Source organism: Shewanella amazonensis SB2B (assembly GCF_000015245.1).
GTDB lineage: Bacteria > Pseudomonadota > Gammaproteobacteria > Enterobacterales > Shewanellaceae > Shewanella > Shewanella amazonensis.
Map to the genome: position 1 here is coordinate 227,501 of NC_008700.1, position 47,500 is coordinate 275,000.

The following is a 47,500-nucleotide window of genomic DNA, read 5'->3' on the forward strand; positions in this document are numbered from 1 at the left end:
TCCCAAAGTAATTGCTAAGTGGGAAACGATGTGGGAAGGCTTAGACAGCTAGGATGTTGGCTTAGAAGCAGCCATCATTTAAAGAAAGCGTAATAGCTCACTAGTCGAGTCGGCCTGCGCGGAAGATGTAACGGGGCTAAGCAATTCACCGAAGCTACGGGTGTGCACGATAACGTGTACGCGGTAGAGGAGCGTTCTGTAAGCCGTTGAAGGTGAAGGGGTAACCCACACTGGAGGTATCAGAAGTGCGAATGCTGACATGAGTAACGATAAAGGGGGTGAAAAACCCCCTCGCCGAAAGACCAAGGGTTCCTGTCCAACGTTAATCGGGGCAGGGTGAGTCGACCCCTAAGGCGAGGCCGAAAGGCGTAGTCGATGGGAAACGGGTTAATATTCCCGTACTTCTGCTAACTGCGATGGAGAGACGGAGAAGGCTAGGCCAGCACGGCGTTGGTTGTCCGTGTTTAAGGTGGTAGGTAGTGTGCTTAGGCAAATCCGGGCACACATATACCGAGAGCTGATGACGAGTCACTACGGTGATGAAGTGGTTGATGCCATGCTTCCAGGAAAATCTTCTAAGCTTCAGGTTAGCAGGAATCGTACCCCAAACCGACACAGGTGGTCGGGTAGAGAATACCAAGGCGCTTGAGAGAACTCGGCTGAAGGAACTAGGCAAAATGGTACCGTAACTTCGGGAGAAGGTACGCTGCTGTTGGTGACGGGACTTGCTCCCCGAGCTGACGGCAGTCGCAGATACCAGGTGGCTGCAACTGTTTATCAAAAACACAGCACTGTGCAAACTCGCAAGAGGAAGTATACGGTGTGACGCCTGCCCGGTGCCGGAAGGTTAATTGATTGGGTTATCGCAAGAGAAGCTCATGATCGAAGCCCCGGTAAACGGCGGCCGTAACTATAACGGTCCTAAGGTAGCGAAATTCCTTGTCGGGTAAGTTCCGACCTGCACGAATGGCGTAATGATGGCCACGCTGTCTCCAGCCGAGACTCAGTGAAGTTGAAATTGCGGTGAAGATGCCGTATACCCGCGGCTAGACGGAAAGACCCCGTGAACCTTTACTATAGCTTGGCACTGAACATTGACCCTACATGTGTAGGATAGGTGGGAGACTTTGAAGCGGGAACGCCAGTTCTCGTGGAGTCAACCTTGAAATACCACCCTTGTAGTGTTGATGTTCTAACCTCGGTCCATGAATCTGGACTAGGGACAGTGCCTGGTGGGTAGTTTGACTGGGGCGGTCTCCTCCCAAAGAGTAACGGAGGAGCACGAAGGTTGGCTAAACACGGTCGGACATCGTGTGGTTAGTGTAATGGCACAAGCCAGCTTAACTGCGAGACAGACACGTCGAGCAGGTACGAAAGTAGGTCATAGTGATCCGGTGGTTCTGCATGGAAGGGCCATCGCTCAACGGATAAAAGGTACTCCGGGGATAACAGGCTGATACCGCCCAAGAGTTCATATCGACGGCGGTGTTTGGCACCTCGATGTCGGCTCATCACATCCTGGGGCTGAAGTCGGTCCCAAGGGTATGGCTGTTCGCCATTTAAAGTGGTACGCGAGCTGGGTTCAGAACGTCGTGAGACAGTTCGGTCCCTATCTGCCGTGGGCGTTGGAAGATTGAGGGGGGTTGCTCCTAGTACGAGAGGACCGGAGTGAACGAACCGCTGGTGTTCGGGTTGTCATGCCAATGGCATTGCCCGGTAGCTACGTTCGGAATCGATAACCGCTGAAAGCATCTAAGCGGGAAGCGAGCCCCAAGATGAGTCTTCCCTTGGACCTTGAGTCCACTGAAGAGCCGTCCGAGACCAGGACGTTGATAGGCAGGGTGTGTAAGCGTTGTGAGGCGTTGAGCTAACCTGTACTAATGACTCGTGCGGCTTAACCATACAACCCAGATGGGTTTCAGATGGTGTAGATAGTCTTGAAGAAACCAGACTTGATTGAAGTGATAACTCAATAATACAGAATACCGGTCGCTTAGCTCAGCCGGGAGAGCACCTCCCTTACAAGGAGGGGGTCACTGGTTCGATCCCAGTAGCGACCACCACATTTTCTGCAAAGCAGCTTTCCGAATTGCATGTTCTTGCCCAAAGGCGAGAGCATAACGAATTTGCTTGGTGACAATAGCGCTCTGGTCCCACCTGATCCCATTCCGAACTCAGCAGTGAAACGGAGCAGCGCCGATGGTAGTGTGGGGTCTCCCCATGTGAGAGTAGGTCATTGCCAAGCGCCTAATAACACGAAGAGGCCACCCAAGCGGGTGGCCTTTTTGCATTTCAGCTTTTTCATCTCTGTGGCTTTTAGTAACAATCAAATGCAGTTCCCACGGGTTTGGCAGTTTCTGTTTCTCGCTGATGCGTTGAATGCCACCCTTGGTTACAATGGCCTTTTATTCGTGGCGGAAAGCGGTATGCCTGTTTCTCTCAAGTCCTACAACACCTTTGGTATCGATCATCATTGCGCTGAGCTTATCGAAATAGCTGACGCAGCTGAGTTGCCAGCAATTATCCGTACCCTGGACGAGCGTGATCAGTCTTACTTTATCCTCGGTGGTGGCAGCAATGTGGTACTGACATCGGATCTCGATACCACAGTGCTGAGAATGGTAAATAAAGGAATTGAGGTAGCTGAGGACGATGCTTCCTGGCATTTAAGTGTGGCCGCCGGCGAAAACTGGCATCAATTGGTGAGCTGGACCCTTGAAAACCAGATGCCGGGACTTGAGAATCTGGCGCTTATTCCGGGTACTGTTGGCGCGGCTCCCATCCAGAACATAGGCGCCTACGGTGTTGAGCTGATGGATATCTGCGAGTGGGTTGAGTATTTGTCGCTGCCAGATTGCGTGACTGTCAGGCTGACCGCCGCAGAGTGCCGGTTCGACTACCGTGATTCCATTTTTAAACACGATCTTAAGGGTAAAGCGATTATTACCCGGGTCGGTTTCAACTTACCTAAGATGTGGCAACCTAAGCTCAATTACGGCCCGCTGGCAGAGTTTGATACAGATACTGTGACGCCCGAGATGATCTACGAGCGTGTGATTGCAGTGCGTTCAGAGAAGCTGCCCGATCCTGCCAAATTAGGTAACGCTGGCAGCTTTTTCAAGAATCCTATCATTGATGCAGCATCCTTTGCCGCCATCGTAAAACAGTATCCGGACGCTGTGGCCTATGCCCTGGAAGATGGCCGAATGAAACTGGCTGCCGGCTGGCTTATTGATAAGGCTGGCTTAAAAGGCTTTCGTCTTGGCGACGCCGGGGTACATGATAAACAGGCGTTGGTGCTGGTTAATTTCGGCGCTGCCACTGGTAAAGATATCCTGAAGCTCGCCAAACATGTCATCAATGAGGTGCATACGCGCTTTGGTGTGCAGCTTGAACCTGAGCCCAATGTGATGGGTCGATTATCACTCTTAACCGAATAACTCTAAACAGGGAACTGCAAATGGAACAGTGGCAACGTAAACGCGACATTATTGCGATGCTGTCAACGCAGGAGTTTGTGTCAGGCGAAGCCCTTGCCGAACGACTTGGTATTTCACGTGCTGCGATCAGTAAGCATATTGATGTGCTTGAAACCTTGGGGCTCAGTATTTACAGCGTTAAAGGCCGTGGCTACAAACTGGCAACGCCGGTTTCCCTGATTGATGAATCCAGGCTCAAACAAGGTATCGAGCGCCGGTGTTTTTACTTTGATGACATTCCCAGCACCAATGCCTTTATGTTATCCCACTCAGAAGAGCTGGAAAGCGGCGATGTGTGTATAGCAGAGCACCAGTCTGCTGGACGTGGCCGAAGAGGTCGCAAATGGGTGTCTCCCTATGGCAGCCATCTGTACTTTTCCCTATTTTGGCGTTTAACCGATGGCATGAGTAAAGCTATGGGGTTGAGCCTTGTTGTTGGTTGCTCTCTTGCCAAAGTACTTAAGGACCTCGGTGTTGCAGGTATTGGACTTAAGTGGCCCAATGACGTCTATCTGGATGGTCGCAAACTTGCGGGTATTCTGGTGGAGATGAAAGGTCAGGCCGATAGCAATTGTGAGCTGATTATTGGCATAGGCGTGAATATGGCCATGCCGGATGCACAGGGTGAAGTCATCGATCAGCCCTGGGCCGACTTGCAGGGCCTTGCCATGCCGGGTAAAACCGAGTTTGCAGTACGCTTACAACGGCAACTTCAGGCTGACCTTGCCTTGTTCGAGCGGGAAGGACTCAAAGCTTTTTTAGAACGTTGGCAAGCATCAGATAGCTTTATTGGTAAGCCGGTTAATTTGATTATGGCAGATAAGGTGGAAACCGGTATTTGCCGGGGCATTGATGAGCAAGGGGCCTTGCTGCTGGAGGTCGCCGGTGAGAGCAAAAGCTATATCGGTGGGGAAATCAGTTTGCGGCCAGCGTAACACCCATTGAGCCAGATAATGCCGACCAAGCCTATATCCGCTGGTCGGCATTTTTTATGGTTCATTTACGCAGCAGTACCCGATTCATCAAATGATCGGCGCCTTTGCGCAGGATAAGATGTGCCCGTTCGCGGGTAGGCTGGATATTCATGCGCAAGTTGGGACCGTTGATACCGTCCCAAATTTGCGAGGCTGTTTCAGTGGCTTGTGTGTCATTCAAACTGGCGTAATGGCGGAAGTAGGAATTTTCATCTGCGAAGGCACTGCTTCTGAATTGCAGGAAGCGTTCGATATACCAGGACTTCAGTAAAGACTCATCTGCATCCACATAAATAGAGAAATCGACAAAGTCGGACACAAAGGGCCTGCGGATATCCACTGGTGAGTCGAGACCGGTTTGCAAGACGTTTAAGCCTTCAAGGATCAATATGTCCGGCTTTTGGATGACTTGCCGCTCATAGGGCAAGCGGTCGTAGATGATGTGAGAATACAGCGGTACTTCAACACGTTCGGCGCCGGACTTTACTGCAGAAACGAAGTCAATCAGCATCTTGGTGTCGTAACTCTCGGGAAAGCCTTTACGCTGCAGCAATCCTTTACGCTTGAGTTCAGTCAGTGGATACAGAAAACCGTCGGTGGTGACCAGGTCAACCTTGGGATGCTCGGGCCATTGCTTCAACAATGCCTGCAGGATACGGGCGGTGGTGCTTTTCCCCACGGCCACACTGCCAGCGATACTGATGACGTAAGGGCTATCAGGTTGCTTGTTGCCCAGGAACTGATTCAACACCAGGCCGCGCTGTTGACGCGCACCGACGATGAGGTTGAGCAGTCTGCTAAGGGGCAGATAAATGTCGGTTACTTCAGACAGGGAAATGCGTTCGTTAATACCGCGCAACCGCGTCAGGTCGGCCTCGCTCAGTGTCAGGGGAACGGAGTTTCTCAACTCTGCCCAGCGCGCTCGGTCGAAGTCGAGATAAAGCGCTTCTTGCGTCTGGTTATTAATCATTCAAATTCCTCGCCTTAGGCTGCGCACAGTACAACAGCTATGGTGCTTTAACAATAGTTCAACGGCTTTTGTGCACTGACAGAAGCAATTTGTCATAGGCAGTGTAAATTGGCGTGCAAAAAAGCGCCGCTTGGCATTTTTTTTGGTTGAAATTCGATTTTTCTATTGCAACCCAAGCCACATTTACCTAATATCCGCTACCGAAATGACATGCCGGCATAGCTCAGTTGGTAGAGCAACTGACTTGTAATCAGTAGGTCCCGAGTTCGACTCTTGGTGCCGGCACCATTTTCTTGGAGGGGTTCCCGAGTGGCCAAAGGGATCAGACTGTAAATCTGACGGCTCCGCCTTCGAAGGTTCGAATCCTTCTCCCTCCACCATTTTCTAGGTACTAGGTAGCCTACAGTTAGGTTGCGCGGGCATCGTATAATGGTATTACTCCAGCCTTCCAAGCTGATAACGCGGGTTCGATTCCCGCTGCCCGCTCCAAAATGTAAGAGATGCTGATATAGCTCAGTCGGTAGAGCGCATCCTTGGTAAGGATGAGGTCGGCAGTTCGATTCTGCCTATCAGCACCAGCCTCTCTTAACATGCTGCCTTTTATCTAAACAAACGGTTCGATGTCATTTGATGGCATCGGATTTTTTCTATATGCAGGTTTTCATCACCAAGACTCTTGGATTGAGGCAATACCATGGCTAAAGCTAAATTCGAACGTACTAAACCCCACGTAAACGTGGGCACCATCGGTCACGTTGACCATGGTAAAACCACTCTGACCGCTGCTATCTCTCACGTACTGGCTAAGACCTACGGTGGTGAGGCGAAGGACTTCTCTCAGATCGATAACGCCCCAGAAGAGCGTGAGCGTGGTATTACCATCAACACCTCTCACATCGAGTACGACACTCCTACTCGTCACTACGCCCACGTAGACTGCCCAGGCCACGCTGACTATGTTAAAAACATGATCACCGGTGCTGCCCAGATGGACGGCGCTATCCTGGTAGTAGCTGCGACTGACGGCCCAATGCCACAGACTCGTGAGCACATCCTGCTGTCTCGTCAGGTAGGTGTACCTTTCATCATCGTGTTCATGAACAAGTGTGACATGGTAGATGACGAAGAGCTGCTGGAACTGGTAGAGATGGAAGTTCGTGAACTGCTGTCTGAATACGACTTCCCAGGTGATGACCTGCCAGTAATTCAGGGTTCTGCTCTGAAAGCTCTGGAAGGCGACGCTGCATGGGAAGGCAAGATCATCGAGCTGGCCGAGGCCCTGGATTCTTACATCCCTGAGCCAGAGCGTGCTATCGACAAAGCATTCCTGATGCCAATCGAAGACGTATTCTCTATCTCTGGCCGTGGTACAGTAGTAACCGGTCGTGTAGAGCGCGGTATCATCAAAGTTGGTGAAGAAGTAGAAATCGTAGGTATCAAAGATACCACCAAGACTACCTGTACCGGCGTAGAAATGTTCCGTAAGCTGCTGGACGAAGGTCGTGCCGGTGAGAACTGCGGTATCCTGCTGCGTGGTACCAAGCGTGATGAAGTAGAGCGTGGTCAGGTTCTGTCCAAGCCAGGCACCATCAAGCCACACACCAAGTTTGAATCAGAAGTATACGTACTGTCTAAAGAAGAAGGTGGTCGTCACACTCCATTCTTCAAAGGCTACCGTCCACAGTTCTACTTCCGTACAACTGACGTGACCGGTACCATCGAACTGCCAGAAGGCGTAGAGATGGTAATGCCAGGCGACAACATCAAGATGGTTGTTACCCTGATTTGCCCAATCGCGATGGACGAAGGCCTGCGCTTCGCTATCCGTGAAGGCGGCCGCACAGTAGGTGCTGGTGTAGTAGCCAAGATCCACGAGTAATCTCGTAGACTTGGAAGAAGGCGACCTTAGGGTCGCCTTTTGTTTTTTCAAAGTACAATAAACTTGATTCACAGCGGCTTAACCGGGAGTTGTGGCCTTGCTAAGCAAGCTGAATAAGAATACAATCTATGGCCGATTTTTGAGCCCCGAGCCGATGAAAAGGTATCTTTAAGGGGAAATTCGGACAGGCGGATCCCGGAAGGGGATACCTAGCTCAGGCCGTAGTGAGTAACGGAATTAACCGATGACGACAAATACTGAAAACCAGGGCAGTTCTCTGGATATCGTAAAGTGGGGCATAGCCATACTGCTGCTGGCAGCTGCCGTAGTGGGTAACCAGATGTACAGCGAGGCCAGCGTGGTCGTGCGTGCTCTGGGTGTGATCGTGGCCTTTGCTATTGCCGGATTTATTGCTCTGCAGACCGTGAAAGGAAAGCAGGCGCTGGCATTTGCCCGTGAGTCTCACATCGAAGTGAAAAAAGTGGTTTGGCCTACCCGTCAGGAAGCCTTGAACACCACCTTCATCGTGCTGGCCGCAACCGCCGTACTGGCACTGATCCTCTGGGGTCTGGATGCGTTGCTGCTGAAAATCGTTAATTTGATCACCGGTGTATAACTCGATGACTGAAGCTAAAGAAGCAAAGAAAAGATGGTATGTGGTACAGGCTTTCTCTGGTTATGAGGGGCGTGTAGCCAAGTCTCTGGTCGAGCACATCAAGATGCACGGCATGGAGCAATATTTCGGTGAAGTGCTGGTGCCTACCGAAGAAGTGGTAGAAATGCGTGCGGGTCAGCGTCGCAAGAGCGAGCGTAAGTTTTTCCCCGGCTACGTTTTGGTGCAAATGGAAATGAACGATGATTCCTGGCACTTGGTGAAAAGCATCCCTCGCGTGATGGGCTTTATCGGCGGTACTTCAGACCGTCCGGCGCCTATCACTGACCGTGAAGCCGATGCCATCCTGCGTCGTCTGCAGGAAACCACAGAGTCTCCGACTCATCGCGTTATGTACGAACCCGGTGAAGTTGTGCGTGTGGTCGATGGCCCATTCGCTGATTTCAACGGTACCGTAGAAGAAGTGGATTATGACAAGAGCCGCGTAAAAGTGTCTGTTATGATCTTCGGCCGTTCTACACCGGTAGAATTGGACTTTAATCAGGTTGAAAAAAGCTGATTAAATAAAATACAAAATCCGTTTGGCAACGGGTGCGGATTTCTATATAATCCGCACCCGTTGTTTTCGGGGAGCCCCTCGCATGTTGCTTGGAGCGTTTGAACCCAAACTGAGGAAAATCAGATGGCAAAGAAAATTGAAGCTTATATTAAGCTGCAAGTAAAATCCGGATCTGCAAACCCTTCACCACCAGTTGGTCCAGCTCTGGGTCAAAAAGGTGTGAACATCATGGAATTCTGTAAAGCGTTCAACGCCCGTACAGAAAAAATGGAAAAGGGCATGCCTATCCCTGTAGTGATCACTGTGTACAGCGATCGCTCATTCACTTTCGAAACCAAGACGCCTCCAGCTTCGTTCCTGCTCAAGCAGGCTGCTGGCCTGAAATCAGGTTCTAGCCGTCCTAACACCCAGAAAGTGGGTACTATCAAGCGTGCAAAAGTTCAGGAAATCGCTGAGCTGAAAGCAGCTGACATGACTGGTGCTGACGTTGAAGCGATGACTCGCTCAATCGAAGGTACTGCACGTTCAATGGGCTTGGTAGTAGAGGACTAATAGAATGGCTAAGCTGACTAAACGCATGCGCGTAATCCGCGAGAAAGTGGACGCTACCAAAGCTTACGACATCAACGAAGCTATCACTCTGCTGAAAGAATTGGCCACTGCCAAGTTCGTTGAGAGCGTAGACGTTGCTGTAAACCTGGGCGTAGACCCACGTAAATCTGACCAAAACGTTCGTGGCGCTATCGTTCTGCCACACGGTACTGGTCGTGACGTACGTGTAGCTGTGTTCACCCAGGGTGCCAACGCTGAAGCCGCTAAAGAAGCTGGTGCTGAGCTGGTTGGTATGGAAGATCTGGCTGAGCAGGTGAAAGCCGGCGAAATGAACTTCGACGTAGTTATTGCTTCTCCAGATGCAATGCGCGTTGTAGGTATGCTGGGTCAAATCCTCGGCCCACGTGGTCTGATGCCTAACCCTAAGACTGGCACTGTAACTCCTAACGTTGCTGAAGCCGTTAAGAACGCCAAAGCTGGTCAGGTTCGCTATCGCAACGACAAGAACGGTATCATCCACACCACTATCGGTAAGGTTGATTTCGATTCTGTTAAGCTGAAAGAAAACCTGGAAGCTCTGCTGGTTGCTCTGAAGAAGCAAAAGCCAGCCGCTGCCAAGGGCCAGTACGTTAAGAAAGTGAGCATTTCCACCACCATGGGTGCCGGTGTTGCTGTTGACCAGAACACCTTGGAAGCCACTGCTTAATTTTACAAGAGGCGCGCATTAATCTATAATGCGCGCACTTTTGTGGGTTGAAGCCCGTTTTTGTCCCTGACAAATGCGGGTTTCCGTCCAAGACCGCAGGTGTAAATCACTAGATTCACTTAATTTCCTGCGTAGACGGTGACAGTCCCCAGTTTAGATTTTTTCTGCTGGATACTCTGCACCGTAAGTCACTCACCTTCGGGTGGGTAGGTAAATTCCGGGTTTTCCCGGGTAGAATCCAGGAGTATAGCCAATGGCATTAAGACTCGAAGACAAAAAAGCGATTGTTGCTGAAGTCAACGAAGCTGCCAAAGGTGCACTGTCTGCAGTAGTTGCCGATTCTCGCGGTGTTACTGTAGGCGCCATGACCACTCTGCGTAAAACTGCTCGCGCCAACGGCGTGTACGTACGTGTAGTACGTAACACTCTGGCTCGTCGTGCAGTTGAAGGTACTGCTTTTGAGTGCCTGAACGAAGTGTTCACTGGCCCAACTTTGATTGCTTTCTCTAACGAGCACCCAGGTGCCGCCGCACGTCTGCTGAAAGACTTCGCGAAAGAGCAAGCCAAATTCGAAGTTAAAGGTGCAGCTTTCGAAGGGAACTTCATCCCTGCAGCTGACATTGATCGTTTGGCAAAACTGCCAACTTACGAAGAAGCACTGGCACAGCTGATGATGACTATGAAGGAAGCATCTGCTGGCAAGTTCGTTCGTACACTGGCTGCACTGCGCGATCAAAAACAAGAAGCCGCTTAATTTTAAGCTGGTTGCTTGAATTAATTGAATTCAGAACATTAGGAAATTTTTGTTATGTCTATCACTAAAGACCAAATCCTCGAAGCCTTTGCAGCTATGTCTGTAATGGAAGTTGTTGAACTGATCGAAGCTATGGAAGAGAAGTTCGGTGTTTCTGCCGCTGCTGCCGTAGTTGCCGGTGGTGCTGCTGATGCTGGCGCTGCTGCTGAAGAGAAGACCGAGTTCGACGTAGTTCTGACCTCTCACGGCGACAACAAAGTTGGCGTGATCAAGGCCATCCGTGGCGCTACCGGTCTGGGTCTGAAAGAAGCCAAAGCTATGGCTGAAGCTGCTCCAGTAGCCGTTAAAGAAGCTGTTTCTAAAGAAGAAGCCGAAGCTCTGAAGAAAGAGCTGGAAGAAGCTGGCGCTCAAGTAGAGATCAAGTAAGCTATTCTTTAGCTTACAACATTCGGGTTAGTGCCCGGATGGAGGCTGACGGTTTTTTAGCCGTCGGCCTTTTTTGCGCTGTAAGCGCCGGCGATTTTTTTTCACCGTTTATCGCCAAAGTCTGCAGTCCCTAGCAGTGATTATTGGTTAGGTTCTTGCCTTCAACGGTGATGGGCAAACGTGCTGGATTAACAGAGAGTTAGTTCAGTCTTGGTCACATCTCGCAAGCAAGAGGAAACCCATGGTTTACTCCTATTCTGAAAAGAAGCGTATTCGCAAAGACTTTGGTAAGCGTCCGCAAGTGCTGGACATCCCTTACCTGTTGTCTATTCAGTTAGATTCTTTCAAGAAGTTCACCGATCAAGATCCTACCGGTGAGCGCGGTTTGGAAGCCGCCTTCCGCAGCGTTTTCCCCATCAAGAGCTTTTCCGGTAACTCCGAGCTGCAATATGTCAGCTATAAGCTGGGTGAGCCTGTATTTGATGTGAAAGAATGCCAGATCCGTGGTGTTACTTATTCTGCCCCCCTGCGCGTAAAACTGCGCATGGTATTGTTTGACCGTGAAGCCGCTCCTGGCACGGTTAAAGACATCAAAGAACAAGAAGTCTACATGGGGGATATCCCTCTGATGACTGAAAACGGTACCTTCGTTATCAACGGTACCGAGCGTGTTATCGTTTCTCAGCTGCACCGCTCTCCAGGTGTGTTCTTCGACCACGACCGTGGTAAGACTCACTCTTCAGGCAAGGTGCTGTATAACGCGCGTATTATCCCTTACCGTGGTTCCTGGCTGGACTTCGAATTCGATCCGAAGGACGCCCTGTTCGTCCGTATCGACCGTCGTCGTAAACTGCCTGCAACCATTATCCTGCGTGCCCTGGATTTCTCTACTCAGGACATCCTGGATATCTTCTTTGAGCGCGTAGACTTCACCATCAAGAAAGACTCTCTGGTGATGAAGCTGCTGCCTGAGCGTCTGCGCGGTGAAACCGCCAGCTACGACATCAAAGATGCCGAAGGCAACATCGTGGTTGAAAAGGGCCGTCGTATCACTGCCCGTCACATTCGCCAGCTGGAAAAAACCAACACCACTGAACTGGAAGTACCGGTTGAGTACATCGTTGGTAAGATTGCCGCCCAGGACTATATCGATCCGGATACCGGTGAAGTGTTGGTGACTGCCAACAACGAAATCCGTCTGGAAGATCTGGCTCAGCTGTCGCTGGCCGGTATCAAGGACATCTCCACGCTCTATATCAACGAGCTGGACCACGGTGCCTACATCTCCGACACCCTGCGTATCGATTCCACCACCAACCGCCTTGAGGCGCTGGTTGAAATCTACCGCATGATGCGTCCTGGCGAGCCACCAACCAAGGATGCTGCCGAAGCCCTGTTCCAGAACCTGTTCTTCAGCGAAGAGCGTTATGACCTGTCCAAAGTAGGTCGTATGAAGTTCAACCGTCGTCTGGAAATCGCCGATGACGTGGGCACTGGCGTTCTGTCTAACGACGATATCGTTGCGGTGATGAAGAAGATCATCGAAATCCGTAACGGTAACGACGAAGTGGACGATATCGACCACTTGGGTAACCGTCGTATCCGCTCTGTGGGCGAAATGGCCGAGAACCAGTTCCGTGTAGGTCTGGTACGTGTTGAGCGCGCTGTACGTGAGCGTCTGTCTCTGGGCGATCTGAACGAGCTGATGCCTCAGGACCTCATCAACGCCAAGCCGATTTCTGCGGCGGTGAAAGAGTTCTTCGGTTCTTCTCAGCTGTCTCAGTTTATGGACCAGAACAACCCGCTGTCTGAAGTAACCCACAAGCGCCGTATTTCGGCCCTGGGTCCAGGCGGTCTGACCCGTGAGCGCGCCGGCTTCGAAGTTCGCGACGTACACCCAACTCACTACGGTCGTCTGTGTCCAATTGAGACCCCTGAAGGTCCAAACATTGGTCTGATCAACTCGCTGGCAACCTTCGCCCGCACCAACTCTTACGGGTTCCTGGAAACTCCATACCGTAAAGTGGTTGATGGCGTGGTAACCGACGACGTTGAATACCTGTCAGCCATCGAAGAAGGCCGCTATGTGATTGCACAGGCCAACATCGAGCTGGACGGCGAAGGTCGTATCCTGGAAGAGCAGGTTGCCTGTCGTCATAAGGGTGAATCTACCTTTATGCGCGCCTCTGACATCCAGTATATGGACGTATCGCCACAACAGATCATCTCTGTTGCAGCATCTTTGATCCCGTTCCTGGAACACGACGACGCCAACCGCGCACTCATGGGCGCGAACATGCAACGTCAGGCCGTTCCAACCCTGCGCTCTGAAAAGCCGCTGGTAGGTACCGGTATTGAACGTGCTCTGGCTGTGGACTCAGGCGTAGTTGTTGCTGCCAAGCGTGGCGGTGTGATTGACTACGTTGATGCCAGCCGCATCGTGGTTAAGGTGAATGAAGATGAGCTGCGCCCAGGCGAAGCCGGTATCGACATCTACAACCTGACCAAATACACCCGTTCTAACCAGAACACCTGTATCAACCAGCGTCCTTGCTGTCAGGTAGGCGACCCAATCGTACGTGGCGACGTACTGGCTGACGGTCCTTCTACCGATCTGGGTGATCTGGCTCTGGGTCAGAACATGCGTGTGGCATTCATGCCCTGGAACGGTTACAACTTCGAAGACTCCATCCTCATCTCTGAGCGTGTAGTTCAGGACGACCGTTTCACCACCATTCACATTCAGGAACTGTCTTGTATCGCCCGTGATACCAAGCTCGGTAGCGAAGAGATCACAGCTGACATTCCAAACGTGGGTGAGTCTGCTCTGTCCAAGCTCGACGAGTCCGGTATCGTTTATATCGGTGCTGAAGTGAAAGGCGGCGACATTCTGGTTGGTAAGGTAACGCCAAAAGGCGAAACCCAGCTGACGCCGGAAGAGAAACTGCTGCGCGCCATCTTCGGTGAAAAAGCCTCTGATGTTAAGGATAGCTCTCTGCGCGTTCCTAACTCAGTGACAGGTACCGTAATCGACGTTCAGGTATTTACCCGTGACGGCGTTGAGAAAGACAAGCGTGCCATCGAAATCGAAGAGATGCACATCGCTCAGGCCCGTAAGGACCTGTCCGAAGAGTTCAAGATCCTCGAAGAGGGCGTTCTGAGCCGTGCCCGTAACCTGCTGCTTGCCGGTGGTTACACTCAGGCCCAGCTGGATGCTATCCCACGCAAGGAACTGCTGACTCAGGTTATCGATGACGAGACCAAGCAGACCGAACTTGAGCAACTGGCTGAACAGCACGAAGAGCTGAAAGCCGACTTCGACAAGAAGTTTGAGCACAAGCGTCGCAAGATCACCCAGGGCGATGACCTGGCTCCAGGCGTACTGAAGATCGTTAAGGTTTACCTGGCGGTTAAGCGTACCATCCAGCCTGGTGACAAGATGGCCGGTCGTCACGGTAACAAGGGTGTGATCTCCAAGATCTGTCCTATCGAAGATATGCCATACGACGAGCAGGGTAATCCTGTGGACATCGTACTGAACCCACTGGGTGTACCATCTCGTATGAACATCGGTCAGGTTCTGGAAGTGCACATGGGTGCAGCTGCCAAGGGTATCGGTAACCGCATTCAGGCCATGCTCGAAGAGCAGCGTGAAGTGGCCGAGCTGCGTGGCTATATCAAGCAGGCTTACGATCTGGGTGAAACCCAGCAGAAAGTGGATATCGAGTCCTTTACCGACGAAGAAGTTATCCGCCTGGCCAAGCACCTGAAAGATGGTCTGCCAACTGCGACTCCAGCGTTCGACGGCGCCAAAGAGAAAGAGATCAAGCAGATGCTTGAACTCGCCGGCCTGCCGACTTCTGGTCAGCTGCGTCTGTTTGATGGTCGTACCGGTAATGCGTTCGAGCGTGAAGTGACCGTAGGTTACATGTACATGCTCAAGCTGAACCACCTGGTCGACGACAAGATGCACGCCCGTTCTACCGGTTCTTACAGTCTGGTTACCCAGCAGCCACTCGGCGGTAAGGCCCAGTTTGGTGGTCAGCGTTTCGGTGAGATGGAAGTGTGGGCCCTGGAAGCATACGGTGCTGCGTACACCCTCCAGGAAATGCTCACTGTTAAGTCCGATGACGTGAACGGCCGTACTCAGATGTATAAGAACATCGTGGACGGAAACCACCAGATGCAACCTGGTATGCCTGAGTCCTTCAACGTACTGCTGAAGGAGATCCGTTCGCTCGGTATCAACATCGAGCTGGATCAAGAGTAACAGGGCGCCAAGCGCGTTTGGCAATTAACACGGTGTCCCGTCTGCAGGGACGGGGCACCTGGTTTAACTCCTTCAGGAGAGAAACGTGAAAGACTTATTAAAGTTTCTGAAACAGCAGGGTAAGACCGAAGAGTTTGAAGGTATCAAGATTGGTCTGGCTTCACCTGACCTGATCCGTTCATGGTCTTTTGGTGAAGTTAAAAAGCCAGAAACCATTAACTACCGTACCTTTAAGCCTGAGCGTGAAGGTCTGTTTTGTGCCCGCATCTTTGGTCCTGTGAAGGACTATGAGTGTCTGTGTGGTAAGTACAAGCGTCTGAAGCATCGCGGTGTCATCTGTGAGAAGTGCGGCGTTGAAGTTACCCAGACCAAGGTGCGCCGTGAGCGCATGGGTCACATCGAGCTGGCCAGCCCAGTTGCCCACATCTGGTTCTTGAAGTCACTGCCGTCCCGTATCGGTTTGATGCTGGATATGACGCTGCGTGACATCGAGCGCGTGCTGTATTTCGAATCTTATGTCGTAATTGAGCCAGGCATGACCAGCCTGGAGCGCGGTCAGATGCTGACCGAAGAAAACTACCTGGATGCGCTGGAAGAATACGGTGATGAATTCGAAGCCAAAATGGGCGCCGAAGCCGTATTGGATCTGCTGCGTGCCATCGACCTCGAGAAAGAAATCGAGCAGATGCGCGAAGAGCTGCCTTCCATCAACTCTGAGACCCGTCGCAAGAAAGTGACCAAGCGTCTGAAGCTGATTGAAGCCTTCTACACTTCTGGCAATAAGCCAGAGTGGATGATCCTCAAAGTACTGCCAGTTCTGCCACCGGATCTGCGTCCGTTGGTTCCGCTGGACGGCGGTCGTTTCGCGACTTCGGATCTGAACGATCTGTATCGCCGCGTCATCAACCGTAACAACCGTCTGAAGCGTCTGCTGGATCTGGCTGCTCCGGATATCATCGTACGCAACGAAAAGCGTATGCTGCAGGAGTCTGTGGATGCGCTGCTGGACAACGGCCGTCGTGGCCGTGCCATTACCGGTTCCAACAAGCGTCCTCTGAAATCCCTGGCCGACATGATCAAGGGTAAGCAAGGTCGTTTCCGTCAGAACCTGCTGGGTAAGCGCGTTGACTACTCAGGCCGTTCGGTTATTACCGTAGGTCCTACTCTGCGTCTGCATCAGTGCGGTCTGCCAAAGAAAATGGCTCTTGAGCTGTTCAAGCCCTTCATCTACGGCAAGCTGGAAGGTCGTGGCCTGGCCACCACCATCAAAGCCGCCAAGAAGATGGTAGAGCGTGAAGTTGCCGAGGTTTGGGACGTACTGGATGAAGTGATCCGCGAACACCCAGTAATGCTCAACCGTGCACCAACACTGCACCGTCTGGGTATTCAGGCGTTCGAACCTGTACTGATTGAAGGTAAGGCAATCCAACTGCACCCACTGGTGTGTGCGGCATACAACGCCGACTTCGACGGTGACCAGATGGCGGTACACGTACCTCTGACTCTGGAAGCTCAGCTGGAAGCCCGTGCGCTGATGATGTCTACCAACAACATCCTGTCGCCAGCCAACGGTGAGCCAATCATCGTTCCTTCTCAGGACGTGGTATTGGGTCTGTACTACATCAGCCGTGAGCGTGTAAACGGTCGCGGTGAAGCCATGGCGTTCGAGTCTGTTGCTGAAGCTGAAAAAGCCTACCGTGTAGGTGCTGCCGAGCTGCACGCCCGCGTGAAAGTTCGTATTACCGAAACCATCATTGGTGAAAACGGTGAGCGTACCAAGCAGCGTCGTATCGTTGACACCACAGTGGGTCGTGCCATCCTGTCGCAAATCCTGCCAGCCGGTCTGTCTTTCGACCTGGTAAACCAGGACATGGGCAAGAAGCAGATCTCCAAGCTGCTGAACACCTGTTACCGTCAGCTGGGTCTGAAAGATACCGTTATCTTCGCCGACCAACTGATGTACACCGGTTTCCAGTACGCCACCATCTCCGGTGCCTCTGTTGGTATTAACGACATGGTTATCCCAGAAGAGAAATACTCTCTTGTGGCCGATGCCGAAGCCGAAGTTATCGAGATCCAGGAACAGTTCCAGTCTGGTCTGGTAACCGCCGGTGAGCGTTACAACAAGGTCATCGATATCTGGGCAAGTGCCAACGAGAAGGTGTCCAAGGCGATGATGGAAAACCTGTCTTCCGAGACAGTGATCAACCGTCATGGCGAAGAAGAAAAGCAGAAGTCGTTCAACAGCATCTACATGATGGCCGACTCAGGCGCGCGGGGTAGTGCCGCTCAGATCCGTCAGTTGGCGGGTATGCGTGGTCTGATGGCCAAGCCAGACGGCTCCATCATTGAAACGCCCATCGTGGCGAACTTCCGTGAAGGTCTGAACGTACTCCAGTACTTTATCTCTACCCACGGTGCTCGTAAGGGTCTGGCGGATACTGCACTTAAGACAGCGAACTCCGGTTACCTGACTCGTCGTCTGGTGGATGTGGCCCAGGATCTGGTGATCATCGAAGACGATTGTGGCGCGACCGAAGGTCTGTCCATGAAGCCGCTGATTGAAGGTGGTGACGTGGTTGAGCCGCTGCGTGAGCGCGTACTGGGTCGTGTAGTTGCTGAAGACGTTATGTACCCAGGTACCGACGAAGTGCTGGCACCTCGCAACACCCTGCTGGACGAAGCCTGGTGTGACAAGCTCGAACAGCACAGCGTTGACGAAGTACAGGTTCGCTCCGTAATTACCTGTGAAACCGACTTTGGTGTGTGTGCCAAGTGTTATGGGCGTGACTTGGCCCGTGGTCACATCATCAACATGGGTGAAGCCATCGGTGTGGTTGCAGCCCAGTCAATCGGTGAACCAGGTACACAGCTGACGATGCGTACGTTCCACATCGGTGGTGCGGCATCCCGAGCGTCTGCCGAAAACAGCGTACAGGTGAAGAACGCCGGTACTCTGAAGCTGCACAATGCCAAGTACGTAACCAACAGCGACGGCAAACTGGTTATCGTGTCTCGTTCTTCTGAGCTGGCCATCATCGATGAGCTGGGTCGTGAGAAAGAGCGCTACAAGGTGCCTTACGGTACCGTGCTTGACACCAAAGAAGGTGCCGAGGTGAATGCTGGCCAGATCATTGCGAACTGGGATCCGCACACTCACCCAATCATCACTGAAGTGGCAGGTAGCATTAAGTTCGTAGACATGATTGACGGTGTAACCATTACCCGTCAGACCGACGAACTGACCGGTCTGTCTTCAATCGTCGTACTGGACGTGGGTCAGCGTACCTCTGCCGGTAAAGAAATGCGTCCAGCAGTACGTCTGGTGGATGACAACGGCAACGACCTGACTATCCCAGGCACCGACGTTCCGGCGCAGTACTTCCTGCCTGGTAACGCGATTGTGAACCTGGACGACAACGCCAAGATCAGCGTGGGTGACGCCCTGGCTCGTATTCCTCAGGAATCGTCCAAGACCCGCGACATCACCGGTGGTCTGCCACGGGTTGCTGACTTGTTCGAAGCCCGTCGTCCAAAAGAGCCTGCTATTCTGGCCGAAATCAGCGGTACTATCTCCTTCGGTAAAGAAACCAAGGGTAAGCGCCGTCTGGTTATCACCCCGAACGACGGTGGCGATGCTTACGAGGAAATGATTCCTAAGTGGCGTAACCTGAACGTGTTCGAAGGTGAAAAGGTTGAGCGTGGTGAAGTTATCGCAGACGGTCCAGAGTCAGCCCATGACATTCTGCGCCTGCGTGGCATCCACAACGTGGCCAACTACATTGTGAACGAAGTACAGGACGTTTACCGTCTGCAGGGTGTGAAGATCAACGACAAGCACATCGAGGTGATCATTCGCCAGATGCTGCGTAAGTGCATCATCACCCAGGCCGGTGACTCTGAGTTCCTGGAAGGTGAGCAGGTAGAAGTAGCTCGCGTGAAGATTGCCAACCGCGATCTGGAAGCTGCCGGTAAGCAGCCAGCTAAGTTCGAACGCGAACTGCTGGGTATTACCAAGGCATCTCTGGCGACTGAGTCCTTCATCTCTGCGGCCTCGTTCCAGGAAACCACTCGCGTTCTTACCGAAGCGGCTGTTGGCGGTAAGTCCGACAACCTGCGCGGTCTGAAAGAGAACGTTATTGTGGGTCGTCTGATCCCTGCCGGTACCGGTTTTGCTTACCACAAGAATCGCGCCAAGGCGCGTGCTTCTGGTGAAGAAACTGCGGCTCCGACCATTACTGCCAGCGAAGCTGAGCAGAACCTGGCGGATCTGCTGAATCTGGCCGGTAGCCAAGAGTAAGTTACCACTCTGTAAAAAAGGCGCCTCCGGGCGCCTTTTTTGTATTCATAACGCGTCATTAGTTGGCTATTTCTTGACAGTTTGCCTCGACCTTTCTAAAATTCCGCGTCCCACTACTGTGGGATTAGATTTTTACACCCTTACGTTGAGCTTTTTCAACTAAACGGAGCAATAAATGGCAACTGTAAATCAGTTGGTACGTAAGCCACGTGCACCTAAAGTCGACAAGACTAACGTGCCAGCGCTGGAAGCGTGCCCACAGAAGCGTGGTGTTTGTACTCGTGTGTACACCACCGCCCCTAAGAAACCAAACTCTGCACTGCGTAAAGTAGCTCGTGTGCGTTTGACCAACGGTTTTGAAGTTACTTCATACATCGGCGGTGAAGGCCACAACCTGCAGGAACACAGTGTGATTCTGATCCGTGGCGGTCGTGTTAAAGACCTGCCAGGTGTGCGTTATCACACCATTCGTGGCGCTCTGGACTGTGCTGGTGTGAACGCTCGCCGCCAGGCTCGTTCTAAGTACGGTGCCAAGCGTCCTAAGTCTTAATGGTTATCCGTTAAGTAAGGCCAAGCTTAATTTAAATACTTCCAGTTTTGGAAATACCTGAAGCATACGGAGAATTGTTATGCCAAGACGTCGCGTAGTAGGTCAGCGCAAGATCCTGCCTGATCCAAAGTTCAATAGTGAGTTGCTGGCTAAGTTCATCAACGTCATTATGCAAGACGGTAAGAAGTCCGTCGCTGAAAAAATCATTTACAAGGCTCTGGATGTAGTTGCCGAGAAGAAAGGCGAAGACCACCTGGTGGTTCTGGAAGCTGCTCTGGACAACGTTCGTCCTTCTGTTGAAGTTAAGTCCCGCCGTGTTGGTGGTTCTACTTACCAGGTTCCTTGTGAAGTCCGTCCAGTACGTCGCAACGCTCTGGCGATGCGCTGGTTGGTTGAAGCTGCTCGTAAGCGTGGTGAAAAATCTATGGCTCTGCGTCTGGCTGGCGAAATGCTGGATGCATCCGACAACAAAGGCACTGCAGTGAAGAAGCGTGAAGACGTTCACCGCATGGCCGAAGCGAACAAAGCGTTCGCTCATTACCGCTGGTAATAAAAATGGCGAGGACAGCTCCGGCTGTCCTCGCCACTACGGATTTTGCCGGAAGTCTTTCCGGTATAGAGGATTATTATCGTGGCTCGTACAACTCCCATTGAGCGTTACCGTAACATCGGTATCTGTGCTCATGTTGATGCAGGCAAAACTACCACCACCGAGCGTGTGCTGTTTTACACTGGCCTGTCTCATAAAATCGGTGAAGTACACGATGGTGCCGCGACCACTGACTGGATGGTTCAGGAGCAGGAACGTGGTATTACCATTACCTCGGCTGCCGTAACCACCTTCTGGCGCGGTATGGACGCTCAGTTCACCGAACACCGCATCAACATCATCGACACCCCCGGACACGTTGACTTCACCATTGAAGTAGAGCGCTCTTTGCGCGTACTCGACGGTGCTGTCGTGGTTTTCTGTGGCGCCTCAGGCGTTGAGCCTCAGTCAGAGACTGTATGGCGTCAGGCCAACAAGTACGGCGTGCCACGCATGGTGTTCGTTAACAAGATGGACCGTGCCGGTGCTGACTTCGATCGCGTATGCAACCAGATCCGTAAACGTCTGGGTGCTACCTGTGTCCCTATCCAATTGAACATTGGTGCGGAAGAACACTTCAAAGGCGTGATTGACCTTATCAAGATGAAAGCCATCAACTGGAACGAAGCGGACCAGGGGATGACCTTCACCTATGAAGACATTCCTGCGGATCTCCTGGATAAAGCCACAGAGATGCGCGAGTACCTGGTAGAAAGTGCCGCCGAAGCGACAGAAGAGCTGATGGAAAAGTACCTGGAAACAGGTGAACTGACCGAAGCTGAAATCAAGGCCGCACTGCGCCAGCGTACTATCAACAACGAAATCGTTCTGGCCACCTGTGGCAGTGCCTTTAAGAATAAAGGCGTGCAAGCCGTGCTGGACGCGGTTGTTGAGTACTTGCCAGCCCCGGTCGATGTACCTGCTATCAAGGGCATCGATGATTACGAGAAAGAAGTTGAGCGTCATGCCGACGACAATGCACCTTTCTCCGCGCTGGCATTCAAGATTGCGACTGACCCATTCGTGGGTACCTTGACCTTTATTCGTGTTTACTCTGGCGTGCTGGAATCCGGTGCGTCTGTGTACAACTCGGTCAAGCAAAAGCGTGAGCGTATCGGTCGTATCGTGCAGATGCACGCCAACGATCGTACTGAACTCAAAGAAGTACGTGCCGGTGATATTGCCGCCGCTATTGGTCTGAAAGAAGTCACTACGGGTGATACCCTGTGTGATTCAGACAATAAGGTAGTCCTGGAGCGTATGGAGTTTCCAGAGCCTGTGATCACAATTGCCGTGGAGCCACGCTCCAAGGCCGACCAGGACAAGATGGGTATCGCGCTGCAAAAGCTGGCAGCCGAAGATCCGTCTTTCCGGGTTGAGACTGACGCTGAGTCTGGTCAAACTCTGATTTCCGGTATGGGTGAGCTACACTTGGACATTATCGTTGACCGTATGCGTCGCGAGTTTAACGTCGAGTGTAACGTGGGTAAGCCTCAGGTGGCCTACCGCGAAACTATCCGTGCCAAGGTCGAAGCCGAAGGTAAGTTCGTACGTCAATCCGGTGGTCGTGGCCAATTTGGTCATGTCTGGTTGCGTATCGAGCCCAACGAAGACGGCGCCGGCTATGAATTTGTCAACGAAATCGTGGGTGGTGTGGTTCCAAAGGAATACATCCCTGCCGTTGACAAGGGTATCCAGGAGCAGATGAAGAACGGCGTACTCGCCGGCTTCCCTGTGCTGGACGTGAAGGTCACCCTGTTCGATGGCTCCTACCACGATGTGGACTCGAACGAAATGGCCTTCAAAGTTGCAGGTTCAATGGGCTTCAAAAAGGGCGCGCTCGAGGCGAACCCTGTGTTGCTCGAGCCTTGCATGAAGGTAGAGGTAACTACCCCTGAAGACTACATGGGTGACGTAGTAGGTGATCTGAACCGTCGTCGTGGTCTGATTGAAGGTATGGACGATGGCGTCGGTGGCGTTAAGATAGTCCATGCCGTTGTGCCTCTGTCTGAAATGTTTGGTTATGCGACTGATTTGCGCTCTGCAACTCAGGGTCGTGCGTCATACTCCATGGAGTTCTTTAAGTACGCCGACGCGCCGCAGAACATAGCAAAGGCAGTTATTGAAGCCCGCAGCTGATGTCCAGCAAGGGTGTAACTGTTACATTAACTGATATTGCCCGCTCGTATTGACGGGTATTTCTGAAAAGAAAGGAATATATCGTGGCTAAAGCTAAATTCGAACGTACTAAACCCCACGTAAACGTGGGCACCATCGGTCACGTTGACCATGGTAAAACCACTCTGACCGCTGCTATCTCTCACGTACTGGCTAAGACCTACGGTGGTGAGGCGAAGGACTTCTCTCAGATCGACAACGCCCCAGAAGAGCGTGAGCGTGGTATTACCATCAACACCTCTCACATCGAGTACGACACTCCTACTCGTCACTACGCCCACGTAGACTGCCCAGGCCACGCTGACTATGTTAAAAACATGATCACCGGTGCTGCCCAGATGGACGGCGCTATCCTGGTAGTAGCTGCGACTGACGGCCCAATGCCACAGACTCGTGAGCACATCCTGCTGTCTCGTCAGGTAGGTGTACCTTTCATCATCGTGTTCATGAACAAGTGTGACATGGTAGATGACGAAGAGCTGCTGGAACTGGTAGAGATGGAAGTTCGTGAACTGCTGTCTGAATACGACTTCCCAGGTGATGACCTGCCAGTAATTCAGGGTTCTGCTCTGAAAGCTCTGGAAGGCGACGCTGCATGGGAAGGCAAGATCATCGAGCTGGCCGAGGCCCTGGATTCATACATCCCTGAGCCAGAGCGTGCTATCGACAAAGCATTCCTGATGCCAATCGAAGACGTATTCTCTATCTCTGGCCGTGGTACAGTAGTAACCGGTCGTGTAGAGCGCGGTATCATCAAAGTTGGTGAAGAAGTAGAAATCGTAGGTATCAAAGATACCACCAAGACTACCTGTACCGGCGTAGAAATGTTCCGTAAGCTGCTGGACGAAGGTCGTGCCGGTGAGAACTGCGGTATCCTGCTGCGTGGTACCAAGCGTGATGAAGTAGAGCGTGGTCAGGTTCTGTCCAAGCCAGGCACCATCAAGCCACACACCAAGTTTGAATCAGAAGTATACGTACTGTCTAAAGAAGAAGGTGGTCGTCACACTCCATTCTTCAAAGGCTACCGTCCACAGTTCTACTTCCGTACAACTGACGTGACCGGTACCATCGAACTGCCAGAAGGCGTAGAGATGGTAATGCCAGGCGACAACATCAAGATGGTTGTTACCCTGATTTGCCCAATCGCGATGGACGAAGGCTTGCGCTTCGCTATCCGTGAAGGCGGCCGCACAGTAGGTGCTGGTGTAGTAGCCAAGATCCACGAGTAATCTCGTAGACTTGGAAGAAGGCGACCTTAGGGTCGCCTTTTTTATTGGGATTTAGCGGCTTTTGGCGCTGTGCATAAAAGGCTGGTAATTTGTGCAAAAGTCCGTATAATGCCCCGCTACTTACGTTACGACAGAAAACTGTCGACGAATTGCGCAACTGACTTGATCCTGCCTGCCGGCCGTGTATAATAAGCCGCTCGCAAACTCAGGTTAGCGACATAGTTGACCGGGCTTTAAGCCATGGTAACTACTACAGCGACCCCGATTGGGGGTCGAACGGTTAAATCATCTCGCTCTGTCTTTCCCAGATGGGAAATGGCTAGAGGGTGATTTTTTATGTGTTCATTTTAGGAGCTCTGGTCAATGCAGAACCAAAGAATCCGTATCCGCTTGAAAGGATTTGATCATCGTTTGATCGATCAGTCCACTGCGGAAATCGTTGAAACTGCTAAGCGCACTGGCGCTCAGGTTCGTGGTCCTATCCCACTGCCTACTCGCAAAGAGCGTTTCACCGTTTTGATCTCTCCGCACGTTAATAAAGATGCTCGTGACCAGTACGAACTGCGTACTCACAAGCGTCTGGTTGACATCGTTGAGCCAACTGAGAAAACCGTTGACGCACTGATGCGTCTGGATCTCGCTGCTGGCGTTGATGTCCAGATTAGCTTGGGTTAACAGAGATCCTTATAAGAGGTTTGTAGAGATGGCTATCGGTCTTATTGGTCGTAAAGTGGGCATGACCCGCATCTTCACCGAAGATGGCGTGTCTATCCCTGTTACTGTAATCGAAGTAGAAGCCAACCGCGTAACCCAGGTGAAGACTCTGGAAAACGACGGTTATCGCGCACTTCAAGTTACAACTGGTGCCAAAAAAGCCCATCGCGTTACTAAGCCAGAAGCTGGCCACTTTGCCAAGGCAGGCGTTGAAGCCGGCCGTGGTCTGTGGGAAATGCGTCTGGGCGAAGGTGAAGGCGAAGGCATTGAAGTTGGTGCTGAGCTGAATGTAGAGATCTTCGCTGACGTTCAGAAAGTTGACGTGACTGGTCAATCCAAAGGTAAAGGCTTCCAGGGCGGTGTTAAGCGCTGGAACTTCCGTACTCAGGATATGACTCACGGTAACTCTTTGTCACACCGCGCTAACGGTTCTATCGGTCAGAACCAGACGCCAGGTCGTGTATTCAAAGGCAAAAAGATGTCAGGTCACATGGGCGCTGAGCGCGTTACCACTCAAAATCTGGACGTAGTACGTGTAGATGTTGAGCGTAACCTGCTGCTGGTTAAGGGTGCCGTTCCAGGCGCTACTAACGGCGACCTGATCATCAAGCCAGCTGTTAAAGCATAAGGTCTGAGGAGATAGTAATGGAATTGGTATTGAAAGACGCCTCTCGCGCTCTTGAAGTTTCCGAGACTACCTTCGGCCGTGACTTTAACGAAGCACTGGTTCATCAGGTAGTTGTAGCTTACGCTGCGAACGCGCGTCAGGGCACTCGTGCTCAAAAGACTCGCGCTGAAATCACTGGCACTGGCAAAAAGCCATGGCGCCAGAAAGGTACCGGTCGCGCTCGTGCCGGCGGTATCAAAGGTCCACTGTGGCGTGGTGGTGGCGTAACATTCGCTGCTAAAACCCAAGATCACAGCCAAAAAGTAAACAAGAAGATGTACCGCGGCGCTCTGATGAGCATTCTGTCCGAGCTGGTACGTCAAGAGCGTCTGGTTGTAGTTGAACAATTCGCCGTTGAAGCTCCTAAAACTAAAGAGCTGAAGGCCAAGCTGAAAGCTATGGACCTGGAAGACGTGCTGATTGTGACTGCAGAAGTTGATGAGAACCTGTTCCTGGCTGCTCGCAACCTGTACAAGGTTGACGTGCGTGACGTAGCAGGTCTGGATCCAGTAAGCCTGATCGCGTTCAACAAGGTTCTGGTAACTGCTGACGCTGTGAAGCAAATCGAGGAGATGCTGGCATGATCCGCGAAGAGCGTTTACTGAAAGTTATCCTGGCACCACACATCTCTGAAAAGAGCACCGTGGTTGCTGAGAAGACCAACACTGTAGTTTTCCGTGTAGCTATCGATGCCACCAAGAGTGAAATCAAAGCTGCCGTTGAGAAACTGTTCGAAGTTGAAGTTGCTGGTGTGCGCACCCTGATCAACAAAGGCAAAACCAAGCGTCACGGTGCCCGTGTAGGCCGTCGTAGCGATTGGAAAAAAGCCTATGTGACTCTGGCTGCCGGTGCTGACATCGACTTCGTTGGCGCTGAAGCGTAAGGAGATCACCCATGGCAATTGTTAAGTGTAAGCCTACTTCTCCAGGTCGTCGTGGCGTTGTTAAGATCGTTAACAGCGATCTGCACAAAGGCAAGCCTTTCGCTGGCCTGCTGGCCAAGAAGTCCAAGACCGGTGGTCGTAACAACACTGGTCGTATCACTACCCGTCACGTTGGTGGTGGTCACAAGCAACACTACCGTCTGATCGATTTCAAGCGTAACAAAGACGGTATCCCAGGTAAGATTGAGCGTCTGGAGTACGATCCAAATCGTACCGCCAACATTGCTCTGGTTCTGTATGCAGACGGTGAACGTCGTTACATCCTGGCTGCCAAAGGCATGCAGGCTGGCGACAAAGTCGTTTCTGGCATTGATGCAGACATCAAAGTGGGTAACGCTCTGCCACTGCGCAACATCCCTGTGGGTTCTGTTGTTCACGCCGTGGAAATGAAGCCTGGCAAAGGCGCCCAGATCGCTCGTTCTGCTGGTGCTTACGTTCAGGTAGTAGCTCGTGACGGCGAATACGCCACTCTGCGTCTGCGCTCCGGCGAAATGCGCAAAGTGCCTGTAGACTGCCGCGCTACTCTGGGCGAAGTGGGTAATGCCGAACACATGCTGCGTCAGCTGGGTAAAGCTGGTGCCAAGCGTTGGAGAGGTGTACGCCCAACAGTTCGTGGTGTTGCCATGAACCCAGTAGATCACCCACACGGTGGTGGTGAAGGCCGTACTTCTGGTGGCCGTCACCCAGTAACTCCTTGGGGTGTTCCAACCAAGGGTTACAAGACTCGCAGCAACAAACGCACCGACAAGTACATTGTACGTCGTCGTACTAAGTAATTAAGAGGATTCGCCATGCCACGTTCTCTCAAGAAAGGTCCATTTATCGACCTGCACTTGCTGAAGAAGGTAGAGAAAGCGGTGGAAGCCGGTGACAAAAAGCCTATCAAGACTTGGTCTCGCCGCTCTATGATCATCCCACAAATGATTGGGTTGACCATCGCTGTCCATAATGGGCGTCAGCACGTACCTGTGTTCGTTACTGACGAAATGATTGGTCACAAGCTTGGTGAGTTTTCACCAACTCGCACTTATCGCGGCCACGCTGCTGATAAGAAAGCGAAGAAGCGCTAATACGGGAGACTTAAGATGGAAGTTTTAGCTAAACATCGTTTTGCCCGTACGTCGCCTCAGAAGGCTCGCCTGGTCGCTGATCAGATCCGCGGTCTGCCTGTTGCCAAGGCCCTGGAGATTCTGACTTTCAGCCCGAAAAAGGCTGCCGTACTGGTTAAGAAAGTCGTTGATTCTGCTATCGCCAACGCCGAGCACAACGAAGGCGCTGACATTGACGATCTGAAAATCGCCAAGGTTTTCGTTGACGAAGGCCCAACTATGAAGCGCATCATGCCACGTGCCAAAGGCCGTGCTGATCGTATCATCAAGCGTACCAGCCACATCACTGTGGTTGTATCAGATCGCTAGGAGATAGAGAGCAATGGGACAGAAAGTACATCCTAATGGTATCCGTCTGGGTATCACCAAGCCTTGGATCTCTACCTGGTACGCCGATAAGTCAGATTATGCAAATAACCTGCACAGCGACTGGGAAGTGCGTAAGTTTCTGGAAAAGAAACTGGAAGCCGCATCAGTTTCCAAGATCGTGATTGAACGCCCAGCGAAAAGCATCCGCGTTACCATCCACACTGCCCGTCCAGGCGTTGTGATTGGTAAGAAGGGTGAAGATGTTGAAGTACTGCGCGCTGAAGTTGCCAAGATTTCTGGCACTCCTGCCCAAATTAACATCGCTGAGATCCGTAAGCCTGAGCTGGACGCTAAGCTGGTTGCCGATTCTATCGCCCAACAGCTGGAGCGTCGCGTAATGTTCCGTCGTGCTATGAAGCGCGCTGTACAGAACGCCATGCGCATCGGTGCACAAGGTATCAAAGTTGAAGTTAGTGGCCGTCTCGGCGGCGCTGAGATTGCGCGTACCGAATGGTACCGTGAAGGTCGTGTGCCTCTGCACACACTGCGTGCTGATATCGACTACGCTACTTCTGAGAGTCACACCACCTACGGTGTGATCGGCATTAAAGTTTGGGTCTTCAAAGGTGAAGTTCTGGACGGCATGCTGCCTCAGGTAGAAGAGCCGAAACAGCAGCAACCTAAGCGCAAGCCTCGTGGTAAATAGGAGAGCCGGCAATGCTGCAACCAAAACGTATGAAGTTCCGCAAGATGCACAAAGGCCGCAACCGTGGTCTGGCTGCAGGTACTGAAGTAAGTTTCGGTACTTTTGGTCTGAAAGCTGTTGGCCGTGGTCGCCTGACAGCCCGTCAGATCGAGTCTGCGCGTCGTGCAATGACACGTCATGTTAAGCGTCAAGGTAAGATCTGGATCCGTGTCTTCCCTGACAAGCCAATTACCGCTAAGCCTCTCGAAGTGCGTATGGGTAAAGGTAAAGGTAACGTTGAATACTGGGTATGCCAGATTCAGCCTGGTAAGGTGCTCTATGAGATGGATGGCGTGTCCGAAGAGTTGGCCCGTGAGGCCTTCGGTCTGGCCGCTGCCAAACTGCCTATCAAGACTACCTTTGTAATTAAGACGGTGATGTAATGAAAGCGAGCGAACTGAGAGAAAAAAGCGTTGAAGAACTGAACGCTGAATTACTTGGTCTGCTGCGTGAGCAGTTTAACCTGCGTATGCAACACGCCACTGGCCAGCTGGCTCAAACTCACCAGCTGAAGCAAGTGCGCCGTAACATTGCGCGTGTTAAGACCATTATTACTTCTAAGGCGGGTGCATAATGTCTGACAAAATCCGTACTTTGCAGGGTCGTGTGACCAGCAACAAGATGGACAAGTCCATTACTGTGGCTGTTGAGCGTCTGGTGAAACACCCAATCTATGGTAAGTTCATCAAGCGTACAACCAAGATCCACGCCCACGACGAGCTGAACCAGTGCAACGAAGGCGATATCGTGACCATTCGCGAATGTCGTCCTCTGTCCAAGACCAAGTCCTGGACCCTGGTAGACGTAGTTTCTAAGGCTTAATTTTAGCCTGGAAAGAAAAACGGCCCCTTTTCGGGGCCGTTTGTTTTTAGCACTGTTCTTTCAAATTTAACGGTGTTATACTTGCGCGCCATTTTTGTCTGTTTTCGGACCGAAATGGTTAGTTAATGCCCCGAAAAGGGGTTTGTGAAGTAACGATAGCGGAGCACTTAAAATGATCCAAATGCAATCGACTCTGGACGTCGCATGTAACAGTGGCGCTCGCAGAGTTCAGTGTATTAAGGTCTTGGGTGGCTCTCATCGTCGTTATGCCGGTATCGGCGACATCATCAAGGTTTCTGTTAAAGAAGCCATTCCTCGCGCTAAAGCGAAGAAAGGTGATGTGTATAACGCGGTGGTAGTCCGTACTAAGAAAGGCGTACGTCGTCCAGACGGTTCTGTCATTCGCTTCGATCGGAATGCAGCTGTTCTTCTGAACAACAACCTGCAGCCGATTGGTACTCGTATCTTTGGACCTGTGACACGTGAACTGCGTACTGAGCAATTCATGAAGATTGTGTCGCTGGCACCAGAAGTACTGTAAGGAGCTTCAAAATGGCAGCAAAAATCCGTCGTGAAGACGAAGTGATTGTACTGACCGGTAAAGATAAAGGTAAGCGTGGCAAAGTGACTCGCGTACTGGTTACCGGCAAGGTAGTTGTTGAAGGCATCAATCTCGTTAAGAAGCACACCAAGCCAAACCCACAACTGGGTATCACTGGTGGCATCGTAGAGAAAGAAGCTGCGATTCAAGTATCAAATGTGGCGATCTTTAACCCTGCTACTGGCAAGGCGGATCGTGTAGGTTTCCGATTTGAAGACGGCAAGAAAGTACGTTTCTTCAAATCGAATGGTGAACTCGTTAAGTAACTGGAGTAAACGATGGCGAAACTGCATGATAAATACAAAGAGACTGTGATCGCTGAACTGTCTAAAAAGTTCGGTTATACCAGTGTCATGCAAGTCCCTCGGATTGAGAAAATCACCCTGAACATGGGTGTTGGCGAAGCTGTTGCTGACAAGAAAATCATGGAAAACGCTGTCCGTGATATGACTGCAATCGCTGGCCAGAAGCCAGTTGTGACTGTAGCTCGTAAGTCAGTCGCTGGTTTCAAAATCCGTGAAGGCTACCCTATTGGCTGCAAAGTAACCCTGCGCGGTGAGCGTATGTGGGAATTCTTTGAGCGTCTGCTGGATATCGCAATCCCTCGTATCCGTGACTTCCGTGGTCTGAGCGCTAAGTCGTTCGACGGCCGTGGTAACTACGCGATGGGCGTGCGTGAGCAAATCATCTTCCCTGAGATCGACTATGACAAGATCGATCGCGTTCGTGGTATGGACATTGTGATCACCACAACCGCCAAGAACGATGAGGAAGGTCGTGCTCTTCTGGACGCTTTTAACTTCCCATTCAAGAAATAAGGGGTAGCGTAATGGCAAAAACTTCAATGAAGGCACGCGAAGCAAAGCGTGCAGCTCTCGTGGCTAAGTATGCTGAAAAGCGTGCTGCTCTGAAAGCTATCATCAACAGCCCAGAGTCTTCCGACGACGCTCGTTGGGACGCTGTTCTGAAGCTGCAAGCTTTACCACGTGATTCCAGCGCCGCGCGTCAGCGTAACCGTTGTAATCAAACTGGTCGCCCACATGGTTTCCTGCGCAAGTTCGGCCTGAGCCGTATCAAGCTGCGTGAAGCTACCATGCGTGGTGAAGTTCCTGGTCTGCGTAAGGCCAGCTGGTAAGCACTTGTCACGGAGAAAGCTAATATGAGCATGCAAGATCCTATTGCGGATATGCTGACCCGTATCCGTAACGGCCAGGCTGCTAACAAAGTATCTGTGAAGATGCCTTCCGCTAAACTGAAAGTAGCTATCGCTAAGCTGCTGAAAGACGAAGGTTACATCACCGACTACGCTGTTGCGTCTGAAGGCAATAAAGCCGAGCTGGAAGTTACTCTGAAGTACTTCCAGGGCCGTCCAGTTGTTGAGACTATCCAGCGCGTAAGCCGTCCTGGTCTTCGTATTTACAAAGGTAAAGACGAACTGCCAAAAGTGATGGGTGGCCTGGGTATCGCAATCGTTTCCACTTCTAAAGGCCTGATGACTGATCGTGCCGCCCGCCTCGCTGGCATGGGTGGTGAGGTTATCTGCTACGTAGCATAAGGAGCTAGGAATGTCTCGTGTAGCAAAAGCACCTGTATCTATTCCTGCCGGCGTAGAGGTGACCTTAAATGGTCAGGAAATCACCGTTAAAGGCGGCAAAGGTACTCTGACTCGCGTAATCAACAGCGCTGTTGCAGTGACTGTTGAAGATGGCGCTATCAAGTTTGCCCCCGTAGAAGGCGTTGTTAACGCCTGGGCTCAAGCTGGTACTGCCCGCGCTCTTATCAACAACATGGTTGTTGGTGTATCTCAGGGTTTTGAGAAGAAGCTGCAGCTGGTTGGTGTAGGTTATCGTGCCAAAGTGGCCGGTAGCGACGTCGATCTGTCTCTGGGTTTTTCTCACCCACTGGTACACAAACTTCCAGCTGGCGTTACTGCTGAATGCCCAAGCCAAACCGAAATCGTTCTGCGTTCTATCGACAAAGAACTGGTTGGTCAAGTGGCTGCTGAGATTCGTGGCTATCGTCCACCAGAGCCTTACAAGGGCAAGGGTGTTCGCTACGCTAACGAAGAAGTACGCCGTAAAGAGGCTAAGAAGAAGTAAGGTAACGCTATGGATAAGAAATCATCTCGCTTGCGCCGCGCTACCCGCGCTCGCAAGAAGATCCAAGAGCTGGGCGTGCACCGTTTGGTGGTACATCGTACCCCCCGTCACATCTACGCTCAGGTGATCAATCCTGAAGCTCAGGTTGTTGCAGCGGCTTCTACTGTTGAGAAATCAATCAAGGAAGCTCTGAAGTCTACCGGTAACGTGGATGCCGCCAAGGCAGTGGGTAAAGCCATCGCTGAGCGCGCCGTCGAGAAGGGCGTAACTGTAGTTGCGTTCGATCGTTCTGGCTTCAAGTATCACGGTCGTGTTGCTGCCTTGGCAGACGCCGCTCGTGAAGCTGGCCTCCAGTTCTAAGGGGTTTATTACAATGGCTAAAGTAGAAGCTCAGCAGCAGAAAGACGATCTGCAAGAGAAACTGATTGCAGTAAACCGTGTTTCTAAAGTAGTTAAGGGCGGTCGTATCTTCAGCTTCACTGCATTGACTGTAGTGGGTGATGGTAACGGTCGTGTTGGCTACGGCTACGGCAAAGCCCGTGAAGTTCCAGCTGCCATCCAAAAGGCAATGGAAAAGGCTCGTCGTAACATGGTGACTGTAGAACTGAACGAAGGCACTCTGCACCACCCAGTTAAGGGACGTCACACCGGTTCGCGTGTTTACATGCAGCCTGCGTCTCAGGGTACCGGTATTATTGCCGGTGGTGCGATGCGCGCCGTATTGGAAGTAGCAGGCGTTCACAACGTACTGTCTAAGGCCTACGGTTCCACTAACCCGATCAACATCGTTCGCGCGACTGTTGATGCTCTGACGCACATGAAGTCACCAGCGCAGGTTGCTGCCAAGCGTGGTCTGAGCGTCGAAGAAATTCGGGGGTAATGCATCATGGCTAAAACTATCAAAGTAACTCAGACCAAAAGTGCCATTGGCCGTCTGCCAAAGCACAAGGCCACTCTGACTGGCCTGGGTCTGCGTCGCATTGGTCACACCGTTGAGCTGGAAGATACTCCAGCTGTTCGCGGTATGATCAATAAGGTCTACTACATGGTTAAGGTGGAGGACTGATAATGCGTCTGAACACACTTTCTCCTGCCGTAGGCGCGAAGTCTGCTCCTAAGCGTGTAGGCCGTGGTATTGGTTCTGGCTTGGGCAAGACCGCTGGTCGCGGTCACAAGGGTCAAAAATCTCGTAGCGGTGGCGGTGTACGCCCTGGCTTCGAGGGTGGTCAAATGCCACTTAAGATCCGTCTGCCTAAGTTCGGCTTTACCTCTCGTGTTTCTATGGTAACTGCTGAAGTTCGTCTCGGCGAACTGGCAAAAGTTAACGGTGATGTTATCGACCTGAACGCACTGAAAGATGCGAACGTAGTAACTCGCAACATCCAGTTTGCGAAAGTCGTTCTTTCAGGTACCATTGAGCGCCCAGTGACCGTAAAAGGTCTGAAGGTTACCAAAGGTGCACGCGCAGCTATTGAAGCTGCTGGCGGAAAGATCGAGGAATAATACGTCGATGGCAAAACCAGGACTTGATTTAAAAAGCGCGAAGGGCGGTCTGTCAGAACTGAAAGCCCGTCTCCTGTTCGTGATTGGTGCAATTATCGTGTTTCGTGCCGGTTCATTTGTACCAATTCCTGGTATTGACGCAGCTGTATTAGCAGAGCTGTTTGCTCAACAAAAGGGAACCATCCTGGGCATGTTTAACATGTTCTCGGGTGGTGCCCTTGAGCGTGCCTCAATATTCGCATTGGGTATCATGCCGTACATTTCGGCATCGATCATTATGCAGTTATTGACTGTAGTGCACCCCGCACTTGCCGAACTGAAAAAGGAAGGTGAGTCTGGACGTCGCAAAATCAGTCAATACACCCGTTGGGGTACCCTGGTGTTGGGTACATTCCAGTCGGTCGGTATTGCAACCGGTCTGCCAAACCTGGTTCCAGGTCTGGTAGTGAATCCAGGTTTTGGGTTCTATTTCGTTGCAATCGTAAGCTTGGTTACCGGGACTATGTTCCTGATGTGGCTGGGTGAACAGATTACCGAGCGTGGCATTGGTAACGGTATTTCGATCCTGATTTTCGCAGGTATCGTAGCCGGCCTGCCATCGGCTATCGGCCAAACGGCCGAACAGGCGCGTCAAGGTGATTTGAACGTATTGGTATTGTTGTTGATTGGCGTGATAGTATTCGCCGTTACCTATTTTGTGGTGTTTGTGGAGCGTGGCCAGCGTCGTATCGTCGTGAACTACGCCAAGCGTCAGCAAGGAAATAAAATCTTTGCTGCCCAATCCACTCACTTGCCGCTGAAGGTGAACATGGCGGGTGTCATCCCCCCAATCTTTGCGTCCAGCATCATTCTGTTCCCTGGAACCCTGGCTCAGTGGTTCGGTCAGAATGAGGCCCTGTCTTGGCTCAGCGATATTTCTCTGGCCGTAAGCCCCGGGCAGCCGCTGTACTCACTGCTTTATGCAGCAGCAATTATCTTCTTCTGCTTCTTCTATACCGCGCTGGTGTTTAACCCACGTGAGACAGCAGACAATCTGAAGAAGAGTGGTGCGTTCATTCCCGGGATCCGTCCTGGCGAACAGACCTCGCGTTACATTGATAAAGTGATGACCCGACTGACTCTGGCAGGCGCGTTATACATTACCTTTATCTGTTTGATTCCGGAGTTCATGCTCATCGCCTGGAAAGTACAGTTCTATTTTGGCGGTACTTCCCTGTTGATTATGGTGGTAGTGATCATGGACTTCATGGCTCAGGTTCAGACCCATATGATGTCTCATCAATATGAGTCTGTAATGAAGAAAGCTAACCTTATCAACAAAGCGAATCTCGATCGCTTTGGCCGATAAGTTAGTTTACGGAGTTGTGAAATGAAAGTTCGAGCTTCCGTGAAGAAGATCTGCCGTAACTGCAAGATCATCAAGCGTAGCGGCGTTGTACGCGTTATCTGTGTTGAACCAAAACACAAACAGCGTCAAGGCTAAAAAATCTGGCCAGTCCCTGGTAACAGGGCTGGCCAAAAAATGTTTGCAAAACTGTCACCTGTCGAGTATCCTTTCGGGCTTTTCACAGGTGGCCTTTAACTTAAGGAGTGCATAGTGGCCCGTATAGCTGGCATTAACATTCCTGATCATAAGCACGCAGTCATCGCTTTGACTGCAATCTACGGTATCGGTCGTACTCGCGCAAAAGCCATTTGCGCCGCTACTGCCATTGCTGAAGATGCCAAGATCAAGGAATTGAGCGAAGCTCAAATCGATACCCTGCGCGAAGAAGTTGCCAAATACACAGTAGAAGGTGACTTGCGTCGTGAGGTTTCCATGAACATCAAGCGTCTGATGGACCTTGGTTGTTATCGTGGCCTCCGTCATCGTCGCAGCCTGCCCCTGCGTGGGCAACGTACCAAGACCAATGCGCGTACTCGCAAAGGTCCACGTAAACCTATCAAGAAGTAACGGGAAGGTGAGAAATGGCTAAAGTTCCATCACGTTCTCCGCGCAAGCGCGTACGTAAACAGGTTGCCGATGGCATGGCTCACATCCATGCATCTTTCAATAACACAATCGTGACTATCACCGATCGTCAGGGTAATGCTCTTTCTTGGGCAACTGCAGGTGGTTCAGGCTTCCGTGGTTCACGTAAGTCTACTCCATTCGCAGCTCAGGTAGCAGCAGAGCGCGCAGGTGTTGCCGCTCAGGACTACGGTCTGAAAAACCTTGAAGTGTTTGTGAAGGGTCCAGGTCCAGGTCGTGAATCAGCCATTCGTGCGCTGAACGCTGTTGGTTACAAAATCACCAACATCACTGACGTGACACCGATCCCACACAACGGTTGTCGCCCTCCTAAGAAGCGCCGCGTGTAACGCCGTTAGTTAGGATAGTTGGAGAAAGAACATGGCAAGATACTTGGGTCCCAAGCTCAAGCTCAGCCGCCGGGAAGGTACCGACCTTTTCCTGAAAAGCGGTGTGAGAGCAATTGATTCGAAGTGTAAGCTGGAAACCGCTCCAGGTCAGCACGGTGCGCGCAAGCCACGTCTGTCTGAATACGGTACTCAGCTGCGTGAGAAGCAAAAAGTTCGTCGTATTTACGGTGTGCTGGAAAAGCAGTTCCGTAACTACTATAAGGAAGCTGCACGTCTGAAAGGCAACACCGGTGAAAACCTGTTGCAACTTTTGGAAACCCGTCTGGATAACGTAGTTTATCGTATGGGCTTTGGCTCAACTCGTGCCGAAGCACGTCAGCTGGTTAGCCATAAGTCTGTTATGGTAAACGGTCGTGTTGTTAACATCCCTTCATTCAAAGTGTCTGCGAATGATGTAGTAAGCATCCGTGAGAAGTCACGCACTCAAGCCCGTATCAAAGCGGCTTTGGAAGTGGCTGCCCAGCGTGAGAAGCCTACTTGGGTTGAAGTAGACGCCGCTAAGATGGAAGGTGCTTTCAAGCGTCTGCCAGAGCGTAGCGATTTGTCTGCGGATATTAACGAACAGCTGATCGTCGAGCTTTACTCTAAGTAAGGCTAACAAACAAGAGAGGACACAATGCAGGGTTCTGTTACAGAATTTCTTAAACCGCGTCTCGTGGACATCGAGCAGGTTAGCCCAACTCGTGCCAAAGTTACCCTGGAACCGCTTGAGCGTGGTTTCGGTCACACTTTAGGTAACGCGTTGCGTCGCATCCTTCTGTCGTCCATGCCTGGCTGCGCGGTCACCGAAGTTGAAATCGACGGTGTACTGCACGAATACAGCAGCAAGGAAGGCGTTCAGGAAGACATCCTCGAGATCTTGTTGAACCTGAAAGGTTTGGCAGTGATTCTTGAGGGCAAAGACGAGGCTATGCTCACTCTGAGCAAGTCCGGCGCAGGCCCTGTTACTGCAGCAGACATCACCCATGATGGTGATGTTACTATCGCCAACCCTGATCATGTTATCTGTCACCTGACCGGTAATCATGACATCAGCATGCGTATCCGCGTTGAGCGTGGTCGTGGTTATGTGCCGGCTTCTGCCCGTGCACAGAACGAAGACGATGATCGCCCAATCGGTCGTCTGCTGGTTGACGCTTCTTTCTCACCGGTTGCCCGTATTGCCTACAATGTAGAAGCGGCCCGTGTTGAGCAGCGTACTGACCTGGACAAGCTGGTAATCGATATGACCACTAATGGTACAATCGATCCAGAAGAGGCTATCCGTCGCTCTGCAACTATTCTGGCTGAACAGCTGGATGCGTTTGTAGAACTGCGTGATGTGTCTGTTCCAGAGCAGAAGGAAGAGAAGCCAGAGTTCGATCCAATCCTGCTGCGTCCTGTCGACGATTTAGAGCTTACTGTACGTTCGGCCAACTGCTTGAAGGCCGAAGCGATTCATTACATCGGTGATCTGGTTCAACGCACAGAAGTTGAGCTGCTCAAGACTCCTAACCTGGGTAAGAAATCTCTTACCGAGATCAAGGACGTATTGGCTTCTCGCGGTCTGTCGTTGGGTATGCGTCTGGAAAACTGGCCTCCAGCCAGCTTGGCAGACGACCTGTAATACCGGATTGGTACAGAGATAGTTTATAAGGATTAGGTCATGCGCCATCGTAAGAGTGGTCGTCAACTTAACCGCAACAGCAGCCACCGTCAGGCTATGTTCCGCAACATGGCTTCTTCACTGGTACGTCACGAGATCATCAAGACTACCGCTGTGAAGGCGAAAGAACTGCGTCGCGTAGTTGAGCCCCTGATTACACTCGCTAAGAGTGATAGCGTTGCAAATCGCCGTTTGGCATTTGCTCGCACCCGCGATCAAGAAGTCGTTGGTAAACTGTTCAACGAATTGGGTCCACGTTACCAGGAGCGTCCTGGTGGTTACACCCGTATTCTGAAGTGCGGTCTGCGTGCCGGTGATAAAGCCCCTATGGCTTACATCGAGCTGGTTGGTCGCCCAGAAGCTGCTCAAGCTGTTGAAGTTGAAGCCGCTGAGTAATTGAGCGTTACCGAAAAAACCGGACCTTAGGGTCCGGTTTTTTTATGTCTGCAAACTACTCCATCCAATCAATTTTCCCATCCAGACCATCGGGCACTTTGAGTTGCCATTTCTGCATTCCACTACGACTGAACACCCAACGGCCGCTGTCATCGATCACCGGATAGATACTCGACGCGGGTGTGCCATTTAAGATACGTTCTGCCATCCTGGCGGCTGTCCTACCGTGGGCATATCCATCCAGAACATAACCACCTACATTACCCCTCGGGCCGATAGAAAAATCCCAGAAGCCGAACGATGGAACGGATGTATGGTCGTAGATCCAGTTAAGCATCTCATCTGGCGGGGTATAGCTGCCATCAGCTTCAAAGAGAGTATGGTAGAGGCCGACGATAATCGCATCGTAGCCTTGCGCCTTCGCTTGAGTCACCCGGTCTCGCCACACTTCGCTGCGGTTATCCAGCCGTATGTCGATATGAATATTGCCGACCTTTACATAAGGCTCCAGCTGACTGAGGTGTGCGTGTGACACCGTCGAGGTAGTGGACGCATCAAATAGCACCAGTATTCTGGGGGCGTCTTTGTTTAGCAGAGCGCTCATAAACAATACCGACCGTTTCAACAGTGGCCTCTCAAACACCCCGGTGATCGCGCTGAACTGTTCCAGTTCGTAGTCTCTTGGTGTACCGTTAAGTCCGAGGAATACCAACGGGACTTTAAGCTTGCTTAGTCGCGCTGATAGCAATCTGAATGCATTATCGTCTCCAATCAATATCAGTTCTGGCTCATACGCTTTGAGCTCGTTCCAGACGCGGTCTGCGGCGGTCTCATAGTCTTCCCGAGGGATGCGTTTGGTATCGAGCTGGAAACGTGTCAGCTGATGTCCTGCAAGCACATCTTCAATACCAGTCACGTATTCTTGGTCCCAGGCGTAGCCTGCGTGGTAGCTTTCTATAATAGCTACGCGAGCGGCAAAGGCTGGGGAAAGTAAAAGGCAGCAGAACAATATGATGAAGCGGCACATGATGTCATCTCCGTGAATGACTCCACCAAGTATAGTCGTGCCGCTAAGAAGAAAGCCTCCGGGTGGAGGCTTTCGAAGAGATTAGCGTGAACCGCCTTTCTGTGTCTCGGTATATTCCAGCTTCTCATGGTTTTTACCCATGGCTTCAGCGACTTCAGGCGGCATGTAGTTTTCGTCGTGTTTGGCGAGCACTTCACTGGCCTGCAGTTTACCGTCTTCGGTCAAAACGCCCTGGGCTACAATGCCCTGGCCTTCACGGAAGAGATCCGGCAGCAGGTCATCATAAGTCACAATCACTTCACCGCCGCCAGCATCGTGAACTGCAAATTCAACGTGGAGGCTGTTGGGGTCACGGATCATGGAGCCAACAGTCACCATACCACCTACACGAATACGCTGCCCCACTTCAGGTTTGATGCCAGTGTCTGCTTTTCCGTGAGCGATTTCAGTTGGGGTATAGAACAGGTTAAGGTTGGTATTCAGTGCATACAGCAGCAAAGAAGCCACCGCTGCCACACCACCAATCAGACCTACGACAAGGGCCAGTCTTTTCTTACGTCTTGGATTCATGCTTTGTTGCTCCGGCTTTCTTTCAGGCGCTCTTCCCGAGCGATTTTCTTAGCGATCTCCGTGAGCACCTTGCCTTTTTGGCGCGTGCTAAGAATGATGAGGGTCGCGAGGCTGGTAGCAGTAACGCCATAAGCCAGCCAGACATAGAAGGCGTAGCCTCCCATGTTGATAAAGTCTGTAAAGGATTCAAACTGCATTATTTAACTCCTTGAGCCAAGGCCATCTCGCGCACCCAGGGACGCATGGCATTGCGTGCCAGGATCTCGGCCTTGAATCGAACCAGGGTCAAAGCACCGATCATCAAGCCAAAGCCCACAATATTAATGAGCAAAGGGTACAGCATGTCGCTGGACATGGTGGATTTTTCGGTGATTCGAATCGTGGATGGCTGATGCAGTGAGCTCCACCATTCCACTGAATACTTGATGATGGGGATGTTAATCACACCCACAATCGCCAGAATACCAGCGGCCCGGGCGGCCAGCACCTTGTCTTCGAAAGATGCATAAAGCGCAATCACGCCCAAATACAGGAACAGCAGCACCAACTCAGAAGTCAGGCGTGCATCCCATACCCACCATGTGCCCCACATCGGCTTGCCCCAGGTTGCGCCGGTGAAGAGGGCGATAAAGGTGACCACAGCACCGATTGGCGCGATGGCTGCGGCGGTCCAATCAGCTGCTTTAATTTGCCATACCAGACCAATAAAGGCGGCGGTGGCCATCCCCATATACGCTGCCATCGACATGGATGCCGCTGGCACGTGAATAAAGATGATGCGATAGCTGTCACCCTGTTGATAGTCTGTCGGCGCAAACAGCAATCCCCAGGTGGTGCCAGTGGCGATAAAGGCTAACGCCAGGAAGGCAAACCAGGGTAAGAGTTTGTCTGATAACTTGTAAGCACGCTCGGGATCGGCGTAAGGATGTAACCACTTCCACATATTAGTTAGTACTCACTCTTAAAGAGGCGCCAACGGCAAAGGGCGCCAGTGTTAAAGACCCAACCAGCATGGCACCTATTATAGCGAGCTGGCCATCGTAGGGTAAATTCATTCCCGCTGCATCAATGGCACTGGTCGCAAAAATCAGTACCGGAATATAGAGCGGCAGTATTAACAAACTCAGTAATACGCCGCCTTTACGTAATCCTACCGTCAGTGCCACACCTATGGCACCAAGCAGACTCAGCACCGGAGTACCCAGCGCCAGGGTGCTCATCAGCGCACCATAACTGTTGTCTTCCAGATGCAGCAATACCGCCAGCAGCGGCGACACCAAAATCAGTGGCACGCCGGTTAACAGCCAGTGGGCCAGCACCTTGGCCAGCACTGTGATGTACAGTGGCTGCGGACTTAGCAGCATCTGCTCCAGCGAGCCATCGACAAAGTCTGCTTTGAACAAACGCTCCAGCGATAACATGGACGCCAGCAGCGCAGCTACCCAAATGATGCCGGGAGCAATGCGGGTCAATACCTGTGGTTCAGGGCCAATTCCCAATGGGAACAGGGTCACGACCATCACAAAAAATAACAAGGGATTGAAGATATCGCCGCGATGACGGATGGCAATTTTTAAATCCCGCTTGAGTACAGTGCCAAATGCCTGGGTAAAACTAATGCCTCTTTTCATGCGAGCCAACCTTATACGAACCTGTACTCAAGCTTGAGTTTGCGAAGCCGCTCATCCTTGATGAGTCCCATATCCTGGTGAGTCGTCAGGATCACACAGCCGCCGTTATCGGCATGCTTGAGAAACAGTTGTTCAAGCTCAGCAACGCCGCGTTTGTCAATGGCGGTAAAAGGCTCGTCCAGGATCCACACTTTACAGTTGCTGTGCCAAAGCCGTGCAAGCGCGGTGCGTCTGTGCTGCCCCGCAGATAAATGACCTGCAAGCGCTTCTTCAAATCCCTTCAGATTGACCTTGGCGAGGACCTCGCCGGTGTCGAAATCATCATAGCCACTGAGCCTTAAATTGAAGTTAAGGTTCTCTTCGGCTGTCAGCTCGCTTTTGACACCCGCCAAATGGCCTAAATAAAGTAGGTCTTCGTTAAATTCATCGCGGCAACGGCCAATTTCTTCGTCGCGGTAAAACACACTGCCGGCGTAAGGGCGGGAGAGTCCTGCAAGGATGCGCAGCAAGCTGGTTTTGCCCGCGCCATTGGGGCCTTCAATTTGGATGATATCGCCTTCGTTCACACTGAAACTCAGTTCGTCAAAGAGGATCCTTTCTTCACGAATGCAAGTCAGCTTTTCGGCGGATACCAGTGAGTGGGCTGTTTTTGTTGGTAGTGTCACTGAGACCTCTAATACCGCGTAATCCTGTGCTGATACTAACATACTTGAAATCCGGGGTTTACCGATGAAGTAGACTAAGTATCAGCAATTTGATGCAGTTCCAATAAGTGCAATGATGCCGGAACTTTTTCAATATTTGCTAATATATTGCCGAATTTGTGGGGTAAATCTCATCCTCTAAAACAAGCTGGGAGGGAACTCACAAAAAGGTGAGATCTTTTGAAGTTTGTAGTACCCTAATCTCGCTAAAACCAGTCTGCCTTCGAGGGCAGCGTTGAGCATGTAAGTATTTGCATTAGGAACATTGAACATGAAAAAACTGTTAGCAATGACTGCAGTAGCTGCTCTGACTATGGCTGCCAGCGTATCTGCCCAAGAAGGTGAAGCTGTATATAACAAGGCTTGCCAGGTATGTCACAGCATGGGCGTAGCCGGTGCCCCTAAGGCTCACGATGCTGCCCAGTGGGAACCTCGTCTGGCCAAAGGTATCGATGCGCTGCTGACCAGCGTTAAAGGTGGTCTGAACGCTATGCCTCCAGGCGGCATGTGCACTGACTGTACCGACGAAGACTACAAGAACGCCATCGAGTTCATGTCCAAGTAATTGGAATGTAGTTCGAAGAACCGGCCATCAGGCCGGTTTTTTATTGTCCGTTTTTTTGTAATTTTGCCTTGAGCAAGACTGACCTCAGGCAAACAAAAAGCCGGCAGATAGCCGGCTTTATTGTAGGTGAGTACCTGTCGCCCGGGGCTTATTGCACCAAGGTATCCAGTACCAGGTTCACAGACTCGCCACCCACATCGACCCCATTAAGGCTGCCTTTAAGGTCTCCTGATTGAGGCTTAACGCTGCCGTGCTTCGACAATACCGCAATGATCTCAACCTGCTTGGCGCTGCTGAGCTTCACATCGCCGCCCATATTGGTGCTATCGTCCAGAGTGATAGTGGCAGGCAGTGCTTTGGCGCTGATCTTGGTCGCCGCCAGTGGCACTTTCGGGCCTTCGGTAGCACGGGCGAAGATAAACAGCATGTCGGAATCGCTGACATTGGCGGCAAGCTCAGGTGATACCGAAATTTGAACCGTTACCGTTGGCACTGCCTTGGCAACAGGTTGGTGAACGCTGTCCTGAGGCATCTCGCCTGACTCGGCCGCCATCTTCATACGGGCGGTTTCGATGGCGTTCATCAGTGCTGTTCTATCGATATCGGTGCGTTGGGTAGACAATATGCTTTGCCAGGCGTCGATAGCCTTTTGGTAGTTGGCGGTAAAGAAAGAATCCATACCCACCAACAGCAGAGTCGATGGATCCTGAGGATCGAGTGCCAGAGACTGGTCGACTAATGCCTGTATCTCAGCCGACATCTGTTGATTGTTCTTGTAATAAAGGGCGGTGGCTTTAGGGCCCAGCAACTCGGCATGGGTACCTACCAGTGCCATTACCTTATCGAAAGCGTTTACGGCTTCGTCAAACCGGTTCGCAGAAATATAGGCGTGACCCAGATTAAACCAGGCCTGGCTGTTATCGGGTTCAGCCTGTACTGCCATTTCCATCATTTGTACCCGCTGCGACATAATTTGTTCGGCGGTCATACCTTCATGGGGATTGGCGGCGCGGGGAGGATTGGCCACATTCTCATATTGGCCAAGGTGCTGATACATGTAGCCGGAAATACCAAGCAGCGTAACGGACATCACCACAGGCCACAGCAACCCTTTGGGTTTAACTGTGTTGACCAGTGACTCGTCACTGCCCTGCTTGATGTCTTGCAGCAGGCTAATTTCGAGTTCTTTCTTCAGCGCCTCGAATTCCTGATTATCCAACAGATCTTCAGCCAGTTCTTTTTCGAGAATCGCCAAACGTTCATTAAAGAGTTCAAGGTTGGTTTGCTTACGCACGCCAGCTTCTTCAGCCTCTAACAGACGCTGCTGCCGGAAGTGGGGCACCCAGATCAGCATGAGGCCGATCAGCACAACAAATGCAATCAAAATCCAGAATGTGGTCATTATCTTATATTACCTTGGTTGCCTTGAATGGCGATACCGCCGGGTTTGCGGGTCAGATTATACGATAAGCATATTCATTGAACAGTAATATAAGCTTAAGCCCGAAGCCGAAACACCAGAGTTGGGCACTGGTTCACAGAAAGCTGATTTAACCGCAACCAATTGGTAAAAATGGGGTCAGAATGTTCGCCCAAGGGTGGTTGGGTGCGAAATTCGTCAATGTTGTAAGAATGAGACTGGCCACCCAGATTTGCGCGAAAATGGCAGACAGGAACTATAGCAACTACTAAAATGGCGCAAATTCGCAAAAACTAATGTGTGATTCATGTTGTGCGTCGATAGTAGTTGTCAGGCTGTCGACCCGGACTAATAAGACTGAGGAGTACCCATGATCCCGGAACTTGGACACTTTGCGCTGATAACAGGACTGGCATTTGCCTTACTGCTCAGCTGCGTGCCGCTCATTGGGGTAGCGCGCAAAGATCAGTATCTGGTGCGTTACGCCTGGCCATTGGCTTACGGTATGTTTCTGTTCATTGCACTGTCTGTTGTGACTCTGGCGTACAGCTTCGCGGTCGATGATTTTTCTGTTGCTTACGTGGCACACCATTCCAATTCTCAGCTTCCGAGCTTCTTCAAGATAGCGGCCGTTTGGGGTGGTCACGAAGGCTCTCTGCTGTTTTGGGTATTCTCCTTGTCTGTATGGGCTGCAGCCGTAGCCAAGTTCAGCAAAGGACTGGAAGAAGTCTTTACCGCCCGGGTACTGGCGGTGCTCGGTATGATTACTGTGGGCTTCACCCTGTTTATGCTGCTGACCTCCAGCCCGTTCGAGCGCCTATTCCCTGCGCCGATGGAAGGTCGAGACCTAAACCCCATGCTGCAGGACGTAGGCCTTATCTTCCACCCACCCATGCTGTATCTGGGATATGTGGGCTTCTCTGTCAGCTTTGCCTTTGCGATTGCCGCACTGCTCAGTGGTCGTCTCGATTCTGCCTGGGCACGCTGGAGCCGTCCCTGGACACTGGCCGCCTGGATTTTCCTGACCGGTGGTATTGCGCTGGGTTCCTGGTGGGCTTACTACGAGCTCGGCTGGGGTGGCTGGTGGTTCTGGGATCCGGTCGAAAACGCGTCCTTTATGCCATGGCTGATTGGTACCGCACTGGTGCACTCACTGATTGTGACCGAAAAGCGCGGTACCTTCCGTAACTGGACGGTACTGCTGTCTATCTTTGCCTTCTCTTTGAGTTTGCTCGGTACCTTTATTGTGCGTTCCGGCGTGCTGACATCGGTGCACTCATTCGCTGCCGATCCAAGCCGCGGTATGTTTATTCTCTTACTGCTTGGTCTTGCTATTGGTGGCTCACTCACACTGTTTGCGTTCCGTGCCAGTGAAATGAGCAGTCCAGCGAAGTTTGAACTCTGGTCAAAAGAAACCATGCTGCTGGTATGTAACCTGCTGCTGACCGTTGCCTGTGGCACAGTGCTGCTGGGTACTCTTTACCCACTGCTGATTGATGCGCTGGGCATGGGTAAGATTTCTGTAGGCCCACCATACTTCAATGCCGTATTTGTGCCCATCATCCTGGTGATGTTTGTGTTCATGGGTATCGGTCCTATTATCCGCTGGAAGAAAGCGAAAGAAGGTGAAGTGAAGCGTCAGCTGTTGATCCCGGCTATCGTCTCTGCGGTCGTAGGTATTGCAGTGCCTTTCATCGCTGGTGGCGCATTCAACGCCTGGGTTGCTTTGGGTATCGGCGCTGCCGTGTGGATCACCCTGGCCACACTTCGTGCAGGCTATAACATCGTCAAGACCAACGAAGGCCTGAGTCTTGCGCGCATGGGTCGCAGTCAGTTGGGCATGATCATCGCTCACCTGGGGATTGCGGTCTCGGTCGTGGGTGGCACCATGGTGTCCAACTACTCAATCGAGAAGAGTGTGCGTATGGGTCCGGGTATCAGCCATGAGCTGGCCGGTTATACCTTCAAGTTTACTGAGACCAAAAACGTGGTAGGTCCGAACTACACCGCACAACAAGGTCAGATAGAGGTGTATAAGGGAGACAAGTTCCTGACGCTCCTCAAGCCCGATCGTCGTCAGTACAACGTGCGCACCATGGACATGACCGAAGCCGGGATCGACTGGGGTCTGTTCCGAGATCTGTATGTCACCATGGGTGACCCTATCAGTGCCACCGAGTACGCGGTGCGTTTGAACTACAAGCCATTCGTTCGTTGGTTATGGTTCGGCGGTATCTTTATGATGGTGGGTGGTTTCTTTGCGGCCTCGGATAAACGTTACCGCGTAAAGGCAGCGGCTTCCGACAAAGCTAAAGAAGCGACTAAAGGTAACCTGGCTACAGCCTGAAAATTGGAGAAACGATGAAGAAGCTGGTCTTATTCATTCCATTGGTACTGTTTCTGGGGATGGGGATATTCCTCTACAAGGGCTTGTTCCTGAATCCTCAAAAACTGGAGTCGGCGCTTGAAGGTAAGCCTATTCCGGCGTTTCAGTTAGAGAAACTGGAAACGCCCGGTGAGATGATCACTCAGGAAGACCTGAAAGGTCAGGTGTCCCTGTTGAACGTCTGGGCAACCTGGTGTCCATCCTGTAAGTATGAGCATCCGTTTTTGATGACGTTGACCCGTCAGAAGTTGGTGCCTATTTACGGTATCAATTATCGCGATGAGCGTGCAGAAGCTATTCGCGAGCTTCGCCATCAGGGTGACCCCTATGTACTGAACATCTTCGATAAAGATGGTCGTCTAGGGTTGGACCTGGGGGTGTATGGTGCGCCGGAAACGTTTCTGGTTGACCATAAGGGTATTATTCGCTTCCGCTTTGCCGGTCCGGTTGATCAGCGTGTGTGGAGTGAGACTCTTTACCCCATGGTTCAGCAGTTGCAGCAGGAGGCCGCTGCGGAAGCGGCCGCTTCCGGTAAAGCCACTGCGACAGGAGCCGCCTCATGAAACCATTAAACCTGTTGTTGGCAATGGTGCTGTTCTGTATCAGCACCCTGACATTCGCAACGCCGGTGGACACCTATGAATTTAAGTCTGCCGACAATCAAAAGCGTGCTTTGTCGCTTGCACATGAATTGCGCTGTCCACAGTGTCAAAACCAAAACCTCATCGACTCCAACTCACCGGTTGCCCGCGACCTGCGTCTGGAAGTTTACAAGATGGTGGACGAAGGCAAGTCAGACGATCAGATTATCGAGTTTATGACCACCCGCTATGGTGACTTCGTGCTCTATAAGCCAAGGGTCGAAGGGCGGACTTATATCCTGTGGCTCGGACCAGTAGCACTGCTGTTGATTGGCTTGATGGTGGTAATACTATTCATCCGTAAACAACGCAGTCAAACAGCCGATGCTGCCGATTTGACCCCTGAGCAGCAGGCAGAACTCGATGCCTTGCTGAAAGGTAGCCAGCCCGAAGCCGATAACGGCAAGGGTAAAAAATCATGAAGCGCATAGTCTGCGCACTGATGTTGGCGGCCTCCGGGGCCGCCATTGCTTATCCGGGGATGCAACAGCAAATGGTGCAGCCAGCATCCAGTGTGGATCTCATCCGCCAGTTGCCACATCCTTTCGCGATTG

At 51.7% G+C, this 47,500-nt stretch carries 56 protein-coding genes, 5 tRNA genes and 2 rRNA genes (2 of these 63 cut by a window edge); 55 read left to right on the forward strand and 8 right to left on the reverse strand.

Features of this window, described 5'->3' with window-relative positions:
- From SAMA_RS01005 to birA, 5 genes are all read left to right on the forward strand, one after another.
- Nucleotides 1-1,902 (forward strand): 23S ribosomal RNA (locus SAMA_RS01005) (it extends 992 nt beyond the left edge of the window).
- A gap of 85 nt (nucleotides 1,903-1,987) precedes the next feature.
- A tRNA-Val gene (locus SAMA_RS01010) sits at nucleotides 1,988-2,063 on the forward strand.
- 66 nt (nucleotides 2,064-2,129) lie between these two features.
- Nucleotides 2,130-2,245 (forward strand): 5S ribosomal RNA (gene rrf / locus SAMA_RS01015).
- 181 nt (nucleotides 2,246-2,426) lie between these two features.
- On the forward strand, nucleotides 2,427-3,440 hold the full coding sequence (gene murB, locus SAMA_RS01020) for a UDP-N-acetylmuramate dehydrogenase (protein ID WP_011758318.1): 1,014 nt from the start codon (nucleotides 2,427-2,429) through the stop codon (nucleotides 3,438-3,440).
- Between the two features lie 20 nt (nucleotides 3,441-3,460).
- The gene (gene birA, locus SAMA_RS01025; RefSeq protein ID WP_011758319.1) at nucleotides 3,461-4,414 is read left to right on the forward strand and encodes a bifunctional biotin--[acetyl-CoA-carboxylase] ligase/biotin operon repressor BirA; all 954 of its coding nucleotides are present in this window, start codon (nucleotides 3,461-3,463) and stop codon (nucleotides 4,412-4,414) included.
- A gap of 61 nt (nucleotides 4,415-4,475) precedes the next feature.
- On the opposite strand, the gene coaA is transcribed toward birA, so the two are convergent.
- On the reverse strand, nucleotides 4,476-5,423 hold the full coding sequence (coaA, locus tag SAMA_RS01030) for a type I pantothenate kinase (RefSeq protein WP_011758320.1): 948 nt from the start codon (nucleotides 5,421-5,423) through the stop codon (nucleotides 4,476-4,478).
- 212 nt (nucleotides 5,424-5,635) lie between these two features.
- Between coaA and SAMA_RS01035 the strand changes: the two genes are divergently transcribed.
- The 45 genes from SAMA_RS01035 (at nucleotide 5,636) to rplQ (ending at nucleotide 38,002) form a co-directional block, all read left to right on the forward strand.
- Nucleotides 5,636-5,711: transfer RNA gene (locus SAMA_RS01035), tRNA-Thr, on the forward strand.
- Nucleotides 5,712-5,718: 7 nt separating this feature from the next.
- Nucleotides 5,719-5,803 (forward strand) — tRNA-Tyr (locus SAMA_RS01040).
- A gap of 35 nt (nucleotides 5,804-5,838) precedes the next feature.
- A tRNA-Gly gene (locus SAMA_RS01045) sits at nucleotides 5,839-5,912 on the forward strand.
- Between the two features lie 13 nt (nucleotides 5,913-5,925).
- Nucleotides 5,926-6,001 (forward strand) — tRNA-Thr (locus SAMA_RS01050).
- Between the two features lie 116 nt (nucleotides 6,002-6,117).
- A complete protein-coding gene (gene tuf / locus SAMA_RS01055) occupies nucleotides 6,118-7,302 on the forward strand; it encodes an elongation factor Tu (RefSeq protein WP_011758321.1) in 1,185 nt (394 codons plus the stop codon).
- 244 nt (nucleotides 7,303-7,546) lie between these two features.
- Entirely contained in the window at nucleotides 7,547-7,918 is a 372-nt protein-coding gene (gene secE, locus SAMA_RS01060; RefSeq protein WP_011758322.1) for a preprotein translocase subunit SecE, read from the forward strand.
- A 4-nt stretch (nucleotides 7,919-7,922) separates the two neighbouring features.
- Nucleotides 7,923-8,474 carry a transcription termination/antitermination protein NusG gene (gene nusG, locus SAMA_RS01065; RefSeq protein ID WP_011758323.1) on the forward strand — a complete coding sequence of 184 codons (552 nt, stop codon included), beginning with the start codon at nucleotides 7,923-7,925 and terminating at the stop codon, nucleotides 8,472-8,474.
- A gap of 123 nt (nucleotides 8,475-8,597) precedes the next feature.
- The gene (rplK, locus tag SAMA_RS01070; protein ID WP_011758324.1) at nucleotides 8,598-9,026 is read left to right on the forward strand and encodes a 50S ribosomal protein L11; all 429 of its coding nucleotides are present in this window, start codon (nucleotides 8,598-8,600) and stop codon (nucleotides 9,024-9,026) included.
- Between the two features lie 4 nt (nucleotides 9,027-9,030).
- Nucleotides 9,031-9,732 carry a 50S ribosomal protein L1 gene (gene rplA / locus SAMA_RS01075; RefSeq protein ID WP_011758325.1) on the forward strand — a complete coding sequence of 234 codons (702 nt, stop codon included), beginning with the start codon at nucleotides 9,031-9,033 and terminating at the stop codon, nucleotides 9,730-9,732.
- Nucleotides 9,733-9,985: 253 nt separating this feature from the next.
- The gene (rplJ, locus tag SAMA_RS01080) at nucleotides 9,986-10,486 is read left to right on the forward strand and encodes a 50S ribosomal protein L10 (RefSeq protein ID WP_011758326.1); all 501 of its coding nucleotides are present in this window, start codon (nucleotides 9,986-9,988) and stop codon (nucleotides 10,484-10,486) included.
- 54 nt (nucleotides 10,487-10,540) lie between these two features.
- Complete coding sequence (gene rplL / locus SAMA_RS01085; RefSeq protein WP_011758327.1) at nucleotides 10,541-10,912, forward strand: 50S ribosomal protein L7/L12; 372 nt, start codon at nucleotides 10,541-10,543, stop codon at nucleotides 10,910-10,912.
- Between the two features lie 241 nt (nucleotides 10,913-11,153).
- Nucleotides 11,154-15,182 (forward strand): DNA-directed RNA polymerase subunit beta, encoded by a 4,029-nt coding sequence (gene rpoB / locus SAMA_RS01090; RefSeq protein WP_011758328.1) that lies wholly within the window; start codon nucleotides 11,154-11,156, stop codon nucleotides 15,180-15,182.
- Between the two features lie 85 nt (nucleotides 15,183-15,267).
- Nucleotides 15,268-19,482, forward strand: a complete 4,215-nt coding sequence (gene rpoC / locus SAMA_RS01095) for a DNA-directed RNA polymerase subunit beta' (protein WP_011758329.1) — start codon at nucleotides 15,268-15,270, stop codon at nucleotides 19,480-19,482.
- Between the two features lie 175 nt (nucleotides 19,483-19,657).
- Nucleotides 19,658-20,032, forward strand: coding sequence for a 30S ribosomal protein S12 (gene rpsL, locus SAMA_RS01100; RefSeq protein ID WP_011758330.1), 375 nt, complete (start codon nucleotides 19,658-19,660; stop codon nucleotides 20,030-20,032).
- 79 nt (nucleotides 20,033-20,111) lie between these two features.
- Nucleotides 20,112-20,582, forward strand: coding sequence for a 30S ribosomal protein S7 (gene rpsG, locus SAMA_RS01105; protein ID WP_011758331.1), 471 nt, complete (start codon nucleotides 20,112-20,114; stop codon nucleotides 20,580-20,582).
- Nucleotides 20,583-20,663: 81 nt separating this feature from the next.
- Entirely contained in the window at nucleotides 20,664-22,760 is a 2,097-nt protein-coding gene (gene fusA / locus SAMA_RS01110) for an elongation factor G (protein ID WP_011758332.1), read from the forward strand.
- An 83-nt stretch (nucleotides 22,761-22,843) separates the two neighbouring features.
- Nucleotides 22,844-24,028, forward strand: coding sequence for an elongation factor Tu (gene tuf / locus SAMA_RS01115; RefSeq protein ID WP_011758321.1), 1,185 nt, complete (start codon nucleotides 22,844-22,846; stop codon nucleotides 24,026-24,028).
- Between the two features lie 363 nt (nucleotides 24,029-24,391).
- Entirely contained in the window at nucleotides 24,392-24,703 is a 312-nt protein-coding gene (gene rpsJ, locus SAMA_RS01120; RefSeq protein ID WP_011758333.1) for a 30S ribosomal protein S10, read from the forward strand.
- A 28-nt stretch (nucleotides 24,704-24,731) separates the two neighbouring features.
- Nucleotides 24,732-25,370 (forward strand): 50S ribosomal protein L3, encoded by a 639-nt coding sequence (gene rplC / locus SAMA_RS01125; RefSeq protein ID WP_011758334.1) that lies wholly within the window; start codon nucleotides 24,732-24,734, stop codon nucleotides 25,368-25,370.
- Nucleotides 25,371-25,387: 17 nt separating this feature from the next.
- A complete protein-coding gene (rplD, locus tag SAMA_RS01130) occupies nucleotides 25,388-25,993 on the forward strand; it encodes a 50S ribosomal protein L4 (protein ID WP_011758335.1) in 606 nt (201 codons plus the stop codon).
- Nucleotides 25,990-26,292: a 50S ribosomal protein L23 gene (gene rplW / locus SAMA_RS01135; RefSeq protein ID WP_011758336.1), complete on the forward strand. Its 303-nt coding sequence runs from the start codon at nucleotides 25,990-25,992 to the stop codon at nucleotides 26,290-26,292. Before rplD ends, rplW begins: the two co-directional genes overlap by 4 nt.
- Before the next feature lie 11 nt (nucleotides 26,293-26,303).
- Entirely contained in the window at nucleotides 26,304-27,128 is an 825-nt protein-coding gene (gene rplB / locus SAMA_RS01140; protein ID WP_011758337.1) for a 50S ribosomal protein L2, read from the forward strand.
- A 15-nt stretch (nucleotides 27,129-27,143) separates the two neighbouring features.
- Complete coding sequence (gene rpsS / locus SAMA_RS01145; RefSeq protein ID WP_011758338.1) at nucleotides 27,144-27,422, forward strand: 30S ribosomal protein S19; 279 nt, start codon at nucleotides 27,144-27,146, stop codon at nucleotides 27,420-27,422.
- A 15-nt stretch (nucleotides 27,423-27,437) separates the two neighbouring features.
- Nucleotides 27,438-27,770: a 50S ribosomal protein L22 gene (gene rplV, locus SAMA_RS01150; RefSeq protein WP_011758339.1), complete on the forward strand. Its 333-nt coding sequence runs from the start codon at nucleotides 27,438-27,440 to the stop codon at nucleotides 27,768-27,770.
- Between the two features lie 13 nt (nucleotides 27,771-27,783).
- The gene (gene rpsC / locus SAMA_RS01155; protein ID WP_011758340.1) at nucleotides 27,784-28,476 is read left to right on the forward strand and encodes a 30S ribosomal protein S3; all 693 of its coding nucleotides are present in this window, start codon (nucleotides 27,784-27,786) and stop codon (nucleotides 28,474-28,476) included.
- 11 nt (nucleotides 28,477-28,487) lie between these two features.
- Nucleotides 28,488-28,898 carry a 50S ribosomal protein L16 gene (gene rplP / locus SAMA_RS01160; RefSeq protein ID WP_011758341.1) on the forward strand — a complete coding sequence of 137 codons (411 nt, stop codon included), beginning with the start codon at nucleotides 28,488-28,490 and terminating at the stop codon, nucleotides 28,896-28,898.
- A complete protein-coding gene (gene rpmC, locus SAMA_RS01165) occupies nucleotides 28,898-29,089 on the forward strand; it encodes a 50S ribosomal protein L29 (protein ID WP_011758342.1) in 192 nt (63 codons plus the stop codon). The genes rplP and rpmC overlap by 1 nt, the downstream gene beginning before the upstream one ends.
- Nucleotides 29,089-29,337 carry a 30S ribosomal protein S17 gene (gene rpsQ, locus SAMA_RS01170; protein WP_011758343.1) on the forward strand — a complete coding sequence of 83 codons (249 nt, stop codon included), beginning with the start codon at nucleotides 29,089-29,091 and terminating at the stop codon, nucleotides 29,335-29,337. Before rpmC ends, rpsQ begins: the two co-directional genes overlap by 1 nt.
- A 172-nt stretch (nucleotides 29,338-29,509) precedes the next feature.
- Nucleotides 29,510-29,878 carry a 50S ribosomal protein L14 gene (gene rplN, locus SAMA_RS01175; RefSeq protein ID WP_011758344.1) on the forward strand — a complete coding sequence of 123 codons (369 nt, stop codon included), beginning with the start codon at nucleotides 29,510-29,512 and terminating at the stop codon, nucleotides 29,876-29,878.
- An 11-nt stretch (nucleotides 29,879-29,889) separates the two neighbouring features.
- Nucleotides 29,890-30,204, forward strand: coding sequence for a 50S ribosomal protein L24 (gene rplX, locus SAMA_RS01180; RefSeq protein ID WP_011758345.1), 315 nt, complete (start codon nucleotides 29,890-29,892; stop codon nucleotides 30,202-30,204).
- A 12-nt stretch (nucleotides 30,205-30,216) separates the two neighbouring features.
- Nucleotides 30,217-30,756, forward strand: a complete 540-nt coding sequence (rplE, locus tag SAMA_RS01185) for a 50S ribosomal protein L5 (RefSeq protein ID WP_011758346.1) — start codon at nucleotides 30,217-30,219, stop codon at nucleotides 30,754-30,756.
- An 11-nt stretch (nucleotides 30,757-30,767) separates the two neighbouring features.
- On the forward strand, nucleotides 30,768-31,073 hold the full coding sequence (rpsN, locus tag SAMA_RS01190) for a 30S ribosomal protein S14 (RefSeq protein WP_011758347.1): 306 nt from the start codon (nucleotides 30,768-30,770) through the stop codon (nucleotides 31,071-31,073).
- Between the two features lie 24 nt (nucleotides 31,074-31,097).
- On the forward strand, nucleotides 31,098-31,493 hold the full coding sequence (rpsH, locus tag SAMA_RS01195; RefSeq protein ID WP_011758348.1) for a 30S ribosomal protein S8: 396 nt from the start codon (nucleotides 31,098-31,100) through the stop codon (nucleotides 31,491-31,493).
- A 10-nt stretch (nucleotides 31,494-31,503) separates the two neighbouring features.
- The gene (rplF, locus tag SAMA_RS01200; RefSeq protein WP_011758349.1) at nucleotides 31,504-32,037 is read left to right on the forward strand and encodes a 50S ribosomal protein L6; all 534 of its coding nucleotides are present in this window, start codon (nucleotides 31,504-31,506) and stop codon (nucleotides 32,035-32,037) included.
- Between the two features lie 9 nt (nucleotides 32,038-32,046).
- Nucleotides 32,047-32,397 carry a 50S ribosomal protein L18 gene (gene rplR, locus SAMA_RS01205; protein WP_011758350.1) on the forward strand — a complete coding sequence of 117 codons (351 nt, stop codon included), beginning with the start codon at nucleotides 32,047-32,049 and terminating at the stop codon, nucleotides 32,395-32,397.
- A gap of 13 nt (nucleotides 32,398-32,410) precedes the next feature.
- A complete protein-coding gene (gene rpsE, locus SAMA_RS01210; RefSeq protein ID WP_011758351.1) occupies nucleotides 32,411-32,917 on the forward strand; it encodes a 30S ribosomal protein S5 in 507 nt (168 codons plus the stop codon).
- A 6-nt stretch (nucleotides 32,918-32,923) separates the two neighbouring features.
- On the forward strand, nucleotides 32,924-33,103 hold the full coding sequence (rpmD, locus tag SAMA_RS01215) for a 50S ribosomal protein L30 (protein WP_011758352.1): 180 nt from the start codon (nucleotides 32,924-32,926) through the stop codon (nucleotides 33,101-33,103).
- Between the two features lie 2 nt (nucleotides 33,104-33,105).
- The gene (rplO, locus tag SAMA_RS01220) at nucleotides 33,106-33,540 is read left to right on the forward strand and encodes a 50S ribosomal protein L15 (protein ID WP_011758353.1); all 435 of its coding nucleotides are present in this window, start codon (nucleotides 33,106-33,108) and stop codon (nucleotides 33,538-33,540) included.
- Nucleotides 33,541-33,547: 7 nt separating this feature from the next.
- Nucleotides 33,548-34,888, forward strand: coding sequence for a preprotein translocase subunit SecY (secY, locus tag SAMA_RS01225; protein ID WP_011758354.1), 1,341 nt, complete (start codon nucleotides 33,548-33,550; stop codon nucleotides 34,886-34,888).
- Nucleotides 34,889-34,909: 21 nt separating this feature from the next.
- Complete coding sequence (rpmJ, locus tag SAMA_RS19290) at nucleotides 34,910-35,023, forward strand: 50S ribosomal protein L36 (RefSeq protein WP_011758355.1); 114 nt, start codon at nucleotides 34,910-34,912, stop codon at nucleotides 35,021-35,023.
- A gap of 114 nt (nucleotides 35,024-35,137) precedes the next feature.
- On the forward strand, nucleotides 35,138-35,494 hold the full coding sequence (rpsM, locus tag SAMA_RS01230) for a 30S ribosomal protein S13 (protein ID WP_011758356.1): 357 nt from the start codon (nucleotides 35,138-35,140) through the stop codon (nucleotides 35,492-35,494).
- Between the two features lie 14 nt (nucleotides 35,495-35,508).
- Nucleotides 35,509-35,901 carry a 30S ribosomal protein S11 gene (gene rpsK, locus SAMA_RS01235; protein ID WP_011758357.1) on the forward strand — a complete coding sequence of 131 codons (393 nt, stop codon included), beginning with the start codon at nucleotides 35,509-35,511 and terminating at the stop codon, nucleotides 35,899-35,901.
- Between the two features lie 31 nt (nucleotides 35,902-35,932).
- Complete coding sequence (gene rpsD / locus SAMA_RS01240) at nucleotides 35,933-36,553, forward strand: 30S ribosomal protein S4 (RefSeq protein ID WP_011758358.1); 621 nt, start codon at nucleotides 35,933-35,935, stop codon at nucleotides 36,551-36,553.
- 24 nt (nucleotides 36,554-36,577) lie between these two features.
- Complete coding sequence (locus SAMA_RS01245; protein WP_011758359.1) at nucleotides 36,578-37,567, forward strand: DNA-directed RNA polymerase subunit alpha; 990 nt, start codon at nucleotides 36,578-36,580, stop codon at nucleotides 37,565-37,567.
- 39 nt (nucleotides 37,568-37,606) lie between these two features.
- Nucleotides 37,607-38,002, forward strand: coding sequence for a 50S ribosomal protein L17 (gene rplQ / locus SAMA_RS01250; RefSeq protein ID WP_011758360.1), 396 nt, complete (start codon nucleotides 37,607-37,609; stop codon nucleotides 38,000-38,002).
- A gap of 55 nt (nucleotides 38,003-38,057) precedes the next feature.
- Here rplQ and SAMA_RS01255 read toward each other — a convergent pair whose 3' ends face one another.
- The 6 genes from SAMA_RS01255 to ccmA all read right to left on the reverse strand — a co-directional run bounded on the left by SAMA_RS01255 (nucleotide 38,058) and on the right by ccmA (nucleotide 41,895).
- Nucleotides 38,058-39,029 (reverse strand): ABC transporter substrate-binding protein, encoded by a 972-nt coding sequence (locus SAMA_RS01255; protein WP_011758361.1) that lies wholly within the window; start codon nucleotides 39,027-39,029, stop codon nucleotides 38,058-38,060.
- Between the two features lie 81 nt (nucleotides 39,030-39,110).
- Nucleotides 39,111-39,599, reverse strand: coding sequence for a cytochrome c maturation protein CcmE (gene ccmE, locus SAMA_RS01260; RefSeq protein WP_011758362.1), 489 nt, complete (start codon nucleotides 39,597-39,599; stop codon nucleotides 39,111-39,113).
- Nucleotides 39,596-39,796, reverse strand: a complete 201-nt coding sequence (gene ccmD / locus SAMA_RS01265; protein ID WP_011758363.1) for a heme exporter protein CcmD — start codon at nucleotides 39,794-39,796, stop codon at nucleotides 39,596-39,598. The genes ccmE and ccmD overlap by 4 nt, the downstream gene beginning before the upstream one ends.
- Nucleotides 39,796-40,542, reverse strand: coding sequence for a heme ABC transporter permease (locus SAMA_RS01270; protein WP_011758364.1), 747 nt, complete (start codon nucleotides 40,540-40,542; stop codon nucleotides 39,796-39,798). Before SAMA_RS01270 ends, ccmD begins: the two co-directional genes overlap by 1 nt.
- 1 nt (nucleotide 40,543) lies before the next feature.
- Nucleotides 40,544-41,230: a heme exporter protein CcmB gene (ccmB, locus tag SAMA_RS01275; protein WP_011758365.1), complete on the reverse strand. Its 687-nt coding sequence runs from the start codon at nucleotides 41,228-41,230 to the stop codon at nucleotides 40,544-40,546.
- 11 nt (nucleotides 41,231-41,241) lie between these two features.
- Entirely contained in the window at nucleotides 41,242-41,895 is a 654-nt protein-coding gene (gene ccmA, locus SAMA_RS01280; RefSeq protein WP_011758366.1) for a cytochrome c biogenesis heme-transporting ATPase CcmA, read from the reverse strand.
- 310 nt (nucleotides 41,896-42,205) lie between these two features.
- On the opposite strand from ccmA, the gene SAMA_RS01285 reads away from it, so the two are divergent.
- On the forward strand, nucleotides 42,206-42,499 hold the full coding sequence (locus SAMA_RS01285; RefSeq protein WP_011758367.1) for a c-type cytochrome: 294 nt from the start codon (nucleotides 42,206-42,208) through the stop codon (nucleotides 42,497-42,499).
- Nucleotides 42,500-42,647: 148 nt separating this feature from the next.
- Here the strand turns inward: SAMA_RS01285 and ccmI are convergent, their stop codons facing one another.
- Nucleotides 42,648-43,901, reverse strand: coding sequence for a c-type cytochrome biogenesis protein CcmI (gene ccmI, locus SAMA_RS01290; RefSeq protein ID WP_011758368.1), 1,254 nt, complete (start codon nucleotides 43,899-43,901; stop codon nucleotides 42,648-42,650).
- Nucleotides 43,902-44,289: 388 nt separating this feature from the next.
- On the opposite strand from ccmI, the gene SAMA_RS01295 reads away from it, so the two are divergent.
- The 4 genes in view from SAMA_RS01295 to SAMA_RS01310 are tightly spaced (at most 14 nt apart) and all read left to right on the forward strand, a layout consistent with a single transcriptional unit that may run on beyond the window.
- Nucleotides 44,290-46,266: a heme lyase CcmF/NrfE family subunit gene (locus SAMA_RS01295; RefSeq protein WP_011758369.1), complete on the forward strand. Its 1,977-nt coding sequence runs from the start codon at nucleotides 44,290-44,292 to the stop codon at nucleotides 46,264-46,266.
- A 14-nt stretch (nucleotides 46,267-46,280) separates the two neighbouring features.
- Nucleotides 46,281-46,868, forward strand: a complete 588-nt coding sequence (locus SAMA_RS01300) for a DsbE family thiol:disulfide interchange protein (RefSeq protein WP_011758370.1) — start codon at nucleotides 46,281-46,283, stop codon at nucleotides 46,866-46,868.
- A complete protein-coding gene (gene nrfF, locus SAMA_RS01305; RefSeq protein ID WP_011758371.1) occupies nucleotides 46,865-47,368 on the forward strand; it encodes a heme lyase NrfEFG subunit NrfF in 504 nt (167 codons plus the stop codon). Before SAMA_RS01300 ends, nrfF begins: the two co-directional genes overlap by 4 nt.
- Nucleotides 47,365-47,500 carry the 5' end (the start) of a TlpA disulfide reductase family protein gene (locus tag SAMA_RS01310; protein ID WP_011758372.1) on the forward strand. Its footprint extends 446 nt past the window's final position, so only the first 136 of its 582 coding nucleotides appear in the window; it begins with the start codon at nucleotides 47,365-47,367; its stop codon lies beyond the right edge, outside the window. Before nrfF ends, SAMA_RS01310 begins: the two co-directional genes overlap by 4 nt.

Bases quoted from the DNA above. Each gene is read 5' to 3' on its own strand.
- murB (WP_011758318.1), top strand. From the start codon at position 2,427: ATGCCTGTTTCTCTCAAGTCCTACAACACCTTTGGTATCGATCATCAT.
- birA (WP_011758319.1), top strand. From the start codon at position 3,461: ATGGAACAGTGGCAACGTAAACGCGACATTATTGCGATGCTGTCAACG.
- coaA (WP_011758320.1), bottom strand. From the start codon at position 5,423: ATGATTAATAACCAGACGCAAGAAGCGCTTTATCTCGACTTCGACCGA.
- tuf (WP_011758321.1), top strand. From the start codon at position 6,118: ATGGCTAAAGCTAAATTCGAACGTACTAAACCCCACGTAAACGTGGGC.
- secE (WP_011758322.1), top strand. From the start codon at position 7,547: ATGACGACAAATACTGAAAACCAGGGCAGTTCTCTGGATATCGTAAAG.
- nusG (WP_011758323.1), top strand. From the start codon at position 7,923: ATGACTGAAGCTAAAGAAGCAAAGAAAAGATGGTATGTGGTACAGGCT.
- rplK (WP_011758324.1), top strand. From the start codon at position 8,598: ATGGCAAAGAAAATTGAAGCTTATATTAAGCTGCAAGTAAAATCCGGA.
- rplA (WP_011758325.1), top strand. From the start codon at position 9,031: ATGGCTAAGCTGACTAAACGCATGCGCGTAATCCGCGAGAAAGTGGAC.
- rplJ (WP_011758326.1), top strand. From the start codon at position 9,986: ATGGCATTAAGACTCGAAGACAAAAAAGCGATTGTTGCTGAAGTCAAC.
- rplL (WP_011758327.1), top strand. From the start codon at position 10,541: ATGTCTATCACTAAAGACCAAATCCTCGAAGCCTTTGCAGCTATGTCT.
- rpoB (WP_011758328.1), top strand. From the start codon at position 11,154: ATGGTTTACTCCTATTCTGAAAAGAAGCGTATTCGCAAAGACTTTGGT.
- rpsL (WP_011758330.1), top strand. From the start codon at position 19,658: ATGGCAACTGTAAATCAGTTGGTACGTAAGCCACGTGCACCTAAAGTC.
- rpsG (WP_011758331.1), top strand. From the start codon at position 20,112: ATGCCAAGACGTCGCGTAGTAGGTCAGCGCAAGATCCTGCCTGATCCA.
- rpsJ (WP_011758333.1), top strand. From the start codon at position 24,392: ATGCAGAACCAAAGAATCCGTATCCGCTTGAAAGGATTTGATCATCGT.
- rplC (WP_011758334.1), top strand. From the start codon at position 24,732: ATGGCTATCGGTCTTATTGGTCGTAAAGTGGGCATGACCCGCATCTTC.
- rplD (WP_011758335.1), top strand. From the start codon at position 25,388: ATGGAATTGGTATTGAAAGACGCCTCTCGCGCTCTTGAAGTTTCCGAG.
- rplW (WP_011758336.1), top strand. From the start codon at position 25,990: ATGATCCGCGAAGAGCGTTTACTGAAAGTTATCCTGGCACCACACATC.
- rplB (WP_011758337.1), top strand. From the start codon at position 26,304: ATGGCAATTGTTAAGTGTAAGCCTACTTCTCCAGGTCGTCGTGGCGTT.
- rpsS (WP_011758338.1), top strand. From the start codon at position 27,144: ATGCCACGTTCTCTCAAGAAAGGTCCATTTATCGACCTGCACTTGCTG.
- rplV (WP_011758339.1), top strand. From the start codon at position 27,438: ATGGAAGTTTTAGCTAAACATCGTTTTGCCCGTACGTCGCCTCAGAAG.
- rpsC (WP_011758340.1), top strand. From the start codon at position 27,784: ATGGGACAGAAAGTACATCCTAATGGTATCCGTCTGGGTATCACCAAG.
- rplP (WP_011758341.1), top strand. From the start codon at position 28,488: ATGCTGCAACCAAAACGTATGAAGTTCCGCAAGATGCACAAAGGCCGC.
- rpmC (WP_011758342.1), top strand. From the start codon at position 28,898: ATGAAAGCGAGCGAACTGAGAGAAAAAAGCGTTGAAGAACTGAACGCT.
- rpsQ (WP_011758343.1), top strand. From the start codon at position 29,089: ATGTCTGACAAAATCCGTACTTTGCAGGGTCGTGTGACCAGCAACAAG.
- rplN (WP_011758344.1), top strand. From the start codon at position 29,510: ATGATCCAAATGCAATCGACTCTGGACGTCGCATGTAACAGTGGCGCT.
- rplX (WP_011758345.1), top strand. From the start codon at position 29,890: ATGGCAGCAAAAATCCGTCGTGAAGACGAAGTGATTGTACTGACCGGT.
- rplE (WP_011758346.1), top strand. From the start codon at position 30,217: ATGGCGAAACTGCATGATAAATACAAAGAGACTGTGATCGCTGAACTG.
- rpsN (WP_011758347.1), top strand. From the start codon at position 30,768: ATGGCAAAAACTTCAATGAAGGCACGCGAAGCAAAGCGTGCAGCTCTC.
- rpsH (WP_011758348.1), top strand. From the start codon at position 31,098: ATGAGCATGCAAGATCCTATTGCGGATATGCTGACCCGTATCCGTAAC.
- rplF (WP_011758349.1), top strand. From the start codon at position 31,504: ATGTCTCGTGTAGCAAAAGCACCTGTATCTATTCCTGCCGGCGTAGAG.
- rplR (WP_011758350.1), top strand. From the start codon at position 32,047: ATGGATAAGAAATCATCTCGCTTGCGCCGCGCTACCCGCGCTCGCAAG.
- rpsE (WP_011758351.1), top strand. From the start codon at position 32,411: ATGGCTAAAGTAGAAGCTCAGCAGCAGAAAGACGATCTGCAAGAGAAA.
- rpmD (WP_011758352.1), top strand. From the start codon at position 32,924: ATGGCTAAAACTATCAAAGTAACTCAGACCAAAAGTGCCATTGGCCGT.
- rplO (WP_011758353.1), top strand. From the start codon at position 33,106: ATGCGTCTGAACACACTTTCTCCTGCCGTAGGCGCGAAGTCTGCTCCT.
- secY (WP_011758354.1), top strand. From the start codon at position 33,548: ATGGCAAAACCAGGACTTGATTTAAAAAGCGCGAAGGGCGGTCTGTCA.
- rpmJ (WP_011758355.1), top strand. From the start codon at position 34,910: ATGAAAGTTCGAGCTTCCGTGAAGAAGATCTGCCGTAACTGCAAGATC.
- rpsK (WP_011758357.1), top strand. From the start codon at position 35,509: ATGGCTAAAGTTCCATCACGTTCTCCGCGCAAGCGCGTACGTAAACAG.
- rpsD (WP_011758358.1), top strand. From the start codon at position 35,933: ATGGCAAGATACTTGGGTCCCAAGCTCAAGCTCAGCCGCCGGGAAGGT.
- SAMA_RS01245 (WP_011758359.1), top strand. From the start codon at position 36,578: ATGCAGGGTTCTGTTACAGAATTTCTTAAACCGCGTCTCGTGGACATC.
- rplQ (WP_011758360.1), top strand. From the start codon at position 37,607: ATGCGCCATCGTAAGAGTGGTCGTCAACTTAACCGCAACAGCAGCCAC.
- SAMA_RS01255 (WP_011758361.1), bottom strand. From the start codon at position 39,029: ATGTGCCGCTTCATCATATTGTTCTGCTGCCTTTTACTTTCCCCAGCC.
- ccmE (WP_011758362.1), bottom strand. From the start codon at position 39,599: ATGAATCCAAGACGTAAGAAAAGACTGGCCCTTGTCGTAGGTCTGATT.
- ccmD (WP_011758363.1), bottom strand. From the start codon at position 39,796: ATGCAGTTTGAATCCTTTACAGACTTTATCAACATGGGAGGCTACGCC.
- SAMA_RS01270 (WP_011758364.1), bottom strand. From the start codon at position 40,542: ATGTGGAAGTGGTTACATCCTTACGCCGATCCCGAGCGTGCTTACAAG.
- ccmB (WP_011758365.1), bottom strand. From the start codon at position 41,230: ATGAAAAGAGGCATTAGTTTTACCCAGGCATTTGGCACTGTACTCAAG.
- SAMA_RS01285 (WP_011758367.1), top strand. From the start codon at position 42,206: ATGAAAAAACTGTTAGCAATGACTGCAGTAGCTGCTCTGACTATGGCT.
- ccmI (WP_011758368.1), bottom strand. From the start codon at position 43,901: ATGACCACATTCTGGATTTTGATTGCATTTGTTGTGCTGATCGGCCTC.
- SAMA_RS01295 (WP_011758369.1), top strand. From the start codon at position 44,290: ATGATCCCGGAACTTGGACACTTTGCGCTGATAACAGGACTGGCATTT.
- SAMA_RS01300 (WP_011758370.1), top strand. From the start codon at position 46,281: ATGAAGAAGCTGGTCTTATTCATTCCATTGGTACTGTTTCTGGGGATG.
- nrfF (WP_011758371.1), top strand. From the start codon at position 46,865: ATGAAACCATTAAACCTGTTGTTGGCAATGGTGCTGTTCTGTATCAGC.